Genomic DNA, 57671 nt, shown 5'->3' on the forward strand with positions numbered 1-57671 from the left:
CGCCCTCGTCGGGCTCGCGCACCTCGCCCTGGACTCAGGGACCCTGCGCCCCGGCGCCCGCATCCGCCCCCACCTCAGTGTCACCGTCCCCTTCGACACGCTGCAGCGCCTCGTCGCCGCAGCCGCCCCGAAACAGCACCGCCCGGGTTGCCGGAGCGCCGGCAGATACCCAGGCGCAGCGTTCGGGCTACCGATGGACCTCGCCCGGATCACCAGCAGCGGTGCGCCGGAGACCGAGCAGTCTGGGCCCGATGGGACAGGTGTGAGCCTGGAGGGCTGCACCTGCGGCCAGGAGCTCTCCGGCACCGTCATCGGTGCCGAGGTCGATTCGGTCGCCATGGTCGGGGTCGAGCCGGCCACTCTCGAAGACGGCTCGCCCATCTCACCCGCGCTGCTCGCCCGCCTGGCGTGCGGCAGCCAGATGCACCGAGTGATCTTCGGTCCCGACTCGGAAGTTCTCGACTCCGGGCGCGAAGAGCGGCTGTTCACGGCCGGTCAGACGCGAGCGATCATCGCCAGGGACAAGCGATGCCAGTACCCGCACTGCAATGCACCCCCGGGCGAGGGGGAGATCCACCACAGCATCGCCTGGTGGGCGCAATTCGGTTCGACCAACATCGCACTCGGGATCTTGCTCTGCTGGTTCCATCACGACTATGTGCACGCCCACGCCATCACGATCGAGCGCAGAGACGGCCACTGGGTGTTTACGCGAAAAGATGGCAGCCTCATCGGTGGGACTGAATTAGCCGCCTGACGCGGCAAAATCGCATCGGGAAACACGGATTCTGGATCAGCTGTAAAAATTGCGTCTGGTCGTCAATGGGCGTCCCGTAACCGAAACCATCGCCAGGCATCTGGGCGCGCGCGTTGGCGATCGTCATTGTCCCGGTCCACCCCTCACCCATCACGGCTCTCCGACCGTCTGACGGAGGGGGGTCAGCACCGCGTCGACCTAAGGCGGGTCAGCACCGCGTCGACCTAGGGGTGTGGGTGCTCCATCCACCACTCGGTGAACTCGGTGCAGAGCCCCTGCCCGTCGAGCCTGATTGTCCAGAGGTTGCTGTAGGTGCGCGGCGGTTCGGTGCGGTACTCGGTGGTCCCTCGCACCACGGCGAGATCGGCGGTGACCACCAACGGCGACCACTGGAACTTTGTCTGCCCGGGCTCGTCCGGATGGGCGAGCCAGCCCCGGACGATCGCCTCCCGTCCCCGCCACGGCACGGCGTAGGGCTCCGTGCGGTACTCGGCGTCGTCGGTGAAGAGGGCACCGATGTCCGCGGGATCGTTGGAGTTCCATGCGCGTACGTAGCCCTCCAGCCACGTGCTCAGCTGGGCGTCGTCCATCGCAGCTCCGCTCTCGTCGGCTGTGGCTCGGGCGGGCGCGGCGAAGTCATCTGCTCGTCGCGGCGAACCGCGGACCGAGTCAGACGGCACATGCCGCTCTGCCGAGGAGCCTAGGACGAGAAGACTAGGGCCGCGGGTGTGGGACGGGCACGGGATCGACCCACGGTTTCCGGCTCGACCTGACCGAGGTTTTCCACAGGCACGCTCACCACCCCGCCGCTCCTCGCGGCCGTTCCCTACGTTGGGGCCCTCGGCTGGCCGATACGGCTCGCCGCCGACGAGGGAGCGCACATGGTCACCCAGGCAACCACCGTTCGCCGGCCGTGGCTCCTCGCGGTGTGCGCCACGCTCACGCTCGCGGCGTGCTCCGGCGGTGATCCGACCGCACCCCCTGTGCCGGACGGTCCGCAGCGCGCCGTGGTGGAGCTGGCCGAGGTGGAGCTGCCCGGCGAGACCCGCTCGCCGTCCGCCGCCTCGTGGGACTGGACACTCGTCCCCGCCGACGGCGCGCGGGCCGCCCTCGCCGTGGGCGTCGTCGAAGACCCAGGCAGCCCTGCCGCCGTCGGCATCTGGCGCCTCGGGCCGGACGGCACACCCACCGAGAGCCGGCTGGCGGTCCCCGGTCATGTCGAGGCGGTGAGCGCGGCGGCGACGGGGGACGTCGTTGCGGTGGCGGGCCGCACCTGGGACGGCGCTCATGCCGCCGGCTTCATCTCCGTTGCGCCCCACCGGCGCGCGTTCGCCTCCGTCCCGCTCGCCGACGACGCCCGTGACGTCCGGTTCGACGACGTCGCAGTCGTCGGCCCGACGATCATCGCCGTGGGCGAGGACGTCCACGGGACGGCCAGGGCCGTCGTCGTCGATGTCGACGACGGCGGCGCGGAGACAGGGGTCGTGGCGCTGCCGCCGGTGGGCGACGGCGAGGAGGTCACCCTGACCTCCGTCACCGGTCGGGACGCGCGCGTCGTGGTGACGGCGCACGTCGACAGGCCCGGACTGCCGATGCTGCCGGTCAGCTACGTGTCCGACGACGGCGGCCTCACCTGGGACGGGCCGCACGCGATCGCCGGGACGCCGCGGTCCACCACCGCGGGGGCGGCTTTCACCGGCACCGACTACGTGGTCACCGGCTCCCGGTTCGACGAGCGGCGCGGGGCCCTCTCCCCGGCGGCGTGGTCGTCGCCGGACGGCCGGACGTGGCTCGCCGAGGACGTCGAGGTGGACGCGGCCTGGGCCGAGCAGCGAGAGGACATCAGCCTCGGCCGTCCGCTCGCCGCGGGCCCGGTCACCGCGGCCGCGTTCGCCGAGCACGACCGGTACCTCGTCGCCACCGAACGCGTCGCGCCCGGACGGTGGGTGACACGGGACCTGGCCAAGCCGGTGCCATGGAGCCACGCGGAAGGGATGACGTGGCACGCCCCGGACGGCCACGACTGGTTCCTCGTCGGGTTCGCCGGCTCCGCTGAGATCCAGCGGCTCTCGCCCACCGGGCACCTGACCGCGCGACCCGTCGTGGGTCACGTCCCACACGCCCGCGTCGGCTCGGTCCACCCGACCGGCGTCGTCGTCGGCGTCGACGCCGCCCGCCCGTACTTCCGCGAGACCGAGAACCGCTGGGAGACGGGCACTACCGCCGAGCCGATGGTGCTCGACGGCTCGGCCGCGCGGCGTCAGACCTGGGGACCGGACGGGCTCGCGCGGTACGCCGACGTCGCGTCGCTCTCGGACGGTGCGGGCACCACCGTGCTCTTCGGCTCCGGCCGGGAGCAGGGGGAAGACCAGCTGCGCACCGTCGGCTGGGTGCGCAAGGGCGACGGCGCCGGGTGGGAACCGGTCACGGGCGTGACCGGGGAGGAGTTCGTCTTCGTTCACCGGGTGACCCGGGCGGATGGGGCCTGGTACGCCCTGGGACGGGTGGCGAGGTCCTTGGACCGCTCCGACCCGCGGACGGCGATGATCTGGACCTCCACCGACGGCCGCGAGTGGCGCCCCATGGCCGGCGGCTACGCCGCGGAGGGGCAGGAGTCCTCAGTCCGTGACGTGTGTTCCCTCACCGACGGCGAACTGGTCGCCGTGGGGTGGACCGACGGCAGCGACGGGCGGACGGCGGCCATGTGGCGCCTGGTCGACGGCGCCTGGGCGCGCGGACACACGGGACCGGGACGGTCGGCGTTCTCCTAATGCAGCGCGGGACAGGAGGGGATCGTGATCGGAGGCGTCGAGGCCGGCGCGGACGTGACGTGGTCGACGAAGGACGGTGACACCGCCCTGGAGATCGGCAGGCTGCCCTCCGGTGTCAGCCGGGGCGCGGCCCTCATGGTCGACGGTGGCCTCGCCGCGCCGGGGCACCTCCGTACCGCGGAGCACGACGGACCCGTCCTCTGGCTCTCCTCGGACGGGAAGCGCTGGCGCTGGGTGCCTGTCCCGAGCAATGGCGGCGACGACCTACTGAGCGTCCACACCGCCGGCGACGACCTCCTCGTGGTTTTCTCGGGCGCCACCGCCGAGCAGGCCTGGCTCGTGAAGGACGTCGCCACCGTGCTGACGTCAACGGCACCTGAGAACTGACGCCGCGGCTCCATGGCGCCCGGGTGGGCTCCCACATGCCATCTACACTCTGATCGGCCTCACCGAACTGGACGTCCCTGATTCGTGCGTCACTACCTCGCCGGCCCAGGACTTGCCACACCACTTCTCAGGGTGTGTCCTTGATGGCATCGATTCAGTGAATCGATGCCACGACCGCTCGCCGCCGAGCTGCCGCCCGACGGGGGGAGGCACGATGGTCAAACTCGCCGATGGCGCTCGACTGGCCGGAGTCTCATCGGGAACCGCCTCGCGCGTCATCAACGGCACGGGAGATGTCGCGCCGGCTCGCGTCGAGGCAGTCGAGCGTGCCGTCAGGGACCTCGACTACCGGCCCAACATGGTCGCGCGCAGCCTGCGTCGTCAGCGCAGCCAGACGCTTGGCTTTGTCGTCCCGGACGTCACCAACCCGTTCTTCTCGGAGCTCGCACTCAGTGTGGAGATCACAGCGGCGCGGCGAGGATTCAGCGTCATCCTCGGCAACTCGGAGAACTCGAGCCGGTCCGAGACCACGTACCTCCAGAACCTCGTCGATCGCCAGGGCGACGGCCTGGCCGTGGTGCCTGTGGATGCCACCGGCGCACTGCCACGCAGCGTGCGCGCGACACCGACAGTGATCCTGGACCGGGACATCGCAGCTGCAGAGGTGGACTTCGTCGGGGCCGACCACGAGGACGGTGCTCGGCAGATGGTGGAGTACCTCGTATCCCTCGAACACCTCGTGATCGGGTGCATCACCACGGAACGCGGCGTTGTGACTGCTGACGAACGGCACGCAGGCTATGCCGGGGTCGCGGGGCCGCACTTCGAGGAGGCAGGTTTGGGCGCGCAGGAGTACGTCTGGCGCGGGACCTTCTCTTTCGGGTCCGGGACGGCCGGCGCGGCGCACCTGCTTCAGCAAACCCCTCGATCGAAGGCAATTTTCGCCAGCAACGACCAGCAGGCCATCGGCGCCATGCGCTATTGCATCGACGCCGGCGTGCTGGTTCCGGGCGACATCTCAATCGCGGAGTACGACGACATCCCGTTGGCCCCGTTCGTGGACCCACGGCTGACCACGGTCAGCCAGCCCATCCGGCAGATCGGAAATCAGGCAGTCGCCTGGCTCCTCGACCGCACGGAGCTCGCGTGCAGGCGCCCGAGGCGCAGCCAGCGGCAACGTACCCACCTGGAACTCCGGGAGTCCTGTGGCCCCCCGCCGAAGGCCTGACGCCACTGCGACGCCTGCAACGGTGCCGTCGACGGTGCCGTCCAACAGGACCAAGGGGACCTATCGAGAATCGGCTCCAGAAGGTGATCGATCGATTCATCGAGATGCAGCAGGGATAGTGCCCGGCTGCCGGGTTTACGTCAGGTCAATCCAGCGAGGAGAGAGAGCACATGGCAACGAAGCTGATTGTCGACACGGACATCGGGACGTACTACGACGACGCGTTCGCCGTGCTGCTGGCGGCGCGCAGCCCGGAGATCGATCTGCTCGGCGTGACCACGGTCTACGGCGACACGGACCTGCGCTCACGGATCGCGCGGAAGGTCCTGGACGTCGCGGGCCGGCAGGAGGTCCCGGTGGCCCGCGGGATTGGGAGGCCCATCTCGGGTCATGCGTTGATGTTCGGCTTCGAGGGCCAAAACATCCTCGAAGATTCCGACGGCGTGCAGGACCAGGGGTGGCTCGACGAGCCCGCCCCGAACTTCTTGATCCGCCACATCATGGACCACCCGGGCGAGGTCACCGTGGTGACCCTGGGGGCGGTGACGAACGTGGCCGTCGCATATCTGATGGAGCCGCGCATCGCCCAGCACGTCAAGGAAGTCATCATGATGGCCGGGGTGATCGTCCCGATCGTGGACCAGAAGGGTGTGCGCCGCTCGCCGGTCGAGGAGTACAACTTCAACAACGACCCAACCGCCGCGCAGATCGTGTGCAGGTCCGACCTGCCCAAGACGCTGGTCCCGATCGATGTCACGCTCCAGATCCCGCTGCGCCCTGACCAGGTGGAGACGATCCGGGCTTCCTCCGACCCCGTTGCTCGGCTTGTGACCGGCATCCTGGACGTCTGGCCCCCGCAGGAACGCCAGATCTACCTGTCCGTGGGCATCCCGACCGAGCACACCGGCCTGTGGCTCCACGATCCCCTCACCGTGGCCCTCGCCCACGACAAGTCGTTCTGCGAGATGACGCCCCTGCACATCTCGGCCGAGTTCGCGCCCACCCCGATCGAGCGGGACCTGCTCGAGCGCAACGACATCCTGCGCACCATTCCGCGCAAGCTCGAGCCCAATATGGACGTGGCCGTGACCGTCGAGGCAGACCGGTTCACCGACCACTTCACCGATCGCATGGTCGGGCGCTGACCCGGCACCCCGCTCACCGGAAGGGGCCGCCGCATTCACGCGCACCGGTACGCCACAACATTCGTACGACGCGACCCCTGACGCCTCAGTCACTGCACCCGAGGAGCAAGACAATGTCTGAATCTGCATCGCCGGCGTGGAAGCTCGACCGCCGCCAGTTCCTGTCGCTGGCCGCATTCACCGCCGTGCTTGCCGCCTGCACCGGTGGGGAAGAAAAGTCCGGACCCGTCCAGGTCCCCAGCGCTGATGCCACTTTCAACGGGACCACCGTCCGCGTCGCCGTGGGAAGTTTCATGGCGAGCGGTGTTCGTCTTTTCGTCGACGAATGGCAGCGGAAGACCGGCGGAAAGGTGGAGGTCGTCGAGATCCCGTTCGGAGACCTCTACTCGAAGCTGTTCCAGGCGTTCTCTTCTCGCGTCGACGCCTACGATGTCGTCATCTACGCGGGAGGCTGGGTCTCAGGCTTCGCGAACGCCAAGTACATCGCGTCCCTGGAGCCGTACTTCAAGGCCAAGGACAACTGGGACGCGATCCTGCCAAAGGTCCAGACCCTGTCCTACGTCGGCAAGGACCGATACACGGTCCCGCTCGACGGCGATGTGATCATGCTGTACTACCGCAAGGACGCGTTCGAGAATCCGGAGGCGATGTCGCGCTTCCGCAACGAGGTGGGTCGTGACCTGCGGGTTCCCCAGACCTGGACGGAGTACCTCGAGTGCGCCAAGTTCTTCACGGGGTGGGACTGGGCCGGTACCGGTCAGCCCTGTTACGGCGTGCTGGAAGCGATGAAACCCAAGGACGTGGGGCCCTACATCTTCACGGCGCACGCCGCGTCGTACGCTGCTCATCCAGACCAGCAGGGCTCACTCTTCTTCGATCCCAAGACCATGAAGCCGCAAGTGTCGAATCCCGGTTGGGTGCAGGCCCTGACGGAGTGGACCGAGCTGAAGCAGTATGGGCCGTCCCAGATGGTGACCTATGGCGGCGGCGACCAGCGCGGGAACTTCGTGGCGGGCAACTATGCCCTCGCCATCGACTGGCCCGACATTGGCGTCCTGGCTCAGGACGTCTCGCAGTCGGTCGTCAAGGAGAAGCTTGGATACGCCGTCATCCCTGGCGCTACGCGCGTGTGGAACCAGCAATCGAAGGCGTGGGACGAGTTTCCCGATGGCAGCGTGGCGCCCTACCTGGGGTGGGGGGGCTGGCACGCCTCGGTGACCGCCACGTCACCCAACCAGGGCGCCGCGTGGCACTTCGCCAACTGGCTGGACACCACACCCAACGCCCTGACCGCAGTGACGACACCGGGAACCGCGAGGGGTCCGTACCGGACGGATCACTTCAATGTCTCCGCCTGGACCGGCGGAACCCTGCAGTTCGCCAACGCGCAGGCCTATCTGGATGCCCAGCAGAAGTCCTTCGCCCACCCGAACGCGCAATTCGACCTGCGCATACCGGAGGCGGGCCGCTACATCGACTCGCTTGACACCGCGACCCAGCTGGCACTGTCAGGTCAGAAGTCTCCGCAGGACGCACTCACGGCCTGCGCGGAGGAATGGACGTCGATCACCGACCAGATCGGCAAGGACTCGCAGCAAAAGCTCTACCGTCAACTCCAGGTCAGTGACTGACATGGCCGCCACCCGCACCGGCGTCCGCCCGTACAAGAACCGGGAAGCGTGGCAACCGCACCTGCTGCTGGCGCCGGCTCTGTTGTTCTTCGCGGTGTTTGCGATCGGGCCGCTGATCTTTACGTTGTACGTCAGCCTCAGCAACTGGTCGATCACCGGGGCCCACAGCTTTGTCGGCCTCGCCAACTACGCAGAGATCTTCTCAAGCTCGACGTTCCGCCAGACGTTCGGCAACACCGTCATCTTCGCGGTGGTCACCGTGACGCTGCAGTACCTGCTCGGTCTGACGATGGCCCTCATGGTCTACCGCACAAGTCGCGGCCAGACCTTCCTGCGTTTGTCGTTCCTCCTCCCGATGATGCTCGCACCGGTGGTTGTGGGCATCGTGTGGAAGATGCTGTTCGACCCGAGCTACGGGCCGATACCTGAGCTCCTCGGCAACATCGGGCTGGGCCAGATCCCGTGGTTCAGCGAGAAGCTCCCGGCGATGATCGCGATCATCGTCGCGGACACGTGGCAATGGACGCCGTTCATGTTCTTGATCCTGTTCGCCGCGCTGCGCTCGATCCCTACAGCGCCTCTCGAGGCGGCCGTGGTGGACGGGGCCTCGTCGTACCGGGTCTTCCGGGACCACCTGATCCCGATGCTGATCCCTGCCTCGATCACGGCCATCCTTCTGCGGAGCATCGAGGCGTTCAAGCTGTTCGACGTCGTGTACATGATGACCGGCGGAGGGCCGGGCGTGAAGACGTCGACCATCACCTTGAACGCGTACTTCACCGGGCTCCGGACGGGCAACCTCGGTACCGCTGCCGCGATGACAATGGTGCTCCTCGTGGTGGTGCTGGCAGCAGCCATGATCTTCGTGGCGATACTCGCGAAGGTGCGCAGCAGGCGCGGGGCGACGGGCAAGCTGTCCGTCGCCTCAGCGGAAGTTGCCGCCGAGTCCGCGAAGGAGGCCATCAATGCGTAACTCCGGCACGTGGGGCCGCCGGGCCATGATCTTCGTGTGGTCCGTCTTCGCGCTCGGCCCGCTCTACTGGACCATCACCACGGCCTTCAAGTCCCAGATCGATATCTACTCCGGACCTCGGTTCGGCCCATTCATCGACTACCAACCCACCATGCAGGCGTGGACGACGCTCTTCGGCAGCGCGCGAAGCTCCTTTCTCGCTTCGCTCGGTAACAGCGTCGTGTTCGCCACGATGAGCGCCGCCCTGGCAGTCCTTTTCGGCGCCCTCGGCGCGTACGGCCTCTCCCGCCACCGGTACAAGTACGGTCCGTACAAGAATGACGACCTGTCGCTCCTCATCGTCTCGCAACGCATCATGCCGCCAATCGTGTCGGTGCTCGCTCTCTATGTGATCTATGTCGGATTGCGGCTACTGGACACGACCTCCGGGATGATCCTGGCGTACACGGCGGCGAACCTTCCGCTCGCCCTGTATCTCCTTCGGAGCTTCTTCGATGCCATCCCGGTAGAGATGGAGCATGCGGCGGCGCTGGACGGGTACCCACGTCGGCACCGACTCGCCAAAGTGGTCTTCCCGCTGGCGGCGCCCGGACTGGCCGCCGCCTTCATGCTCTCCTTCTTCTTCGCCTGGAACGACTTCCTCTTCGCCCTCGTTCTGACCTTCAACAAGGCGCAGACGCTGCCGCTGTTCATCACGTCCCTGACGGCCCAGTCACAGCCCCTGTGGTGGCTGATCTCCGCCGCAGCGCTGATCGCGCTCATCCCGCCGGCGCTCGTGACCTTGCTCCTCGACCGTTACATGTCCCGACAGGTCCTTGCAGGGGGGCTGCGCTGATGGACGAGCTCCGGGTCGACCACCTGAGCTTCACGGTCCAAGAAGGGGTGTCGATACTCCATGGCGTGAGCTTCCTGGTGGAGGCCGGAACCTTCGGGGTCCTCGTGGGACCTTCCGGAGCAGGCAAGACCACGACGCTCAACCTCATTGCGGGGTTCCAACGTGCGGCGGCAGGAAACGTCACGCTCGGAGGCACCAGCATGAACGACGTCCCGCCGGAGCGGCGCGATATCGCGATGGTGTTCGAGAACTATGTCCTCTATCCCCACAAGACGGTGCGGCAGAACCTCGAGTTCCCGTTGCGCTCACCAAACCGTCAGCAGGACCTCTCCCGGGCGGAGATCGCCGAGCGCATCGATCAGGTCGCGAGCACCCTGAGGGTCGAAAAGCTGATGGAGAGGTTCCCGTCGCAACTGAGCGGGGGCCAGAGGCAGCGGGTCTCTCTCGGTCGCGCCCTCGTGCGCCGACCACGACTGCTGCTGCTGGACGAACCGATCTCCCATCTGGACGCGAAGCTGCGTCACGAGATGCGTACCGAGCTCAGGCGGATCCAGCGTGACCTCGGGGTGACCACTCTCTACGCAACGCCCGACCAGGCCGATGCGCTAGCGCTGGCTGACTGGGCGATCGTCCTCGAGGGCGGACGGGTGCTGCAGGCCGGGCCGCCACGCCAGCTGTATCTCACACCCGCGCACCTCCGCGTCGCGCAGATGCTCGGCGATCCCAAGATCAGCATCATGCCGGGCGTCGTCGGCCCCTCGTCCGGGCTCACAGTCCTGGGAAAGCGCTACGACCTCGACGCACCGGCTGATGCGGAACAGGAATCGAGACCAGTGCTCGTCGGCGTCCGACCGGGCGCGGTGGAGGTGCGGGTCGCCCCGGACGACTCCGCGGACGGCACCGTGGTACTCCATCAGTACCTCGGCTACGGGACGGCCCTGCATGTGGACGTGCGCGGCATCATGGTCCGCGCGCTCGTCGAAGGCCGTTCCCCCGTCAAGGTTGACGACAAGGTCTCGGTGACCCTCGAGACCGGCGGACTGTTGCTGTTCGATCCCGACACCGGTTCGCTCATCGCCCACCAGGAGGTGACCCCGTGGCACGGGTAAGGATCGACCAGGTGACGAAGCGATATGGTCAGACGGAGGCCGTCCGAGGCATCTCCTTCCAGGTCGACGACGGCGAACTGGTCGTTATCCTCGGGCCGTCCGGATGTGGGAAGACGACCACGTTGCGCATGATCGCGGGTCTGGAGACGATCACCTCCGGCCACATCTTCTTCGACGACATGTCCGTCGGAGGTATCGCCCCGGCACAGCGGAACGTGGCCATGGCCTTCGAGAACTACGGACTTTACGAACACTGGTCCGTCTTCGACAACATCGCATATCCGTTGCGACTGCGCGGGGAGACCGACCAGACGATCCAGCGCAAGGTGCTTTCGATCGCGGAGAGTCTCCGGATCGCGGACGTGCTCGAGGGACGTCCGGGACGCTTGTCAGGAGGGATGCGCCAACGCATCGGCCTCGCACGAGCCTTGGTCCGGGAACCAGCAGTCTTCCTGCTCGACGAGCCCATGTCACACGTCGACGCCGATCTCCGCAATGACATGCGCGCGGAGATAGAGCGCATCCACCTGGCGACCGGGTCGACGATGATCATCGTGACCCACGACCAGCTCGATGCGCTGGCGCTGGCCAACCGCGTCCTGGTCATGAACGGTGGGGTCATCGAGCAGTACGACACCCCCGAAGAGGTGTACGACTCACCGGTCTCCACATTCGTAGCCGGCTTCGTCGGCGAGCCACCTATGAATGTGGTTCCGCTGGACCACGCTGGTCGGGACGGGCACGACGTGCTTCTCGGGTTCCGCCCGCACAGGGCCCGGATCAGCGTTACTTCGCCTACCGGGACCAGCTCACTGGCTCTTCCGGCGAAGGTCTACATGGTCGAGTCACTCGGGAACCGCACCTTGGTGACTGTCTCCTACGGGGGTGGGCTGCTGAAGGCAGACATCCCCACCACAGTCGAGTTCCCCCTGGACTCTGACGTGTGGATGGAGGTAGACAACGCGGACATCCTCACCTTCGACGCCCAAACCGGACGTCGAACCGACGTTGGCTCCACGTCGGTGTCGAACAACAAGTAGCACGCGTGCTGTGAGAGGCGGACGGGGCTGGAGCACGGCGGCATGCGGCGCAACTCGCCATCGTGCCCCGGGATCCCCGTCACCACTCGACGAGGTCGGGCTCCGACGTCGCCCGTGTGCTCGCGGGCCCCGGCCCGTCATCGCTGGCGAACAGGAGCAGGTCGCCGGGCTCGGCGCGCCGCGAGATGTCCACCCTCAGTGCCACCGTGCCAGCAGTCTCGGTCACCTCGACCCCGCCGGGCAGCTCGCCGTCGACGCGCGGAACCCACGCCGACGACGTCCGAGGTACGTGCCGGGCACGGTGGAGGCCCGCAGGGGTCCACTGGTCAAGGGCGAAGGGGGTGGCCGGGCCGAGCGTCGCCCGGTAGAACTCGGTCTCGCGCACCGGGCGGCCGTCGGCGAACCTCCCCACCCGTTCGATGAGACGGTCGGGGAGGCGGAGGCGCCCCTCGGCCACCGCCTCCCGGATCCGGGCCGTGGCACGCTGCGCCGCCAGGGTGCTTGAGGCGCCGGTGCGGCATGCCTGGAGGAGCTGACGCCGTGGACTCAGCGGGCTGTCGCGGGAGTCGAGGTCGGCGGCGCTGTGGCCGTTGTCGGTGGACTCCTCGTCAAGGCTCGCGACCAGGTCGTCGAAGAGCTCCGAGCTCCAGCCGCGGTGGCACAGGACGGCGACGGCGGCAAGTGCGGCCGGGCTCGCGCCACGTTCGCCGGCGCCGCGCGCGACGCCGACGCCCACCGCCGCGGGGAACGCCTGGACGACGTCGTCGGCCAGCTCGAGGGACGTGGCGGTGCCGGGGCTCCACGGCCGGTGCACCAGGTGACCGATGATCTCGGCCCAGTCGACGAGCGCGTCGTGGAGCAGCCTCAGCCGGGCACGCTCGCGTCGCGCGAAGATCCGGGCCTCGGCACGGCGTCGCCGGTCCACCAGCGCCTGCTCCGTCACCCACTCGTAGCGACGCAGCGTGCGGTAGTAGAAGTGGTGCGCGCCGATGATGACGGAGAGGGGCACGAGGACGGTCAGGCTCAGGGCCCAGCTGGCGCCGCGGGCGGTGGGTTGCCCGGAGAAGTAGGACGCGGTGACCACCGCCGCCACGACGAACCAGATCACGGCGACGACCCAGCGCACCTTCAGCCGCCTCTCCGCGCGCTGCAGGGCGGCGCGGCCGGGGGGCTCGGCCGGGACGGAGGCATCCAGGCGGGCGAGCTCCTCGTCGAGCGCCGTCGCGCGACGGGTGAGCTCGTCGTCGAGCTGCCGTACCAGCGCGCCGTCCCACGACGCCCGCGCCGCGCCGCCGGGCTCGTGAGGCGCCGGAGCGGAGGGCGACGTCGCGCCACGTCCAGGTGTGTGGGGTGGCGCCGCGCCGGGCGCGGCCGGCGTCGGGCCGGGCGCGGGGGCGATCGCCCAGGGCGGTACCAGCTCGCGCAGACCGCCGTGCTCCGGCGCGGCCAGGCCCGCCGGGAGCCCCCCGCCGTCCACGAGCGCGAAGCAGACGCGCCGCAGCTGCTGCCAGGTCTGCGGTCGCGGGGCGGGGACGCCGGCGGCCTCGGACACCCGAGCCGCGGCGTCCAGCTCGGACTCCTGGGCCTGGACGCGCTCCTGCGCCACCTCGAACATCGAGTCGGCCGTGCGGGGGCCGGTGCGCACGAGCGTGTCGCTCTCGCGCCCCACGAGGATGCCTGTGGCCGCGTCCTCGAACAGCCGCCGCCCGGTCCGCAGCGCGAGCGCCCCGCCCACCCGGAACAGGCTGCCGTTGAACCGCACCGCGTCCACCAGCGCGGCCCTGAACCCGCGGACCACCTGCCGCGGCTCCGGGGGAGGGGCCGGCGAGCCCGGGCGCCAGTCGCCCTGGTCCAGGAGGAAGCGGGAGGCCCGTCGGACGACCGCCAGCGGGTCGGTGGCCGGTCGCGCCCACCCGAGCAGCTGCGCCGGACCGGCCGCGCCCCCGGTCGCCATGGTCATGGCCTCGCGGGCGACCGCCTCGGCCGCGTCCGTTCCCAGCACGGCACGCGCCGAGGACCGCAGCACGAAGAGGTCGCCCTCGCTGGTCGTGGAGTCGGCCTGGACGGTGTCGAGCGCGCCGCGCGGCACGCCCGACCACAAGCCGCCCACCGACGCGATCGCCGCGGCGCTGTGGCCGCGGCTGTTGCCCGGGTCGCGGACGAAGACGCTGCTGCGGTCCAGGTCGGGGCGGTCCTCGGCCGCGACGATGCCGTTGACGTCCCAGACCGGCTGGAGGTGCCCGAGGGCGAGGCCGGTGGCGCGGCTCTCGCCGATGATGAGGTTGACCCGGTGCACCCGTGTGCCGGAGACCCCGTCCGCGGACAGCGGCACGGCGGCCTGCAGCAGGTCGCCGAGCAACCGGGCGTGCGCGGGGAAGGCGGCCGGCGGCCGGTAGGCGTGGGTGACCTGCTGGACAGCGACGAGCCGCAGCAGGTCAACGTGCCGCAGGCCCACGAGCTCGAACAGGTCGCCGGCGCGTGTCCCGTCCGGGGCGAGGAGCTGCGCCGGGACCCGCGCGAGCCCGCTGCCCTCGAGGGCGATGTCGTCGCTCACCACCCAGAGGGACTCCGTCAGGAGGCCCGCCGCCGTCCACGCGGCGGCCACGGCGCGCACCGCCCTGCCGGGTTCCCCGCCGACGAGCACCACGGAGAGGTCCGACATGGTCACCAGTCGTCCTCGGTGTCGTCCTCGATGTGCCCGACCGCGCGGCGGAGGTCGACGAGGGCGGCGAGGATGTCGAAGCGCAGGTCGTAGGACAGCGGCACGTCGAAGACGTCGGTCCGTTCGTCCACGGCGGCGAAGTGGCGGGCGTAGTTGCCGTGGAGGCGATCGAGCTGGGCCTCGACCTCCTGGCGCCGCGTCTGCGGCGTGCTCCCGGCAGGGGCGGGCACGACGGGGTTGCAGCCGTCGCGGATCCACGCGCGCAGGTCGGTCGACGGCGCCTGGTACGTGTCGTAGCCGCCGCCCATGCCGGACCTGCCGAGGTCCCGGAGCCGGACATAGGGCGCCATGGGCTCCCTGCTCGCGCGCGTGTTGACCTCCACCATGGCGAGGAGGATCGACTCGAGCACGACCGGGAGGATCTCCCGGCTCTGCACCACGTCCGTGGCCAGCAGCGGGTCGGGGAAGCTGCGGTAGCGGCCGCCGCCGCCGGCCTCGTCGGGCACCCAGATCTGCGGGACCCGGTCCGTGAGATCCAGCTGGGTCAGGACCCTCGCGGTGAACCACCCGCGCACCATCGCGCGACGGGTCGCCGGGGCGAGGGGCAGTGCCTCCGTCAGGGAACGTGCGCGCCGCCAGCGCCAGAACTCGGCGCGGGTGTCCGGGGTCGTGTTCCGCGCGCCCCACTCGCTCGCGATCGGCTTCATCAGGGAGTCGAAGACGACCGGCTCGTACGGCGTCGCGAGCACGCTGAAGATGTCGATCGACGCCTCGCGGCCCTCGCCGAAGGCCTTGGCGATGTCGTTGGACCACTGCTCCGTGCTCTGCAGCACCCGCCGGACGATCTCGCGGCCTGGGGAGCGCTCCGGCAGGGGGATCTCGCTGAAGGACAGCACGTGCTGCGCCTTGTTGACGTCATGCACCTGGACCAGGACCCCGGGATTGATCCCCACCAGCGGGGCCGAGGCGTTCAGCGCCGCGATGAACTGTCCCTCGAAGGCGGCCAGGCGCGCGCCGTGCTCCCTCGGGTCGGTCCTGGCCGGGTCGAGGTAGTCCCGCAGGCCCTCGCCGATGTAGCCGCCGACGGCGGTGCCCTCGCGCTCCAGCCAGCGGCGGGCGCGGCCCAGCAGCGCCTCGCCGGACGCGGCCACGTCGAAGGAGGCCCGCGACGGAGCGGCGACGATGCCGCTCTGCAGCGTGTGCTCCCGTGGCACCCACGCGGTCTCCTGGCGGACCAGGTGCTGGACGCCGGCCCGCACGTCGTCGGTGTCGAGGACCACCTGGGTGGTCGCCTCGCGCATGGCGCCGCCCGGCTCCGCGGACTCGACGGTGCGACCCACCAGCGTGCGCAGGATGCCGGGGTACCGGCTCGTCGGTTCCAGGAGGAACTCGTTGGGGGCGGCGTTCAGGCGCTCCGGGACGAGGTCGGCCTGGGGCCAGAGCGTGATCGGGGACAGCTGCCCGCCCAGCTGGGACGACTCCTCCTGCGCGAGGGCGGAAGTTCCCCGGGCCACGGCCTCACGGAGCGGGTCGACGAGGTTGGTGACGAGGTCCGGGACGAGGTCGGCGACCATTTCCCGCAGCTCCGCCTCGTCCTGGTGGACCAGCGACTCGACCGCGCGCCTGACCCCCGCCAGGATCGCGGGCGAGCTGCCGGTCAGCGTGGCCCCGCCCTGCTCGACCTCCTGGGTGACCGCCTGCTCCCCGCCCTGCGCCCAGCGGCGGTAGCGTGCCGCGTCCTCCCTCAGCTCCTCCCGAACCTGCTGCAGCTCCGTCGCCAGCATGGCCAGCATGGCGGCGGTGACGGGGCCGCCGTGCAGGCTCACCGATCGGGCGGTCTGGTCCGCGAGGCGCGGCTGGATGGCCACGACCCAGGCGCGGTCGGCCACCTGGCGGGCCAGCCTGAGCCCGTCGTGGAAGGCGGGTCTGCGCGCGCCGGTCTCGCTGACGATCCGGTGACGCACCTCGACGGAGGACAGCCCCTTCTCGGGCATCCCGCCGGTCACCCGCCGGTGCAGCTCGTCGGCCAGGTCGCGGGCGAGCCGGACCTGCTGCTCGGGCCGCAGCGCGGCGAGGAGGTCGCCCCGCCCCTCGCCACGCTCGTCCAGGCCGGACTCCGCCAGGAAGGACCCGAACACGTCCTGGGCGACATCGGCGACCAGGCGCCGTTCGATGCGCTCGTCGTCGGGCAGGCGCAGCTCCTCGTGCCGGCGCAGGACACGCTCGACGGCGGACCGCGCGAGGTACTCGGCTGCGTAGTCCCGGAACCGGTCGCGGCCCAGCCCCACGCGCGCCGAGCCGAGGGCCGTGAAGGGCGTCTCGGTGCCGGCCGCGTGGTTGGGCAGGTGGTCGGTGACCGACTGCGCGGTGGCGGACCAGTTCCCCTGCACGGTGGAGCCGAGGCGGTCCTGGAGGGTGACGCTGGTGACCCAGGACGCGACCGACCTGCCCATCGCCCGGTAGATGTCGTTCTGGGTGCCGTAGGACACCTGCTCGTTACGGTTTCCCACCAGGAACGGGTACCGGGGGCCGAGCCGGTTGACGGCTCCGAGCTGGATGCCGTGCCGGGCGAGCAGGTCGTTGGTCTCCTCACCGGGGCCGTCGGTGTTCCAGTACCCGCTGAGCAGCTCCCCGAGCGTGGCGAGGGAGTTGGGCCGCACGCCGCGTCGTTGCTCCTCGGGCAGGTAGTCGAAGACGTCCGGGGCGTACAGCAGGCCGATGCTCTCCGAGGCCCACGGGTCCCCGAGCGCGCGCACCGTGTCGCAGACGTCGATGACCGCACCCGCGCCCGTGCCGCCGGCGAGCGAGCAGACCACGAGCACGACGGGGTCCGGCGTGCTCGCGGCGGGCGTGGCGCCCAGCAGCCGGGTGGCCCGCTGGAGCTCGCCGACGACCTCCGCCCCGGTGAGCGCCCGGCGTGCCCTGGCGACGGCCTCGCGGATGTCCTCGAGCCCGGCGACCGTGATGACCCGGCCGAGCGCGCGGTACTGCCCGGCGCCCTTGCTGGCCGGGATGTTCACCTTGCCCGGGTCCGGGCGCCAGGTCCCCATCGCGTCGGCGACGGGGGTCCGTCCGTGACCGGCCAGCGCGGCGTCGATGTGCCGATACGTGAGGCCGACGTTGACCAGGCCCTGGTAGTCCCCCGGGGGCAGCTGCGCGGGGAGGTCCGGGTCGTTCCCGTCTGCGAGGGTCGGCACGTCGATGTGGATGAACTGCCAGGCGCGCGGCAGCGCACCCTCCCAGCCGAGCTGCTCCATGCGGCGCAGAAGGTCGTCCCGGACGACGCGAAGCGTCTTCCCCCCGGATCCGCCCACACCGATCATCAGGAACGGTCGCAACATCGGGTCTCACTTCCTTGCCGGTCGGCAGCCTCAGTCGTCGAAGAGGGACGGCGGGGGACCGTCGTCGTCATCACCTCCCGGTGGGGGCCCGGCCCGGTCGCCGCGCCGCGCACGGTCGGCGGGGGACGACGGCGTGCCCGTCGTGCCGGCGTCGTCGTCCCAGAGCGGCGGGCGCGGGGCGAGCGGTGCGTCCCGGGCCACGCCGGGAGCCGCCGCGTCCGCCGCGGTCCCACCCGCCCCGGGGGCTCTCGCGTCCGCCCCGGGCGGCCCGGCGCGCCCTCGCAGGCCTGGGCCGACGGCCCCGGCCAGCGCGCCCTGGAGCGCGGCGTCCCGCTCGGTCGCCGCGTCGTGCAGACGTCGGTGCACCTCCTCCCAGACGGCGCTGCTCGCGGCCACCTGGTCCTGCTGGGCGGCGAGGAGGTCGCCGAGACCGTCGGTGTCCTCGGCAACGCTGACGAGCCGGCCGTGGAAGTCGCCGGCCGGGTCCGGGTCGGCCGAGAGCGCCAGGTAGAGGAGGGACCCGAGCCCGAAGCGGGCCCGCGCCCGGCGGCCGTCGTCGCTCCACGGCTCCCGGCGGTCCGTGCTGGCGACGAGCTCGCCCGACGTGCTCCGCACCCACGCGACCGGCTCCTGGAACGGCTGGAGCGGCAACCGGCGGTAGAAGTGCAGGCCCGCAGCGTCGAGGTTCGTGACCGCGCGCCGCTCCGCGGCGGGCAGGTAGCCGAAGTCGTCCGGCGTGAAGAGGGAGGCGCGCCCACCGCCCGGGTGCAGCCCGTCGGCGGCGAGCTCGACCGGGACGCTCGCCACCCTCGTGCGGGGCCCGACCGCGAACCGCGCGACCACGGCGTTGCCGACCCACGCGATGACGCACGGCAGGGCCAGGGCCAGCGCCACGAGGGCGGCCGTCAGTCCCCAGCGAAGCGGCTCGTCCACCGGGCGGGCCATCCCGGCGTCGACCGGCACCTCGACGCGCGCGGTGGGCCCGCCGCCGACCGCGGTGAGGGACACGCCGATCGTCCCGTCGACGTGGCCGTCGGCCGGCGCGCCCGCGGCGAGCTCGAACGGCCAGGTCAGGCGTTCGCCCGCCGGGATGTCGACGCAGCGGTGCGCGGAGGTCACCGCGATGCGCCCCGCCGTCGTCGGGCCCCGGAGCATGCCGGGTTCGAAGCACGCCCGCGTGGCACCGCGGTCGCTCCCCGTGAGCACCAGGTCGCTCGTCGCGGACGTCTGGCCCACGAGGTCGGGGAAGTGCAGCCGTGAGGTCTTCAGCCGCGGGAACGCGGGCGGCAGGGAGGCCGTGAGGGACGAGGTGACGCTCACGGGCCCCAGGGCGATGCCGCTGGGCGCGCTCGCGGCGGACGCGACGGCGGACAGCTCGACCGCGGCGGCGCCGCCTGCCGGGACCGTCAGCGCGCCCGAGGCCACACCCCCGCGCAGGGCGCCGAGCGGCACCGGGGTGCCGCCCGCCGTGACGGCGAGGTCGAGCGACCGGTACGCCGCCGGGTCGACCGGGGTGCCGTCGGTGAAGCGGACCGAGACGTCCACGCGTGAGGGCTCCCCGACGACCACGCCGTCCGGGGCCCCCACGGTGAGGGTGACGCCCCAGAAGTAGTACAGGTCGACGACGGCCGGCGCCTGCGACGACGCCCCCGGCTCCAGGGTCCACACGCCGGCGGCCGGTGCCCCCGCGCCATAGGTCACGGAGACGGTCGTGAGCCCGTCACGTGACGTGACCAGCACCTTGGCGCCGCGCAGCGTCGTCGTCGCGGTGCGCAGCTCCAGGCCGCTGCCGTCGGGGGCGAGCAGGCGCGGCACCGTCCCGGCGGCGGTGTCGAGCACCGCCCGGAAGCCGGCCACCCCTCGGTCCAGCGGGATGGACAGCGCCCCGTCCGGGCAGCCGGGCCCCGGGCAGAGGACCGACAGCGACGACCGGCCGCCCTCGATGCGGGCGCCGATGCCGGCGAAGAGGCGCCGCAGGGCCGCCGGCTGGTCGGCGCGCAGGTACGCACCCGGCGCGGCGTCCGACGCCACGGGCTGGGCGCCGCACGCCGTGCCCGCACCCGAGCCCTCCGCCACCGCGCGCAGCTCCTCCCGCGCCCGGGGCCCCACGGCGCCGGGCCCCGTGTCGGCGAACAGGGCGACGGCGATGATGGGGATGTGCGCGCCGCGGAGGCCGTCGACCAGGCCCTGCGGGTCGCACAGCTCGGCCATCGCGGCACGCTCGCTGCCCGGCACGTCGAGCTCGCCGTCCGTGAACAGCAGCAGGAGCGTGCAGGTCGTGCCCGTCAGCGCGGCCGCCCGGGACTGGAGGGAGTGCTGGGCGCCGCGCAGCGCCGCGCGGTAGTCGGTGTAGGCGGCGTGGCTGCGGGCGGGGAGGTCCTCGGCGGCCGAGCGCAGCAGCCGGTCGGCGTGGGCTCCCGCCACCGCGCCCCAGGGCACCAGCTCCGTGTACTGCGCGCCGAACGTGGCGAGGTTCGCCTCGACGCTGACCCGCCCCGCGGACGACGCCTGGAGGCCGGCCAGGGAGTCCACGGCCGTGGTGATGGCGTCGACGCGGCGGTTCTGGGGGTCGGTGCTGCGCAAGCTGCTGGACTCGTCCACGACCATCGAGACCAGGAGGTTCTCGGAGCTGGCGGCGCAACCGGCGACCTGGGCGAACGTCCGCTCCCCGACCTCGCTGAGCTCACCGGTCTGCGCCTGGGCCGGCCGCGGGAGGAGCACCATCAACGTCGCCGCGAGGACGAGACCGGCCACGCGCAGGGCGCCGCTCACTTCGCCAGCTCCGTCGCGACGACGAACGCGTGCCACGCGGCGCTGGTCATGCCGACCACGACCGCGAGGGTGGCCACCCGGTCCAGGCGCGCCTGCGGGTTGTACCAGGCGGAGGCGCCGGCCCGCCGCCGCAGCGCGCGGTGGACCTGGACCAGGACGGTGACGGCGATGCCCCCGAGGACGTAGCCCGCCACGCCCGCCCAGAAGGCCGTGGGGCTCTCGGCCGTGAGCTCGACGCCGACGAGCGCCACCGACGCCGCGGCTGCGGCGAGCGACACGGACGACGGCCACGCCGGGGCGCGGACGGCACGTGATCCCGCCGTCGTCTGTGCCATGGGACGGCCCTTCCAGTCCTCGGCCTCGAGCACCGTGCTTGGTGACGAACGTTACTCGCGGGCGCCCACATCGGGCAGGCCCAGCAGGGCGAACGCGCCGGAGCGCCTACGGTGGGGACGTGCACTCAGCCCTGCCCCTGGCCCGTTCCACCGTCGACGCCGACGCCGTCTCCCGCCCGCGGCCGGGGCTGTTGACCGCCCTCGTCGAGGAGCCCACCACCAGCGTCGTGCTCGTCCAGCACGGTCTCGTGGCGACCGACGGGGACGCCCTCGACCTCCGTGCCCCGGCGGGCGTGCGCGGGGCGACCTGGGATCCCGAGGACCTCGCGTACCTCGGGAAGGACGACGGCGGCGCGTACCTCGCCCTGACGCTGCCCGAACGCCTCGGCGAGGAGCGCGACCTGGACGGCGTCCCGGTGGTCGAGGACGCCGCACTGGTCGACCTCGTCGAGGGCCTGACGTTCTCGCACCTGCGGGACATCGGCGACACCCTGCCGGACCGCGACGCGGGCCTGGCCACCACCGCCGTCGCCCTCTCCGCCTGGCACGCCCGCCATCCGCGCTGCCCGCGGTGCGGCGAGATCACCGAGGTCATCGACGCGGGGTGGGTGCGCCGCTGCACCGCCGACCACTCCCTGCACTACCCGCGCACGGACCCGGCCGTGATCATGGCCGTCACCGACGCCGACGACCGGCTGCTCCTGGGGCACGCCGCGCACTGGCCGGAGAACCGCTTCTCGACCCTGGCGGGGTACGTCGAGCCGGGGGAGTCGGCCGAGACGGCCGTGCGCCGCGAGGTGGCCGAGGAGGCCGGCATCGCCGTGGGCGAGGTGACGTTCACGGCCTCGCAGCCCTGGCCCTTCCCGGCCTCGCTCATGCTGGGCTTCAGGGCCAAGGTCGCGGACGGGGCGGACGCCACGGTGCACGTGGACGGCGTCGAGGTGACCGAGGCGCGGTTCTTCACGCGAGAGGAGCTCGCGGCGGCGGTCGCCGCCAGGGCCGTGCTGCTGCCGATGCGCTCCTCGATCGCGCTGGCGCTCATCGAGGACTGGTTCGGCGGCCCCCTCCGATAGCAGCGAGCCCCGCGCACCGGCCGGTGCGCGGGGCTCGTGCCCCGTGGCGGGTCAGGCGCCGAGGCGGCTCACGACCTCGGCGAGGGAGGGGTTGGTGGCGGCCGAGCCGTCCGGGAAGAGGATGGTCGGGACGGTCTGGTTACCGCCGTTGACCTCCTCGACGAACTTCGCCGAGCTCTCGTCCTCCTCGATGTTGACCTCGTTGTAGGCGATGCCCTTCGCGTCCAGCTGCGTCTTGAGCCGGCGGCAGTAGCCGCACCAGGTCGTCGAGTACATCGTGATGGTGCCGGCGTCGGGAGCCTGCGTCGTCATGGAGAGATCCTTTCAGTCGTTGCCTGTTCAACGTCCCGGGCGTTCCGATTCTTCCCCGGGGCCGCGGGGCTGCGCGGCGACCTCCCCCACCCGGGCGGCCCGGTGGGGACCGGCGCCCGGTGGTGTCCCACGCACCTGAGACACTGGCGGGGATGAGTACCGAGGAACTTCTTGCGGCATTGGACGACGACCAGCGTGCGGTGGCGGAGCACCTGAGCGGGCCGCTGTGCGTGCTGGCGGGGGCCGGCACGGGCAAGACCCGTGCGATCACCTACCGGATCGCGAACGGCGTGCGCTCCGGCGCCTACAACCCGCAGACCGTCCTCGCCGTGACGTTCACCGCGCGCGCCGCCGGCGAGATGCGCTCGCGCCTGCGCGACCTCGGCGTCGGCGGCGTCCAGGCCCGGACCTTCCACGCCGCCGCGCTGCGCCAGCTGTCCTACTTCTGGCCGACGGCGATCGGCGGCTCCGTGCCGCGCATCGCGGAGCACAAGGCGTCCCTCGTCGCGGAGGCCTCCGGCCGGCTCGGCCTCGGCGTGGACCGGGTGGCCATCCGGGACCTCGCCGCCGAGGTGGAGTGGGCCAAAGTCTCCCTCGTCACCGCCGAGGACTACGCCGCCCAGGCCGCCCGCACCGGCCGCGAGGGCGCCGCTGGTCACGACCACGCCACCATCGCCCGCCTGCTCAGCGTGTACGAGGACGTCAAGAACGAGCGCGGCGTCATCGACTTCGAGGACGTGCTCCTCCTGCTCGTGGGCATCCTCCTCGAGCGCGAGGACGTCGCGGCCGAGGTGCGCTCGCAGTACCGCCACTTCGTCGTCGACGAGTACCAGGACGTCTCCCCGCTCCAGCAGCGCCTCCTCGACCTGTGGCTGGGCAAGCGCCGCGAGATCTGCGTGGTCGGTGACGTCTCCCAGACCATCTACTCCTTCACGGGCGCGACGCCCCGGTTCCTCACCGACTTCCCCCGGCAGTACGAGGGCGCCCCCGTCGTCCGGCTCGTCCGCGACTACCGCTCGACGCCGCAGGTGGTGGACCTGGCCAACAAGGTTCTCGCCCGCGCGGGGCGGTACCGCTCCAGCGCCGCCGTCGAGCTCGTCGCCCAGCGTCCCGGCTCGGTCCCCGTGCGCTTCGAGACGTACGACGACGACCTCGCCGAGGCGCGCGGCGTCGCCGACCGCATCGCCGCCCTGAGCAAGGACGGGGTGCCGCTGTCCGAGGTCGCGATCCTGTACCGCACGAACGGCCAGGCGGAGGCGCTCGAGCAGGCGCTGGCCGCCGCCGGCATCGGCTACCTCGTCCGTGGCGGGGAGCGGTTCTTCTCCCGGCGCGAGGTGCGCGAGGCGATCGTGCTGCTCCGCGGTGCCGTGCGCTCGAGCGTGGGGCAGGCCATGCCCGAGGCCGTGCGGGACGTGCTCGCCTCCGTCGGCTGGGCGCCCGAGCCGCCCTCCGCGCGCGGCGCCGTGCGGGAGCGGTGGGAGTCGCTGAGCTCCCTGGTCGCCCTCGCGGACGACCTGCACGCCACGCGCGGCTCGGACCTGGGCGGGCTCGTGGCCGAGCTGGACGAACGCATGGCCGCGCAGCACGCCCCGACGGTGGCCGGGGTGACCCTGGCGAGCCTCCACGCGGCCAAGGGCCTGGAGTGGGACGCCGTCTTCCTCGTCGGGGTCAGCGAGGGGCTCCTGCCCATCTCGTTGGCGGAGGGCGACGACGCGATCGCCGAGGAGCGCCGGCTCCTGTACGTGGGGATCACCCGCGCCCGCGAGCACCTGCAGCTCTCCTTCGGCCGCGCCCGCACCCCGGGCGGGCGCGCCTCACGCAAGCGGTCCCGCTTCCTCGACGGCATCTGGCCGGACGAGGGCTCCGGCACCCGCGGCGGTCTGTCCCGCCGGGCGGCGGCGCGGGCGCGCACCGAGGTGTTCGCCGAGGAGAACCCCGCCGACGCCGAGCTCTTCGACCGGCTCCGCGGGTGGCGCGGAGAGGTCGCCACGATCATCTCGAAGCCCGCCTACACCGTGCTGCACGACACCACGCTCCAGGCGATCGCGACCGCCAAGCCCAAGGACCTGCGCCAGCTGGCCGTGCTGCGCGGCATCGGCGCCACGAAGCTGGACGCCTACGGTCCCCAGGTCCTCGCCGTCGTCCGCGGCGAGGAGGTCGACGTGCAGGAGTGGCTCGCCCGGTGACACGGCCGAAAACTCTCCGGGAAATTAGATTGCCCTCGGCGGGCGGGGACCCCTAGGGTCCTTCCTGTCCGAGTTGATCGGATCCGCGCCTAGCCAGCACCAGCGGATCCCTGCCGAATGGAGGAGGTGTCGTTGTGATGAGGAACATCCCCGCGGTCGCGCTCGCGCCCGCCAAGCGCAACGCCGTCGTGTGCGTCGCGCGCCTCGTCATTCCCGGCACCACCGTCGCGGGAGTGCGCCGGCGCACCCCGCGCATCGACATCGACCCAGGGTCCGCACCCCAGTTCTAGCTCTGCACGAGCAGGTCCGAACCGGCCGCGGAACCCCATCGGGGTCCGCGGCCGTCGTCGTCAGGGCGACGTCCGCGGCCCCAGGCCCCCGGACAGTGAACGACCTCAGGAGCAGCTCGTGCAGCGCACCGCCCTTCTCGACCAGACCAGCCAGGGATCCTCCGTCACCTGGGCCGCCGCCGGTTCCGCCGCGTCCGCGCAGCCCGTGCCCAGCTTCACCCGAGACGCCGGCTGGGGCGTCCTGTCCACCCCGTCCCTGTCGTCGGCCGTCACCCCGTGCCAGGAGGCCGAGGACAGCGACCTGTGGTTCGCCGAGCGCACCGCCGACGTCGAGGACGCGAAGGCGCTGTGCCGCACGTGCCCCGTGCGCGAGGCCTGCCTCGCCGGCGCCCTCGAGCGCGCCGAGCCGTGGGGCGTGTGGGGCGGGGAGGTCTTCCTCGACGGCGTCGTCGTCGCCCGGAAGCGCGGGAGGGGCCGTCCCCGCAAGGACGAGCGCGCCGCATGACCGGGCCGCCCGTCCGCGGCGGCCCGCGCCAGATGGCGCCGGGCCCGCCAGGTGGCGCCGGGCCCGGCGGCCCGGGTATCACCGGACCGGACCCCGTCACCGGACCGGGCCCCGTCACCGGTCCGCCGCGGGCCCGGCCGGCGGCGGCCCGGCCGGCGCGGGCTCGCCGCCGACCCGGTCGCAGCCGCACTCCGGGTGGACCGTCCAGCGGCGCAGCACCGGCAGCGGGCTCAGCGCGCTGACCTCGAGGGTCGTGGCGTCGGCGACCACCTCACGCCCGTCGAGCGCGGCGAGGACCTGGTGCGCGGCCAGCGCGGCGCCGAGCTGCGCGAGCGTGGCCTCCGTCCCGGGGGTGCCGCCCCGGAGCTGGGTGGCCACGGCGGGCCAGCACGGGTCGGCGTCCGTGCGGTGCAGGTCCACGCACCGCGTGCACGGCCCGCGACCGGGGACCACGAGGGGGCCCACCGCCACGTCGATGTCCCCGACGACGACCGGCAGGTGGGTGACGTCCTCGCGCACGAGCGGGCGCAGGCGCACCGGGTCGGTCACGCCCGCCGTGACGGCGACGAGCACGTCCGGCCGGACGCCGGGACGCGCGGACGTGCGCACCGGGAAGGCGGCCCGCAGCTGCGCCACCGCCTGCGTGGACCGCCGGCGGCCGACGTCGCGCGGGTGGAAGGGACCCAGGTCCGCGTCCGTCACCGGGGCGTCGTCCTCCAGCAGGAGGGTGCCGACGCCCGCGGTCGCGAGGAACGTCGCCAGGAGCATGCCGAGCCGGTCGAGGCCCACGACGGCGACCGTGGCGGCCGCACGGGCGGCCCGCACCACGGAGCCGTCGCCGTCCGGCCGCAGCCGGGCCCAGTAGTCCTCGTCCGGGTCGGGCGCCGACGGCGAGGCGGTGCGCCGCGGGACGGCGCGGGCGTCGAGCACACCGGACCGCGCCAGCAGCGCGACCAGCTCGGTGACCCGCTCCGGCGGGATCCGCAGCATGCGTCCCACGCGCAACAGGTCCGCCTCGGTGGGCTCGTGGCGCAGGTGGTCGACGAGCCGCTGCTCCGGCGGGGTGAGATGCTCCAGGACGACGGCGCACCGCGGGTCCACGCCGACCTGGCTCTCGCCCTCGCGCCGCCACAGCACGCTCAGCCCCGGACGCAGGCGCATCCTCCGCCTCCCTCGTGCGGGTCGCCCGACCCGCGACGGCGAGCCTGGCACGGGGGAGGGGGCTCCCGCCGGGCGCGCCCACAGCCTGTGGACGCGCCCGGCGGGCGCTACCGCCCGGGCGTGTCTCCGGGGGCCCCGCCGTCGTCCCGGGTCTCGCCGGTGCCCGGGGTCCCGCCGTCGTCCCGGGTCTCGCCGGCGTCGCTGGTGCCGAGGCTGCCGTCGAGCAGCGCGGCGAGCGCCGCGTCCACGTCCACGTCGGCGGCTCGGGCGGCCTGGCGCCCCGCGACGAACCCGGCCGGGTGGTCCAGCTCCTCGGGCGTGGGCATGAGGTCGGGGTGGGACCACAGCCGGTCCCGCTCCTCGATGCCGCGGGCGGCGCCCAGGCTCGCCCAGAGCGCGGAGGCCTCCCGCAGGCGCCGTGGCCGCAGCTCCAGGCCCACGAGCGTGGCGAAGGTCTGCTCGGCCGGCCCGCCCGTGGCCCGGCGGCGGCGCAGCATCTCCCGCAGCGGCACGGCATGGGGCAGGTGCGGCGCGACCGCCTGCGCGGTGACCTCCTCGACCCAGCCCTCCACGAGCGCCAGCGACGTCTCCAGGCGCACCAGGGCCGCCTCCTGCGCGGGGGAGCGCTCGAGGGCGAAGACACCGCCGGAGAACGCCTCGCGGAGCTGCTCCGGGTTGGTGGGGTCGATCCCGCGCACCGCCTCCTCCATGGCGTCGGTGTCGATCGTGATCTCGCGCGCGTAGGACTCCACGATGCCGAGGAGGTGGCTGCGCAGCCAGGGCACGTGCGCGAACAGGCGCGCGTGCGCGACCTCCCGCACGGCGAGGAAGAGGCGGACCTCCTCGGTAGGGGCGTCGAGCCCCTCGCCGAACTCGGCGACGTTGGCCGGCACGAGGGCCGACGTGGGCGTCTCGACCAGCGGCAGCCCGGTGTCCGCCGGCCCGAAGGCCTCGCGGGCCAGCGTGCCGACGGCCTGGCCCACCTGCATGCCGAACACGGCGCCGCCGAGCTGACGGAGCATGCCCTGAGCCGCGCCCATCTGCTCCGCGAGCGCCCGCACCTCGGGGGGCAGGTGCTCGCTCTGCGCCGTGATGGTGTCCACGAGCGCCTGCGCCACGGAGGCGGCGACCGGCTCGGACAGCCGCTTCCAGGTGGGCAGCGTGCGCTCGACCCAGTCGGCGCGGCTCCAGGCCTCCTGCCGTCCGCCGGCCGGGCCGAGCTCGGTGGCCGTGTCCAGCCACAGGTCCGCCACGGCCAGCGCGGAGCGGACCTGCTCCGCCTGGGCGGCGGTCACGGACGGGTCGCCGCCGGCGAAGGCGGTCTGCCGGGCCAGGCTCTCGGCAAGGTTCCAGTTCACCGGCCCGCCGCCGCCGGAGGCCAGGAGTTGCTGCATCTGGCCGAGCATCATCATCAGCTGGTTGCGGTCGGTGGGCAGACCCGCCGCCTGCGACATCGCCTCGGGGTCCATGCCGCTCGCGCGCATCGCGCGCATGGCCTCCTCGGCGGCCTCGGGCCCCATCATCGAGCGCAGCAGCTCTTCCCAGCCGCCCGGCTCGCCGCCGCCCTGACGGGCAGGGTCCTGACTCATGCGTGCTCCTCGTGTCGTGGACCACCACGGTAACCGCCGCGAAGGGCCAGGGGCAGGGTCCGCCCGCCGCCCGCGCCCGCGGTTCGCTCAGGGCGCAGGAGCCGTCCAGCGTCGTGCGGCATGATGAGCCGGTGATCGCGCAGGGACCCCGTCGCACAGGCCACCCGGACACCGTCGGCCCGACGGACGTCCTTGCCGGCCCGGGCGGCACCGACGGGTCGGTCGCCGATGACGGCCCGCTCCTGTCCCGGCGCTCGCTCACCCTCGTCGTCTCCGGCGCCCTGGTGGTGGTGCTGGTCCTCGTGATGGTGCTGCTGCCGCTGCCCTACGCCGTCGAGGGGCCCGGCCCCACGGTCAACACGCTCGCCGAGATCGACGGGAAGCCGATCATCACCGTCAAGGGCGCCGAGACCTACCCCACCGGGGGAGAGCTGCGCCTGACGACGGTCTCGGTGCTGGGCGGCCCCGGGCATCCGGTCACCGCCGCGCGTGTGCTCGCCGGCTGGCTCTCCTCGAGCGCCGTCGTGCTGCCCCGCGAGGCCGTCTTCCCCGAGGGGAGCACCCGTGAGTCCGTCGACAAGGAGTCCTCGGCGCAGATGACCTCCTCCCAGACCAACGCGACCGTCGCCGCGCTGGAGGAGCTCGGCTACGACGTCCCCATGGTGCTGACCGTGGACGGGACGGCCCCCGGGTCCGGCGCCGAGGGGGCGCTGCTGCGCGGGGACGTCATCACCTCCGTCCGGCCCGACGGCGCCGGCACCACGCAGGTCCGCACGTTCTCCGAGCTGGCCGCCGTGCTCGCCACCACCGCCGCGGGCACCACGGTCGCCGTCGGGGTCGAGCGCGACGGCGAGCCCCGCACGGTCGACATCACCACGATCGCCCACCCCAGGACCGGGGATGGTCACGAGCCGGCCGGCAGCATCCTGGGCGTCCGGCTGGTCCCCGACGTGACCCTGCCCGTGGACATCAGCTTCGACATCGACAACATCGGCGGGCCGAGCGCTGGGACGATGTTCGCACTCGGGATCATCGACACGCTCACGCCCGGGGAGATGACCGGCGGGAAGGCGATCGCGGGGACCGGCACGATGGACCTCTCCGGGACGGTCGGGCCCATCGGCGGGATCCAGCTCAAGCTCATCGGGGCCGAGCGCGACGGCGCCAGGTGGTTCCTGGCGCCGGCGGACAACTGCGCCGAGGTCGTCGGGCACGTGCCCGACGGCCTGCACGTGGTCAAGGTCGCCACGCTGGCCGAGGCCCGGGACGCGGTCGAGGCGATCGGCGCCGGCGAGGGGGGCGAGCTGCCCACCTGCACCGCCGGCCGGCGCGCGGCTGAGTGAACCCCGGCTGAGTGAACCGCGGCTAGGTGGACCGCGGCTACGCGAACGTCGAGCGCAGCGCCTCGACGAGGCCGGGGACGGCGTCGGGGGAGCCGATGACGGAGTCGTCGAAGTCGTGGCTGCGGGCGCGCATGGTGCACCAGGACTCCCCGGTGCGCAGCACGCCGGCCGCCATGCGCACGTCCTCGCGGTCGGGGTGGTCCATGAGGTAGGCCACCGCGGCCTCCGGGTCCGTGGGCATCCCGGACTCCGCCTCGGGCGGCACCACCATGCGCTCGACGACGACCGCGGCGCCGTCGACCAGGTCGGGCCACGCGAGCTGGCCGAGCAGCTCCTCGAGCGTGCCCGCCTCCGGCAGGCCGTCCTGCTCGATGCTCGTGAGGTGCTCCGGGTCCTCCTCGGCCGCCTGGACGGCCTCGGCGGGCAGCTGCTCCGCCAGCGCGGGGCTCAGCGCCAGCGCGTTCGCGGTGCGCACGAGGGCGAAGACGAACACCGGGCCGTCCCATCCGAGGGTGCCGACGTGGCGCTCCAGGTCGGCGATCGCGAGCCTGAGGGCCCGCTCGCGAGGGGTGGTCTCCGGCGCCGGCTGCTGCTCAGTCATGGACCCATGATCGCGCATGCCCGCGCCACGCCCGCGCCACGCCCGCGCCACGCCCGGGCCATCGCCGCCCCATCCCCGCGCCGCGCCGCCGGCGGGACCCTCGGCACCGGCGGCCGCGTGTGGGAACCTTGGGGGAGGACGCGGCGTTGCTCTGTGTGAGGCCGTGGGCCGCCCACGGCGTCTCTCGCGTCCCGCTGACCTGCCCCGTTTGCTCGACCAACCGCCAGAGGTGCTGTTCCGTGACGTCCGCATCCGTCCCCCATCCGCCCGGCAGCAGGAGAGGGGTCCAGCGCCGTGGGGCCTTGATCCCCACCATCGTGGTCCTCGCCGTCCTCGCCGCCATCATCATGGCGCTGGCCCAGGTGTGGACGGAGGTGCAGTGGTTCCAGCAGCTCGGGTTCACGAAGGTCGTGGTCACCGAGTGGCTCACCCGCACGATCCTCTTCGTGATCGGCTTCGCCATCATGGGCGGCGCGGTCCTGCTCAACCTGCAGCTCGCCTACTCGCGCCGCCAGATCTACCCGCCCACGACGCCGGAGGAGCGCAACCTCGACCGGTACCGCGAGAGCGTCGAGCCCCTGCGCAAGCTCGTGCTCATCGGCGCGCCGGTCGTGCTCGGGCTCTTCGCCGGCGCGAGCGCGTCGGGCCAGTGGCGTGCCGTCCTGACCTGGCTCAACCGGGAGCAGTTCGGCCAGGTGGACCCGCAGTTCGGGATCGACATCTCCTTCTTCGTCTTCACCCTGCCCGTGGTGCGCTCGCTCGTCTCGTTCCTCATGACGGTGGTGTTCATCTCCGCGGCCGCCGCGCTCGTGACCCACTACCTCTACGGCGGCATCTCCATCGCGCCGCGCCTGCAGCGGGTCACCCCGGCGGCCCGCGTGCACCTGTCCGTCCTCGCGGCCGTCTTCGTGCTCCTCATCGCCATCAGCTACTGGCTCGACCGGTACTCGCTGCTGGTGGGGAACAACGGGCGCTTCGCCGGCGCATCCTTCACCGACGTCAACGCCAACCTGCCCGCCAAGGCGATCCTCGCGGGCATCGCCCTGGTCGTCGTCGTGCTGTTCGTCATCACCGCCGTGCGCGGGTCCTGGCGCCTGCCCGTGGCGGGCATCGCGCTCATGGTGCTCTCCGCGATCGTCGTCGGCTCCGTCTACCCCGCCGTCGTGCAGCGCTTCCAGGTCGAGCCCAACGCGGTCGACGCGGAGCGCGAGTACATCCAGCGAAACATCGACGCGACGCTGGCGGCGTACGACCTCAACAAGGTCGACAAGCAGACCTACTCGGCGACGACGGAGACCGAGGCCGGGCAGCTCCGGGCGGACAGCCAGTCCACGGCCTCCATCCGCCTGCTCGACCCCAACATCGTCTCCCCGACGTTCAACCAGCTCCAGCAGAACCGCCAGTACTACAGCTTCCCCGAGTCCCTCTCGGTGGACCGCTACGGCATCGGCGGCGAGAAGCGGGACACCGTCATCGCCGTGCGTGAGCTGAACCAGGACGGCCTCGACGACGCCCAGCGCACCTGGGTCAACGACCACACCGTCTACACCCACGGCTTCGGCGTGGTGGCCGCCTACGGCAACACGGTCACCTCCGACGGCCGCCCCGCGTTCTTCGAGCAGGGCATCCCCAGCACGGGCGAGCTCGGCGACTACGAGCCGCGCGTGTACTTCGGCCAGCAGAGCCCCGAGTACTCCATCGTGGGCGCGCCCAAGGGCACGGACCCCTGGGAGCTCGACTACCCCGACGACAACGCGCCCAACGGGCAGGTCAACAACACCTACACGGGCGACGGCGGCCCCTCCGTCGGCAACATCTTCAACAAGCTGCTCTACGCCCTCAAGTTCGGCGACATGCAGATCCTCTTCTCCGACCGCGTGACCGACGAGTCGCAGATCCTGTTCGACCGCGACCCGCAGGAGCGCGTCTCGAAGGTGGCGCCGTACCTCACGCTCGACAACCGCGCCTACCCGGCGGTGGTGGACACCGACGGCGACCCCGCGACGCCGAAGGAGCAGGTGTGGATCGTCGACGGCTACACGACGACCAACGACTACCCGTACTCCGCGCGTGAGTCGCTCGAGGAGGCGACGACGGACGCCCTGACGACCGTCAACGGCGTCCCGGCGGCGGTCGCCGCCGCCCCGGCGCAGGTCAACTACATCCGCAACTCCGTCAAGGCCGTCGTCAACGCCTACGACGGGCAGGTCACGCTCTACGAGTGGGACGCGAAGGACCCGATCCTGAAGACGTGGGAGAACATCTTCCCCGGCCAGATCAAGCCGATGAGCGACATCAGCGGCGACCTCATGAGCCACCTGCGCTACCCCGAGGACCTCTTCAAGGTGCAGCGCCAGCTGCTCAGCCACTACCACGTCACGGACGCGGCGTCGTTCTACTCCGGCTCGAACTTCTGGAACATCCCCCAGGACCCGACGGTCGGCAACGTGCCGCAGCCGCCGTACTACCTGACGATGAAGATGCCCGACCAGGACCAGGCGCAGTTCTCGCTGACGTCGAGCTTCATCCCCGGCGGACAGACGCAGCGCAACATCCTGACCGGCTTCCTCGCGGTCGACTCGGAGACGGGTGACACACCAGGGAAGGTCCGCGAGGGCTACGGCCAGATGCGCCTGCTCGAGCTCCCGAGCGACGTGACCGTGCCCGGCCCCGGCCAGGTGCAGAACAACTTCAACTCGAACCCGACCGTGTCCAGCGAGCTCAACCTGCTGCGCCAGGGCGGGTCCGAGGTGCGGCTGGGCAACCTGCTCACGCTGCCCGTCGGCGGCGGCCTGCTCTACGTCCAGCCCGTGTATGTGCAGGCCTCCAGCGGCACGCAGTACCCGCTGCTGCAGCGGGTGCTCGTCTCCTTCGGTGACTCGATCGGCTTCGCGCCCACCCTGGACGAGGCCCTCAACGAGGTCTTCGGCGGCAACTCCGGGGCGCAGGCCGGTGACGCCGGCGTCACGCCGAACCAGCCCGCCCCCGGGGAGCAGCCCCCGGGCGGGACGACGGAGGTGCCGGCGGCCGCGCAGCAGCGCCTGACGCAGGCGCTCTCGGACGCCCAGGCCGCGCTGACCGAGGGGAACACCGCCCTGTCCACGGGCGACTGGAACGCCTACGGCCAGGCGCAGGACCGCCTCTCGAAGGCCATCGCGGACGCGCTGGCCGCCGAGGGGGAGATCGCCAAGGCGGGCGGCGAGGCGCCGGCCGACGGCGCGACGCCCGCGCCTGCCGAGACGCCCGCCGCAGGCTGACCGGGCACCCCGCGGAGCGGGCAGCCACCCCGGTGGCCCCCGCTCCGCGGCCGTCCCGCCAGCAGGTCCCCGCGGGCGGGTCGGCGCGGACCGGGTGGTGGCGGCCTTGCCGCGTCGAAGCCACGAGCGCCTTCGGCCGCGCGCGCGGCGGTCCGCCGACCGCCCCGGTTCGACGCCTTGCCAGGCGGCGCGCGGCGGTGGTCTCCTTGACGAGTCGCTGCGCGTCCATCGGGAGGAGAGTTCCGTGTCGGCTCCTGACCTGAACGGCGCCATCGAGGGATACCGCGAGGCGCTCGGTGTCTTCGTGCAAGGCGACCCCGAACCATGCGCGGCGTACTTCTCCCGCGAGGAGGACGTCACGCTCGCCAATCCCATGGGACCGCCGCGGCGGGGCCCCGCCAAGGTCCGGGACACGATGCTCACCGCCGTGGCGAACTTCCAGGAGGGCGGGCCGTTCCGGTTCGTCGAGGTCACGACACGCTTCGAGGAGATCTCGCGCTTTGCGACGCCGGATCTTGGCTACGTCGTCCAGCTGGAGCATTCCGAGGGGCGCCTCCACGGCCGTGACGAGACGGTCGTCATCGAGCTGCGCGTGACCATGGTCTTTCGCCGCGAGAAGGACGGCGCCTGGCGCGTGGCGCACCGGCACGCCGACCCGATCACCACCGACCGGCCACTCAGCTCGGCGGTGAAGGCTCCGGAACGCCCGGACCGGGTGTGACCGGGGCCACGCCGGCCCGGCTTGCTTCCCGGGATCGCCGCGTCGTAACCTTGGTGAGCCGACGCGGGGTGGAGCAGCTCGGTAGCTCGCCGGGCTCATAACCCGGAGGTCGCAGGTTCAAATCCTGCCCCCGCTACAAGAAGATGGGCCCGGTTGCCGCAAGGTGACCGGGCCTTCTGCGTGCCTGAGCGCGCGCCGGCGCACTCACCGCCACGAGCTCCGGGCCACCGACCGGGAGAGCGCCCACGCGGCGAGGGCGGCGTAGGCCACCGCCTGCACGGCGATGAGGCCGATGTCGGTGAGCCACTGCTCGGAGGTGTGCGCGAACAGCGCGTCGACGTGCGGCGGGAACGGCTGGAGCCCGACCGTCGACGACGTCGCGGCGTAGCCGAACCGGGCGGGCAGCAACCACGCGAACTGCTCGAGGCCCGCGCGCCCCGACACCGCGAACAGCCCGCCGCAGAGCACCAGCTGCGCCATGACCACCGCGACCAGCGCGGGCATGGTCTGGTCCGCCGACCGGGCCGTGGCCGAGACGGCGAGCCCGACGATCGTCATGGTCACGGCCACCGCGGCGACGGCGGCGGCGATCTCGATCCTGGCGGAGCCGAGCACCAGCGCCTCGTCCGGGGCCCGGACGCCCAGCAGCGCCAGCAGGGCGAACACGACCGCCTGGCAGGCGACGAGACCGCCCATCACGAGGATCTTGCTGAGCAGGTACGCGGCCGGGGACAGCCCGACGGCGTGCTCGCGGCGGTAGATCGCTCGTTCCCCGACCAGCTCCCGCACCGACAGTGCCATCCCCATGAGCGCGCCACCCACGACCAGCACGATCAGCCGGAGCTGGGCCTCGAAGGCGTTCTCCGAGGCGCGCAGGGACAGGCCCCCCTCGCCGGGGAAGGCGTGGGCCATCGCCGCCAGCACCAGCGGCATCCCGACGAGCAGGGCGATCAGGAGCCGGTCGGCGGTGACGACGGCGAGATTGCGGCGCATGAGCGTGCGCAGCTGGCGCAGGGGCGCCGGCCGCGGCGGCGGCGGGGCGTCCGTCGCGGGCACCGGCGTGTCCACGACGCCGGTGCGGCCCACGTACGCGTCGCGCGCGGGGGAGCGGGCGTACCGGCCCACCCACGTCTGGTCCTCGAGGGCGGCGAAGGCCGCGGGGTAGCTGCTCGCACCGAAGAACGGCAGGACCTCCTCCGGCGGCCCGTAGAACGCGACGCGCCCACCGGTGGCGAGGACGAGCACCCGGTCGCAGGCGTCGAGCGCGAGCACGCTGTGGGTGACCACGAGGACCACGCGGCCGGCGTCGGCGAGGGTCCGCAGCCGGTCCATCACCTGCCGGTCGAGGCCGGGGTCCAGCCCGGACGTCGGCTCGTCGAGGAAGAGGAGCTGCGGCGCGGTGAGCAGCTCCAGGGCGATGGAGGTCCGCTTGCGCTGGCCGCCGGAGAGGGAGTCGATGCGCTGGTCGACCTGCGCGCTCAGGTCGACCTCCCGGAGGACCTCGTCGATGCGGGCGTCCCGCTCGGCGTCGGTGGTGTCCGGCGGCAGGCGGAGCCGGGCGGCGAACTGGAGGGCACGCCGCACGGTCAGCTGGCGGTGCAGGATGTCCTCCTGCGGCACGAGGCCGACGAGGAAACGCAGCTGCGCGTAGTCGGCGTAGAGGTCGCGTCCGTTCCAGGTGACGCGCCCGCGGGTGGCCGGGCGCAGTCCGGTGAGGGCGCCGAGCAGCGTGGACTTGCCGGCGCCGGACGGTCCGATCACCCCCACGAGCGTCCCGGCCGGCACGGTCAGGGAGACGTCGTCCAGCAGGTGCCGGCCCTTCGGGGTCGTCACCTCCAGGTGGCGGGCGCTGAACGTGGGGCGCCGCCCCGGGGCGGGGACGAGGCGGTGGCCGTCCCACGTGAGCGTGGACGAGCCCACGCCGACGAGGTCGCCGGGGCTCAGCGGCTCGGTCCCGCTGATCCGGCGCCCGTTCAGGAATGTGCCGTTGAAGCTCGACAGGTCGTGGAGGAGCACCTGGGGTCCGAGCTCGACCGCGCAGTGCCGCCTCGACGCGAGCGGGTCGTCGACGACGACGTCGCACGTCCCGGCGCGCCCGAGCACGATGACGCCGCGCGGAGGCGGCGGCCCGGGTGCAGCCGTCGTGAGCACCAGCTCCGGGCCGTCCAGCGCACCGATGCGTAGGTGCAGCGCCGTGCCGTCGAGCCGGGTCGGCGTGTCCACCACCCGCCCGGCGCCCTGCGCCCAGGTGCCGTTGCGGCTGCCCGGGTCCGTGACCCACCAGCCCTCCGCGTCGTGGCGGATGTGGAGGTGCTCGCGGCTGACGCGGTCGTCGTCGAGGTGGACCTCGCAGCCCGGGTCCCGACCCACCACCACCGTCTGCAGCGGGGAGAACGACCACCGGCGGCCGCCGGCGAAGACGTGGAGGACCGAGAGGTCGGGCGCGGGCACGGGGCTCACCGCGCACCGCCGGGTGCCGGTGCGCGGGTCGTGCGCAGCGACCCGGCAGCCGCGTCGAACCTGTCGGTCTGGGCGTCGAACACCGCCGGCGGGGCGAAGAAGACGAGCATCTGCGGCGGCCGGGTGTCGACGACGCGGACGCTCAGCTGGAGGGAGGCGGAGCCGGACAGCGGCATCGTCCCGTCCAGGGCCCGCCCGGTGACGTCGCCGACGGTCGTCGGGCCCCGGTCCACCAGGTGGGCGTCCCGGCCCGGGAGGATCGCCTCGGCGGTCCGCGCCCAGTCCTCGGGGGCGACGCCGTCCGGCAGCCGCTGGTAGACCGCGACGCCCACCATGCTCTCGGGGCTGTCGGACACGGCGGCCGCCGCGTCCTCGAGGGCGGCCGGGTCGTTCGCGAACAGGCCCGTCAGGTCCTTCGAGGAGAGCACGCTCACCGTGGCGTCCCCGGCGTGGTGCGTGCGCTGCGTCCACGAACCCGGGACCTCCAGCGCGTACGGGACGCCGGTGGCCGTGAACGTGACGGTGGGGTCGCCGGAGAAGAACCCCGACGTGAACAGCCAGATCGCGGTCGCGGCGAGGACCACGGCCGCGGCGGTGGCGGCGACGAGGCGGGTGGGGGGACGGCGGGAGGTGCGGCCGGGCGGGGCCGTGCCGGCGTCCCCAGGGAGAGCTCCGTCGCCGGCCTCGGGCGGGCCACCCGTGCCGGCGTGCCCGCGGACAGCTCCGTCGCCGGGCTCGGGCGCGCCGCCCGTGCCGGCCTGACCGGGTGGGCCCGCGCCGGCCTGACCGGGCGGCCCCGTGTCGGCCTGGCTGGGAGGGCCCGTGTCGGGCTGGCCGGGATGGGCGCCTGTGCCGGTCTCGCGGGCCGGGCCCGTGCCGGCCGTACGGGCGACGGCGCGCCGACCGCCGACGCGCCGGCCGCCGCCGCGCCGGCCGCCGGGAACCGCGCCCCGGCCGTCGGAGGAAGGGGCGGCACCGTCGGGCACAATTTCGGCGGGCTCCGCGGGCGCGAGGCGCTCGTCGCGGCCGGCCAGGGCGACGCCCGCCGCCTGCGTGACCCTCGCGTCACCGGCGTCACCCATCATGGCGATGAGCGCACCACAGGACGCGGGCCGGTCCTCGCGCTGCTTCGCCATGCCCGCGCCGATCGCGAGGTCGACGGCGATCGGGAGGTCCGGCCGCTCGGCGGAGAGGCGCGGGGGTTCCTCGAACATGTGGGCCCAGAGCTGGGCCGTGTCGTCCTCATGGTCGAAGGGCGGATGCCCGGCCAGGACGGTGTAGGCGACGCACGCGAGGGCGTAGACGTCGGCGCGGCCGTCGACGTCCTCGCCGCGGATCTGTTCCGGCGCCACGTAGTCCAACGTGCCGAGGAAGTGCCCGGCCGTGGTCATGCCGGTGGCCGAGCTGGACCGCTTCGTCAGCCCGAAGTCGGCGAGGTAGACGTGCGGGGGCCCGTCGGGGCGCTCGGCCAGCAGGATGTTGCCGGGCTTGACGTCGCGGTGGACCAGGCCCGCGGCGTGGGCGGCGTCCAGCGCCGCCGCGGTGTCCCGGAGGACGCGCACCGCCTCGGGCAGGTCGAGGGTGCCGCGGGTGTCCAGGACGGTGCGCAGGTCCGTGCCCCGGACGAAGCGCATGGCGATGTAGAGGTGGCCGTCCGCCTCGCCGGCCTCGTAGACCGGCAGGATGTTGGGGTGGTCCACGGACGCCGCGAGCTGCGACTCGCGGACGAACCGGTTACGGAACTTCTCGTTGCCCGACAGCTCCGGGGCGAGGAGCTTGAGGGCCACCAGCCGGTTCAGCCGGACGTCGAGCGCCTCGTAGACAACGCCCATCCCCCCTCGCGCCAGCAGAGTCTGGACACGGTAACCGGCAAGGTCCTCGCCCGGCTCCAAGGACTGCCCGTGATGCATGGGATCACCGGACCCGCTGACCGCACGCGGTGCAGTAACGGGCGCCGGGGGACACCCGGTGCCCGCACTGCGCGCAGAAGGCCACGCCCGTTGGTGCGCCGTCCGCCGGTGCGCCGCCCGCCGGCGCGCCATCCGGGGCCGGGGCACTGCCGACACCTTGACCGGGGCGGGACGGCTCCGGCCCCGCGCTGGCGGGTCTGGAAGCGTCCGGCCCGGCGCTGCCGCCGGTCGCCGAGCGGTCCGGCCCCGCGCCGCCGCCCGCATCGACGCCGGAGGCGGCGCCCGCGGGAGGACCGGCCACGGCCCGGGGCGCGAGGCCGCCCGCCGATCGTGTCTCACCCAGCCCGCCGGCCCGTTCGGGCGGCTGGGCGCGCTCCGGACCTCCCGCCGGCTTCGCGACTCCCGGGGACGGCGTCGGTGCCTGGTCCGCCGCGGGTGGTCGGGCGGCCCCCGTGGCGCGCGCCGCGCCCGGCGCCCCCGACCGGTGGGGCGACCCCGGAGCGCCAACCACCGGTGACTCCGGCGCGCCTCGCGGCGATGATGCGGCGCCGCGCGGCGACGTGCCCGCCGTGGCCGTGTCGGCGGCCGGCCCCCCACGTGCTGCCGTGGCCGTGTCGGCGGCCGGCTGAGCGCCCGCCGCCGGGGCCGCGGCGGGGGCGGCGCGCCTGCGCCGCAGGAGCAGGATGCCGGCCGCCAGGGCGAGCGCGAGCACGGCCGCGACGGGGATGACCACGGCGGCTCGGAGCCCGCTTTCGGAGCCCGCGCCGGCCCCCATGCCCATGTCGTCGCCCTTGGGCTGGTCGGCGGCCTGCTCCTTGGCCTGCTGGAGGTGGTAGGTCGCCAGGGCGGAGTCGTAGTAGGACAGGGACTCCTCGAGGTCGCTCTCGGCGGACCCGGCCATACCGCCCTGGGACAGGTGGTCGATGCCGCGGCGGAACACGGCGTCGAACTGCGACGGGGAGGTCTTGAGCCCGGCGTCGTCCATGGCCTGCTGCACCGCCGCGGCCGGCACCAGGGTGGCCGAAGCGCCCGGCGCGCCGGCGACGGCGAGACCGAGAACCTCACCCGTGGCGCGGTTCAGCACCGGGCCGCCGGCCAGGCCCGATCCCAGGGACGCACTGAGGTCCGCGTCCGAGGTGATCTGCGCCGCCGCCGGGTCCACGCTCACCGGGGTCTCGGCCGGCGGCTGCTCGGGGGTGGGCGCCGCCGTGAAGCCGGCGAGCGCGGCGTCCTTCGCCGGCTCCGCATCCGCCGGCGCGAGCCGCGCGGTCGGGGCGCCCCCGCCGCCGGCGATCCTCAGCAGCGCGACGTCGGTGGGCCGGGACGGCTGGTTGACGAGCTCGGCCCGGCTCGTGCCGGGCTGCGTCGTGTAGGTGAACACCTGGTACTGGGGGACGGTGAACAGGACGCAGTGCGTGACCCGGTCGTAGCAGTGCTGCAGGTGGGGGGCCCAGTAGGGGTCGGTGGCGTGCCCACGCCTGGTGGGATCGCCGTCGTTGCCGACCACCTCGGTCTTGATCTCCTTGGTGAACAGCTCGTTCGCGGCGTAGACGGCTACCTGGTTCTCGTCGACCGCGAGGTTCTGCCACGCGGTCGCCACCACACCGTCGGAGGACGTCAGCACGCCGGTACCCGTACCCAGGGGGACGGTGTACCGCCCGCGGGAGAGGACGACCTCCCCGGTGGTGTGGTCGATGTGGACGATCTCCGCGACCGCCGACACCTCGATCCGCACGAGTGCCGCCTTCGTGCCCTCCTCGCCGCTGCGCAGATCCGGGGTGGGTGAGGGGGTCGCCGTCGCGGTGAGGGCCAGCACGGCGCCGAGGCCGAGGGCCGTGCGGAGCAACCTGGAGGCACCCACGACTGTCATGGCCAGAGCCTCTCCAAGCGACGGAGGAGTTCTTCACGGTAGGCGGGGCGCGCGACCGGCGTCAATGAACCAGAAGAGGGGGCTGCGGCGCCACGAGCACGCCGCCCCGACGGTCGACACCCGGCGCTCCACGTCCGTGCCCCTCCACCGCCCGCGCGGGGCAGCGGCCGCCCGGCGGCCGGGGGAGGGCGTGGCGTGGCCGGGACGGGCCCGGTGTGTGCGGGCGCACATGGACGCGACGCCGCGGAGGGAATACCCTCGACGCAGGCGAAGTTGAACCGTCAAGTAATTCGTGAACCCGAGGAGCACCATGAGCCAGCCCCAGACCATCCCGCACACGGCGCCCACGCCCGCCCGCCCGGCCGAGGACCTGCTGCCGGCCGAGACGTCCATGGGCGCCGTCACGCTCCTGGTCGGTGATCTGGACCTGATGACGCGGTACTACCGTGACGCTGTCCTGCTCACCGTGCTGCGGGCCGAGGGCAACGAGGTCTCGCTGGGACGCCACGGCACCGAGCTGCTCGTGCTGCGCCACGACCCGTCGCTCCCGCCCGGCTCGCCCCGCGGCGCCGGCCTGTTCCACACCGCCATCCTCTTCGAGGACCAGGCGGCGCTGGCCACCGCGCTGGCCTCCGTGGCCGTGCGCGCGCCCGGAACCTACGTCGGCGCGGGGGACCACGACGTCTCCGAGGCCTTCTACTTCACGGACCCCGAGGGCAACGGCGTCGAGCTCTACGCCGACCGCCCCCGCAGCACCTGGGACTGGACGGGCGGCCACGTCAAGATGGGCACCGGCTGGCTCGACCCCAACCGCTTCCTCGCCGCGCACCTGACCGACGCCGCCCGCGAGGTCATCGCCACCGCGGCTCCGGTCGTCCCGACCGCTCCCGCCGCCGGCCTGGCCGGCGCCGTCGTCGGGCACGTGCACCTCCAGGTGGGCGACACCGGGACGGCGCGTCAGTTCTACGTGGACGCGCTCGGTTTCGAGGCGACCCTCGAGATGCCCGGCCAGGCGCTGTTCGTCTCGGCCGGCGGCTACCACCACCACATGGCGATGAACACCTGGAACAGCGCGGGCGCCGGTCCCCGCCTGCCCGCGCTGGGGCTGGGCACCGTCGACATCGTCGTGCCCTCCACCCAGGAGATCCTTGCGCTCGCCGACAGGCTCGCCGCGCGCGGCGTCCAGAGCCGGCACGACGGCGCCGTCCTGCGCGTCAACGACCCGTGGAACAACCTCATCGAGGTCCGCGCCGCCGCCTGACCGCCGCCCCACCACAGGCGCGGGACCGCCGTCGCACACGGGTGGTCACCCGCGAGACGTCACCGGCAGCGTGAAGGCCGCCCACGGCAGGTGGGCGGCCTTCGTGGTGTCACGACGGCCCGGGGACGACGCCGGCGCTCGCCGTCGCGCCGGGACGTCACCCGCCGTAGACGATCTCCACCCGCCGGTTCGCCGCCCGCGTCGAGGGGTCGGCCGCGCTCTCGGCGACGGCGGGCCTCGTGGCCGCGAACCCGGCCACCTCCAGCCGGAGGTCCGCGCGCGCCGCGCGGACGGCGCCGGCGACCGCCTCGGCGCGGGCCGTGGAGAGCTGCTGGTTGTCAACGGCGCCCTGCACGGAGTCCGTGTGGCCGTGGATCCTCACGGCGGCGCCCTGGGGGATGTCGACGATCAGGTCGGCGATCTTCGCGGCGGCCGTGCCGGGAAGGTCGGAGCTGTCGGGGGTGAACAGGATGTCGGTCGCGAGGGTGACGGTCGTGGTGCTGCCCTCAGTCTCGACGACCTCCAGCGCGCGGACCTTGTTGGTGAGGTCGAGCACCCGCACCGTGCCCGAGAGGTCGAGGACGCGGACGCTGCTCGCCAACTCCTGCCGGGTCGGCGTGGGGACATCCTCCGGGCCGGTCGCCGTGACGGGCGCGAGGCCGCCGAGGGCGAGCGCGAGCGTCAGCAGCGCGGCGCTCATCGGGTGACCGGGACGTCGGTGAACTCGGGGACCGTGTCCATGAACCGCACGCTGACGGTGTCGATGTCGTCCTCGGGTGCGGCGTAGATGCCCCACCACACCACCGGGTCGCCGCTGGCGGCCTCTGTCTGGTGGAAGTCCGAGGAGGTCACGGACGTGTACTCCTTGAGGTTGTCGCGGTCGAAGATGACCGGACGCTCCCACATGGCATCCGTGCCGACCATCTCGTAGAGGCTGACGGGCTCGTCCGCGCTGACGGAGGCGAAGTCGGGGGTGAGCACCAGCTTGAGGGTCATGATGTCGCCGTCGACCACGAGCGAGTGCACGCCGACGGTCACCTGGTCGTCGGTCCCGGCGAGGGTGTAGGTCTGCTCCGCCAGCACGTCCTTGGTCTCCACGGCGTCCACGCCCACGCCCGAGCCCGTCCCGTCCCCCTCGGCCTTCTCGTCGGGTCCTTGCTGCGTCTCGGTGCTGCCCTCCGCCGACGGCGCGGGGTCGTCGGACCCCTGGGAGGACGAGCAGCCCGCGAGCAGGGCGAGGGTGAGGGAGGCGGTGCCCACCAGGGCAGCGCGACGAGTCGTGCGCATGGGAACTCCAGTTTCAGGGCAATATGTACCGAAACCGCAGCATAACGGCGGGCCGGCGCGACGGCCGTTCCGCCCGTGTCCGGCCCGCTCCTGGTCCGGCGCCGCGGATCAGGCCCGGCGGTACGTGGTGATGCGGTAGCGCAGGCCCGTGCGGGAGGTGTGCCAGCCGCGGTCGGGGTCGGCGCTCTCGATCTCCCACGCGCCGGCGTCGAGCGCGGGCGCGTGGGCGTCGCCGTCGACGTCCAGGTCGATGTCGGTGACGGCGAGGCGGTCGGCGCGGGGCAGCGCCTGGGCGTAGACGTCGGCGCCGCCGATGACCCAGGCGTCCGGGCCCGCGAGCCGCAGCGCCTCGTCCAGGTCGTGCGCGACCTCCGCGCCGTCCGCGGCGAAGCCCGCCCTGCGGGTCAGGACGATGTTGCGCCGTCCGGGCAGCGGTCGGTAGCGCGGCGCGAGCGACTCCCAGGTGGGCCGGCCCATGACGACGGCGGCGCCGGAGGTGGTGGCACGGAAGTGGTCGAGGTCCTCGGGCAGGTGCCACGGCATGGTGCCGCCGGCGCCGATGACCCGGCCGTGGGCCTGGGCCCAGATCATCCCCAGCATCAGACGGCGACCGGCGCCTTGATGGCGGGGTGGTGCCGGTAGCCGACGACCTCGACGTCCTCGAACGTGTAGTCGAAGAGCGAGTCGGCCTTACGCAGGTTCAGGGTGGGGAAGGGGTACGGCTCGCGCGAGAGCTGCTCGCGCACCTGGTCGGTGTGGTTGTCGTAGACGTGGCAGTCGCCGCCGGTCCAGACGAAGTCCCCGACCTCGAGGCCCACCTGCTGAGCCACCATGTGGGTGAGCAGGGCGTAGGAGGCGATGTTGAACGGCACGCCGAGGAAGAGGTCCGCGCTGCGCTGGTAGAGCTGGCAGGAGAGCTTCCCGTCGGCGACGTAGAACTGGAAGAACGCGTGGCACGGCATGAGGGCCATCTGGTCCAGCTCGGCGACGTTCCAGGCGGAGACGAGGATGCGGCGCGAGTCGGGGTTCGTGCGCAGGGTGTCGAGGACCTGGGCGAGCTGGTCGATGTGGCCGCCACCCGGCGTGGGCCACGAGCGCCACTGGACCCCGTAGACGGGCCCGAGCTCGCCGTCCTCGGCGGCCCACTCGTTCCAGATCCGGACCCCGTGCTCCTGCAGCCAGCGGACGTTGGAGTCGCCGCGCAGGAACCAGAGCAGCTCGTAGACGACGGACTTCAGGTGCACGCTCTTCGTGGTCACCAGCGGGAAGCCCTGGCTCAGGTCGAAGCGCATCTGGTGACCGAAGACGCTGCGGGTGCCCGTCCCGGTGCGGTCGGCCTTGGGCGTGCCGTGCTCCATCACGTGGCGCAGCAGGTCTTCGTAGGCGGTGCTGATCCGCCGGTGGTCGATCGTCGGCTCGGCGTTCTCGCTCATCAGAGCATCCTAGGCCGACCCGGCGGGGCACCTTACATGGACATGGCGGGGCGCCTTGGGCGGACATGGCGGGGCGCCTTGGGCGGACATGGCGGGGCGCCCCCGCCGCGGGCGGGAGCGCCCCACAGCTCGCGCTCGGACCTCAGCCCACGCGTTGCCCCCCGGCGCCCTGCTCCCCGCCGGCGCCCTGCTCGATCTCGGTGCGCCCACCGGCGTGGGCGACCTGGATCTTGCGCGGCTTTGCGGCCTCGGCCACCGGGATCCTCAGGGTGAGCACGCCGTCCGCGTAGGCGGCGTCGATGTGCTCGAGGTCCACCGTGTTGCCGAGGGTCATCTGGCGGGCGAAGGTGCCGGTCGGGCGTTCGTGGGAGAGCCATTGCACGTTCTCGCCCTCGTCGGACACCCGCTCCGCGCGGATGGTCAGCGTCCGGCCCTCGACGTCGACGTCGACGGTGCTCGGGTCCACGCCCGGCAGGTCGATCTTGGCGACGAAGGTCTCGCCCTCGCGGTACAGGTCGAGCGGCATCAGTGCCGCCGACGGCACCTGGCGCAGGGCGGTGTCCAGCCAACGGTCCATCTCACGGAAGGGATCGGTGTGGAGAACCATCTCAGTCACCTCCTGTGTACCCGGTCCGGACCTCCCGGACCGGCCCAGTCCCGGCCGGGCGGTCCACCCGGCCGGACAGCTCGTTCACCAATTTTTTAGCACTCTCGGGAGGAGAGTGCCAGCCGTAGGCAGGCATCGTTGTTCGCTGTGAGCGAACAATTCGGGGACGTCCGACGCCGCCGGTTCAGCTGAGCAGGATCTGCGTGGCGGACTCCTTCAGCTTTGCGTTAGCCCACGTCACCTGGCGCTTCGTCTCGAGGAGGCAGCGCTGCGCCAGCGCGACCAGCTCGTCGTCCTTGGCGCCCTGCGCGGCCTGGGAGATCAGCTCCCAGTCGGCGTAGACGCCGGAGGCCCTGGTGTAGATGTCCCGCACGTCCCGCAGGAGCAGCAGCGCCGGTTCGCCGCGGCGGCCGGTCAGCTCGCCGGCCTTCTCCCGGACGACCCGGGCCAGCGGCGGTTCGGCGCGGGGCTCCGGGTCGAGGTCGACCCCGTACCGCGTGCCGGCGGCGGCGAGCTCGGCCACGTGGCGCCGCGACCATCCGGCCAGGTCGCGCGCGAGGTAGAAGATGTCGTGGTCGACCTTGTGCCGGTCCGAAGCACGAAGCAGGTGGTGGGCCAGGTCGTTCTCGTCGCCCAGGAGCTGCTCGAGGGCGAGGCCGATCTTCATCGCGCACCTCCGCCGGCCGGCAGCCGCTCGTCGGCCCGTCCGGTCGCCCCGCCCCGGGTCGGCGGCAGGTCCGTGCCCACGGGCGCGGACGCCGTCGTCGTCGGGGCGGGCGCCGGCCCGGTGCCGCCCGCCACGCGCGCGAGCCGGGCGGCCGCCGTCTTGAAGATCGGCTGCTTCGAGGCGGCGTCCCAGTCGGTGAGGGTCAGCTCGTTGGCCGCGCGCCCGGGGCCGTCGGGCTCGTGGCCCCCGCCGGTGTCCCAGTAGCCGTAGTGGAAGGGCAGGAAGAGCACGCCGTCGCGGACGCCGCTGACGCGCACCCGCGCGCGGACGGACCCGCGCGGCGTGGTCACCTCGGCGAGGTCCCCCTCGGCGAGGTCGTGGTCGGCGGCGTCGCGCGGCGAGACCTCGACCCAGACGTCCGGGGCGGCCGCCTGCAGCTGCGGGGCCCGGGCCGTCTTGGTCCGGGTGTGGAAGTGGTAGAGCGTGCGGCCGGTGATGAGCTGCAGCGGGAACTCCGGCGAGGGCAGCTCGTGGGGCGGGAGGTACTCGGCGGCCTTGAGGATCGCCCTGCCCTGGGGGTTCAGCGCCCGGTACTCGCCCGCCTGGACGGGCGCGCCCGTGAGCAGGTCCTTGCCGTAGCTCTCGCAGCGGTCGGGGTCGGCCCAGAAGTCGCCGTCGGCGTAGAGGCGCTCGGTCCCGTCCGGGTGCTCGACGTTGCAGGGCCACTGGATGCCGCTGGCGCCCCGCAGCTTGTCGTACGTCAGGCCCGTGTAGTCGCACAGCCGGCCGCGGGTGCACTCCTTCCACGCCTCGAAGGCCTCCTCGGGGGTGCGCCACTTCACCAGGGGCGCGCCGTCCTTGTCCTCGAGCCCGAGCCGGTCGGCGAGGTCGACGAAGATCTCCATGTCGGACCTCGCCTCGCCCGGCGGGTCGACCGCCTTCTCGGACAGGTGCACCGTGCGGTCGGCGTTCGTGAACGTGCCGGTCTTCTCGCCCCACGTGGCCGCCGGGAGGACGACGTCGGCCAGCTGCGCCGTCTCGGTGAGGAAGAGGTCCTGCACCACGAGGAAGAGCCGGTCCTGCGCGAGGATCGAGCGGATGCGCGCCAGCTCGGGCAGCGACACCGCGGGGTTGGTGCCCGAGACCCAGAGCAGGCGCAGCGAGCCGTCCTCGGCGTAGCGCATCATCTGCATGGCGTGGGTGGGCGGGGAGTAGTGCGGGATGTCCCTGGTCTCGAGGTTCCAGACGCGGGCGAGGTCGGCGACGTGGTCCTCGTTCGCCCAGTTGCGGAAGCCGGCCAGGTCCCCGTCGGCGCCGCACTCGCGGGTGTTCTCGGCGGTGGGCTGGCCGTTCATCTGCAGCACGCCGCAGCCGGGGCGGCCGAGCATCCCGCGCAGGATGTGGATGTTGTTGACCTGCACCGCCGCGGCGGTGGCCTGGTGAGACTGGTAGAAGCCCTGCAGCACCGTCGACAGGAGCCGCTGCGCCGTGCCGAGCAGCCGCGCCGCCTCGCGGAGGCTCTCCACGGGCACGTCGCAGATCCGGGCGGCTCGCTCGGGCGGGTACTGCGCCACCATCTCCTGCAGCGCCTCCAGGCCGACGGCGTGGGCGGCGAGATAGGCCTCGTCGGCGTGGCCCCGGGCGAGGAGCTCATGGATCAGGCCGTTCATCAGCGCGACGTTCGTGCCCGGCCGAGGGGCGAGGTGCACGGTGGCCGCCCGGGCCACCGGGGTGGCGCGCGGGTCCACGCACACGAGGGCCGGGGGGTTCGGGCCCGCGAGCCGGTCCAGGACCCGGGTCCACAGCACCGACTGCGTCTCGGCCATGTTGTGCCCGTACAGCGCGATGACGTCGGCATGGTCGATGTCGCTGTAGCTGCCCGGCTGGCCGTCGCAGCCGAAGGACTCCTTCAGCGCCTCGGCCGCGGTGGCCGTACACAGGCGGGTGTTCCCGTCGACGTGGTTCGTGCCGATCCCGCCGTGCGCGAGGATCCCCAGCGTGTAGTACTCCTCGGCGAAGAGCTGGCCGGTGGTGTAGAAGCCGATGGCGCTCGGGCCCTGCTCGGCCAGCAGCTCCCGGGTGCGGGCGACCGCGCGGCCCATGGCGGTGTCCCAGTCTGTGGGGACCAGCCGCCCGCCCTCCCGCACGAGCGGGCGGGTGAGGCGGTCCGGGGAGGCGTTGGCCTGCCAGCCGAACAGGTCCTTGGGCCCCAGTCGCCCGTGGTTGACGCGGTCGCCGGCGCGGCCCCGGACGCCCACGATGCGCCCGTCCTTGACGGCGATGTCCATGGCGTCGCCGTTCGAGTGCAGGATCGACGCCGTCTGCACCCACGCGTCGACGTCCGCGGCGTCGACGCCCTCGGCCAGGTGCGTGTCGACGCGCACCGGCCAGGGCTGGCCCGGACCGTACGGCGTGCGCGTGCCCCAGGGCTCCGCGATGCGGTCTGTCATGACCATGTGACACCTCCGCGCGGCACCCCGGGCGGCGCCGTCGCCGCCGGCGCGTGCCGGTGCCCTGAGTGAACTCCCGGCCCCCGGCGGCGGCAAGCGGGATGCCTGGCGGCACAGGGTGTCGAGGGGGCGCCGGTGGGGAGCGGCAGGGCCGCTGCTACTCCGCCCGGGGGCGGGGTGCTTGCTGGACGACGACGAAGCGGGCGCCCGGCCGGTCGGTCGGGCGCCCGCTGGGGGGCGTCGGGCGGTCGGGTCAGGCGGTCGCGCGCGCCTCGGGCTCGATGGCGGCGCCGGCGCCGGTGTGGGCGACCTGGATCTTGCGCGGCCTGGCCTCTTCGGCCACCGGGATCGTCAGCGTGAGCACGCCGTCGGCGTAGGCCGCCTCGATGCGGTCGAGGGCGAGCCCGGTCCCGAGCGCGAGCTGGCGGGCGAACGTGCCGGCCGGGCGCTCGTGGGAGAGCCACTGGACGTCCTTGCCCTCGCCGGTGCGGCGCTCCGCACGCACGGTCAGGGTGCGGTCCTCGACGTCGATGTCGATCGTGGCGGGGTCGACGCCGGGCAGGTCCATCTGGGCGACGAAGGACTCGCCGTCGCGGTACAGGTCCAGGGGCATGGCGGGGGACGACGGGGCCTGGCGCATCGCGCCGGTGAGCCAGCGGTCGACATCGCGGAACGGGTCATAACGGTTAGCCATGGAAACCACCTCCACGTGGGTCCGGCCCGGGCGGTCCGGGTCGGTCTCGTCCGGCCCTCGGTGGGGGCCGCTGACTCCAGTTTTAGCACTCTGGCATGCAGAGTGCTAAGCCTCGGGAGGCGCTCATCGCTGACGGCGAAAAGTTGAGCGTGGGACGCTCAGGTCGCTTGGAGGGCAGCCCTCCAGGGCCTCCGAGCACTGTGCCGCCCACCCTTCGTGCCCGTGTGGCCGGCCGCGCGGGCGGGCGCGGGCGTGTGGGCCCTGGTGCTCGCGCCGCCGCAGGAGCAGCCTTGGGCGTGAGCACAGGGAGGTGCCCATGAAGGTCCTCGTCACCGCGGCGAGCAGGCACGGCTCTACCGCCGAGATCGCGAGCAGGATCGGCCAGCACCTTGCCGACGCGGGGTGGGACGTGGACGTCCGCACCCCGGAGGACGTCGGCGACCTCGACGGCGTGGACGCCGTCGTGCTGGGCAGCGCGGTCTACGCCGGGCGCTGGCTCAAGGCGGCCTACGACCTCGTCGAGCGGCTGGGGCCCGAGCTCCGGGCCCGCCCGGTCTGGTTGTTCTCCTCGGGGCCCCTCGGTGACCCGCCGGTGCCGGCCGAGGAGACGGACGTCTCCGACGTCGCCCAGACCGCCGGCGCCCGCGGGCACCAGGTCTTCGCCGGGGCGCTCGACAAGCACAAGCTCGTCTTCGCGGAACGCGCCATCGCCCGGGCCCTGCACGCGCCGCTGGGGGACTTCCGGGACTGGGACGCGATCGAGCGGTGGGCAGGCCAGATCAGCTCCGCGCTCGGCGCTCACCCGAGCACCTAGCCCACGAACCGCAGAGGAAAGAGAGGCGCCATGGCCGTCGCAGCCGAATCACCGCTTCCCGGCTGGTCCGCCTATCCCGTCCGTGTCGACGCCGGGCCGCCGCCGACCCTGTCCCACTGGCTGTGGCTGGTCAAGTGGCTGCTCGCCATCCCGCACTACATCGTCCTCGTGGTGCTGTGGCTCGTGTTCGTCGTCCTCAGCATCGTCGCCCTCGTCGCGATCCTCGTGACCGGGCGGTACCCGCGCGGCATCTTCGCCTTCAACGTCGGTGTGCTGCGGTGGTCGTGGCGCGTGTCGTACTACGCCTACGGGGCGCTGGGGACCGACCGCTACCCGCCGTTCGCCCTCAGGGACGTCCCGGACTACCCGGCGCACCTGGAGGTCGAGTACCCGGAACGGCTCTCCCGCGGGCTCGTCCTGGTGAAGTGGTGGCTGCTGGCCATCCCGCACTACCTCGTCGTCGGCATCCTGGTCGGCGCCGGGCGGACCGTGGCGAACCAGGCCGACACCGGTGCGACGGGCGCCGCGGGCTCCGGGATCGCGAGCGAGCCCGAGCCCTGGACCACCTGGGACCCCGGTCTCATCGGTGTGCTGGTGCTGATCACCGCGGTGATCCTGCTCTTCACCGGGCGGTACCCGCAGGGCCTGTACAACCTCATCCTCGGCCTGAACCGGTGGGTCCTCCGGGTCGCCGCCTACGCGGGGCTCATGACGGACCGGTACCCGCCGTTCCGCCTGGACCAGGGCGGCCGCGACCCGGCCACGCTCGACGCCGGAGCGCCCCCCGGCGGCGCCGGCGGCCCCGGCGCGCCGGGGTGGGGTGGCGGACCCATGGGACCGCCGGGCACGTACGGCGGCGCCCCGCCGCCGGGCACGTACGGCGGCGCCCCGCCGCCGGGCACGTACGGCGGCGCCCCGCCGCCGGGCACGTACGGTGGCGCCCCGCCGCCGCCCGCCTGACGGACGCCGGCCGCGTCGCCGCGACGCGTGCCGGCGCGCGCTACCGGCCGCCCAGGCCGTCGAGCGCGTCGAGCTCCTCCTCGGCGAGCGCGACGCCGAGCGAGGCGAAGTTCGACGCGATCCGCTCGGGCGACGCGGACTTGGGGATGACGACGAAGCCACGCTGCCGGTGCCAGGCCAGCACCACCTGCTGCGGGGTGGCGTCGTGCGCGGCGGCCACGGCACGCAGCGTCGGGTCGCCCATGTCGGTGCGCTTGAACGGGCTGTAGCCCTCGAGGACGACCCCGCGCTCTCGGAGCGCGGCGACGAGGCCGGCGTCGTGGTCGGCGGGGCTCCACGGGATCTGGTCGATGGCCGGCGTCACGCCGGTGGCGGCGGTGAGCTCGTCGATCTGCTCGGGGGAGTAGTTCGAGACGCCGATGGCCCCGGCCCTGCCCTCCGCCTGGGCCTCGATGAACTTCTCCCAGGTGGCGGGCCAGGACTGGCCGTGGGGCGGCCAGTGCACCAGCCACAGGTCGACGCGGTCGAGGCGCAGGTCCCGCAGCGAGCTGTCGAGGGTCTCGGTCTCCCGGCCCACGCGGTCGGGCGGGCACTTCGTGGTCACGAAGATCTCGTCGCGCGGGACGCCGGAGTCGGCGATGGCGCGGCCGACCTCCCGCTCGTTGCCGTACATCGTGGCGGTGTCCACGTGCCGGTAGCCGACCTCCAGCGCCGTGCAGACCGCGGCGTAGGCCTCCGCGCCGCGCGCCTGCCACGTGCCGAACCCGAGGAGCGGGATCCGCCCGGCGGCGCCGGGCGGCGCGAGGGCCAGGCTCGGGACCGCCGCCGTCACGCCGGTTGTGCCTCGATGATCATGGCGGGCGCGGGCCCGAAGGCGTCACGCGTCCCCTCGACGACGTTCCTCCCCATCGCCCGGGTGCCCCGGTAGCCGATGACCGCGCCGATGCCGAAGGGGGCGAGCCGGCCGAGGAGCAGGGCGCCGCCGCGGGTGGCGCCCGTGCGCACGAGCCTGCGGGTGAGCATGCGGTTGACGGCCTTGACCGTGCCGATGGGCAGCTTCGTCAGGGCGGCCTTCCCCCAGTACAGGGTCCCGAGGCCGACCTGCTCGGAGACGGCGTGCGCGCCGTCCTCGCCCAGCAGGGCCGCAAGCAGGAGCGTCCGGCGTCGCTCCACGTCGTCGACCTTCACGCCGTGGACGCTGGCCACCGCCATGACGTAGCCGGCGGACGCGGACAGGAACGCGGCGACCTGGCTCGAGGTGAGGAGCAGCGCGGTGCCGGTGCCGACCGCGGGCACCGCGGCGACCGCTCCCACCCCGCCGCCGAGCAGGGCCACCCGGCGCAGGTAGCGCTTGTCCAGCCTGGCGATCAGCTCCGCGGAGGTGGCGTGCGGGTGGGCGCGCCGCAGCGCCGCGACGCGCTGATGCGCCTTCGGGTTCGCCACCGCGCGGTCCACGAGGCGCATGAAGAGGGTCGTGCCGCGCGCGCTCACTCCGCGGCCTCGTCCGTGAAGACGATGGTGTGCCCGGCGCCTGCGGCGAGCGTGCGCCCCACCGTGCACTGCTTCTCGATCGCGATCTCGGCCCGTTCAAGCATCTTCGTGCGTGCCTCCTCGGTCAGGTTGGCCATGTCGGTGACGATCTCGACCGTCATCGACTCGTAGCGGTTCTCGTCCTGGTTCTTGTCGTTGGAGACGCCGACGACGGCCTCGAAGTCGTCGCCGAGTCCGTAGGCAAGGCGGTGGTCGGCGGACAGGGCGCTGCACGCGGCGAGCGCGATCTGCAGCAGCTCGCCGGGGGAGAACACCCCGTCGGCCTTGCTGTCACCGATCAGCACCTCGGCGCCGCGCGCGTTGCGGCCGGTATAGGCACGGCTTCCCGTGCGCTCCGCCCACAGGGCGGGCGAGGGGGTGTCTTCAGGATCCGGGTCGACATCGCTCATGCGGACGATCGTCGCACGTGGCGCCGACGTCGGCTCGGCCATCGCGCCGGGAAGGAGCGCCCCGGCGCGCAGGACGGGTGTGGGCGGGTGGGCGTAGCGTCGCCCGGGTGGAGGACCACGCCGGGCGCGGGGCCGATGACGTCCTGGTCCGCGGTCGGGGGCTGCGCAAGATGTTCGGGAGCCTCGCCGCGGTGGACGGCATCGACTTCGTGGTGCGCCGCGGCGAGGCGTTCGGGTTCCTCGGGCCCAACGGCGCCGGCAAGTCCTCGACCATGAGGATGATCGGCGCGGTCTCACCCGTCTCGGGCGGCGAGCTGACGATCTTCGGCCTGGACCCCGCGGCGCACGGGCCGGCCATCCGGGCGCGCCTGGGCGTCGTCCCGCAGCGCGACACCCTCGACGAGGAGCTCACCGTCGAGGAGAACATCTGGATCTACGGCCGCTACTTCGGCCTCTCCCGCCGGGTGGTGCGCGAGCGCGCCACGGAGCTGCTGGGGTTCGCCCAGCTCACCGAGCGCGCCGGGTCCAAGGTGGAGCCACTCTCGGGCGGGATGAAGCGGCGGCTGACCATCGCCCGCTCGCTGGTCAGCGACCCGGAAATCCTCCTCCTCGACGAGCCCACCACCGGGCTGGACCCGCAGGCGCGCCACGCCCTGTGGGACCGCCTGTTCCGGCTCAAGCGGCAGGGCGTGACCCTGGTGCTGACCACGCACTACATGGACGAGGCCGAGCAGCTGTGCGACCGGCTCGTGGTCATGGACCACGGCAAGATCGTGGCCGCGGGTTCCCCGCGCGAGCTCATCGAGCGCTACTCGACCCGCGAGGTCCTCGAGCTCCGGTTCCCCTCCGACGACCACGCGCAGTACGCCGCCCGGGTGGGCGGCGTCGGCGAGCGCGTGGAGGTGCTCCCGGACCGGTTGCTCGTCTACGCGGGCGACGGCGACGCCGCCGCCTCCGCGGTCCACGCCCGCGGGCTGGAACCGATGTCCGCGCTGGTGCGCCGCTCCACGCTGGAGGACGTCTTCCTCTTCCTCACGGGCCGGACGCTGGTGGACTGATGACCGCGCCGACGGCCCGCGCCCGGACGAGGGTGCCGTCCCGGCCGCCCGGAGGGGTGGGCTGGGGCCCGGTCTTCGAGTACTGGTGGACGCAGTACCGCCGCACCTGGATCAGCAGCGTGGTGAGCCGCTTCCTCATGCCGGTGCTGTTCCTCGTCTCCATGGGGATGGTCGTCGGCGGCCTCGTGGACCGGGCGGCCGGCGGCGTGGACGGCATGCCGTACCTGCGGTTCGTGGTGCCGGGGATCCTCGCCGCCCAGGCGATGTGGACCGCGGTGGGGGAGTCCACGTACAGCGTGCTGGGCGCGCTGCGGTGGACGCGGCAGTACCACGCCATGCTCGCCACGCCGCTGGGCGTGCTCGACGTCCTCATCGGGCACCTGGCCTACGTCGCGCTCTCCATCGCGTTCGGCACCGTCGTCTTCGTCGCCGTCGCCGCCCTCTTCGGCGCCTGGGCGTCGTGGTGGGTGCTGCTCGCCGTCCCCGTGGTGGTGCTCACCGGCCTGGCGTTCGCGGTGCCGTGCTTCGCCTACACCGCCCAGTACGCCGAGAGCGCCGAGAGCGGGTTCTCGCTCATCTTCCGGCTCGTCGTCACGCCCCTCTTCCTCGTCTCGGGGACCTTCTTCCCCGTCGAGCAGCTGCCCGCGCCGCTGCGGGCGGTGGCCTGGGTGACTCCGCTGTGGCACGGGGTCTCGGCCACGCGGTCCCTCGCCGCGGGGACGCCGGAGTGGGGCGCCGTCGCCGGGCACCTGGCCTTCCTCCTGCTGGTGGTGGGCGCGTCCGGCTGGTGGGCGTGGCGGGCGTTCCGCCGGAGGCTGGTCGTGTGACCGCGCCGCGGACGCGCACGGCACGTGGCTCGCCCGGTGCCGCGTCGGCCGCCGCGCGCCTGGTCGCCCGCGCGGTGCCCGTCCCCGCCGGCGCCGGGATGGCGCGGGTCCTCGTCGAGCGCAACGTCATCGCGTTCCGGCGCGCCTGGCTCCTGCTGGTCTCCGGCTTCGCCGAGCCCGTGTTCTACCTGTTCTCCCTGGGCATCGGGGTCGGCGCCCTCGTCCGCACCGTGACGACCGACTCGGGCGCCGTGGTTCCCTACGCCACCTTCGTGGCGCCCGCGCTGCTGGCCTCCTCGGCCATGAACGGCGCGGTCATGTCCACGTTCAACGTCTTCTTCAAGCTCAAGTACGCGCACCTGTACGACTCCGTGCTCGCCACGCCGCTGGGGCCGCGGGACGTGGCGGTGGGGGAGGTCGCCTGGTCGCTGAGCCGGGGCACGATCTACTCCGCCGCCTTCCTCCTGGTCGCGGCGGCGGCCGGGATGGTGGGGTCGTGGTGGGCGGTCCTGGCCCTGCCCGCCGCCGTCCTCATCGGCTTCGCGTTCTCCGCGGTGGGCATGTTCGCGATGACCTACATGCGCTCGTGGGTGGACCTGGACCTCGTCACCCTCGCCATCCAGCCGCTGTTCCTCTTCTCCGCCACCTTCTTCCCCCTCGCGGCCTACCCCGTCTCCCTCCAGGTCCTCGTCCAGGTCACGCCGCTGTACCACGGGGTGGCGCTCGAGCGGGCGCTCATGCTCGGCGACGTCGGCCCGGCCCTGCTCGTGCACGTCGCCTATCTCGCGCTGCTCGGGCTCGCCGGCGTCGTGGGGGCGGCGCGCCGGATCGAGCGGCTGCTCCTGTCCTGAGGTCCCGGCGACGGGCCGCCGCGGGCCACGGCGGCTACGTTGTCCCCGTGCCCACCACGAACGAGCTGCGCCCGCTGCCCGACTCGGTGATCGTCGTCCTGTACGGCGCCACCGGTGACCTCGCCGGCCGGATGGTCCTGCCCGCCCTGGCCGAGGTCCACGAGCGGGACCTGACGCCCGCCAACTGGCGGCTCGTGGGCTGCGCGCGCGACGACCTCGACGACGAGGGCTTCCGGCGCCGGTTCGAGGAGTCGGTGAGCCGGAGCAGAGGCTCGCTGCCGGATGACTGGTCCACGGTCCGTGAGCGGGCGCGCTACGCCAAAGGCTTCAGCGAGGACGACCCCGGCACGCTGCCCCAGCTGCTGCAGGAGCTGCGCGGCGAGCTGGCGGGCTCGGGGAGCGAGCCGCTGGTCCTCCACTTCCTCGCGGTGCCCCCCGCCGCATTCGGCCCCATCACGCGTGGCCTCGGTGCCCACGGCCTCGCCGAGGGGGCGCGCGTCGTCTACGAGAAGCCCTACGGCACCTCGCTGCAGTCGTTCGAGGAGCTCGACGCGCTCGTCAAGGAGGTCCTGGACGAGGAGCAGGTCTTCCGCATCGACCACTTCCTGGGCAAGGAGGCCGTGCAGTCGATCTATGCCATCCGCTTCGCGAACCAGCTCTTCGGCTCCGAGTGGAGCAAGGAGAGCGTCGAGCAGGTCCAGATCGACGTGCCCGAGGACCTCGACGTCGCCAACCGTGCCGCGTTCTACGAGGCCACGGGCGCGGCGCTCGACATGCTCGTGACGCACCTGTTCCAGGTGGCCGGCCAGGTGGCCATGGACCCCCCGGCGGACCTGCGCGACCCCGACAGCGTGCTGGACGCGCGGGAGGAGGTCCTGAAGTCCTTCCGCCCGCTAGACCCCGCGCGCGACGTCGTCCTCGGCCAGTTCGACGGGTACACCTCGATCGACGGCGTCCCGGCGAACTCGGTGCAGGACACGTTCGTCGCGGCGCGGCTGTGGGTCGACACCGACCGGTGGCGCGGGGTGCCGTTCCTCCTGCGCACCGGCAAGCGCATGGCCCGCAAGGACCAGCGCATCACACTGGTGCTGCGCCCCCCGGAGGGGCCGTTGATGGACGAGCTCCACGAGCCGAACACCATCGAGATCGGCTTCGCCGGGGACGGAGAGGTCATCCTCGGCATCACCGTCAAGACGCCGGGCCCCGACCTCACGTTCTCCTCGGGCCGGGCGCGGCTCGACCTCGACGACGTCCCGGGCGGCGAGCCGCTCTCGGCGTACGCGTCGCTCATCCAGGACGCCCTGGTCGGGGACAGGTCCCTCTTCACCACCGCGGAGGGCCTGCGCGCCGCGTTCACGGCGTTCGCCCCGCTGCAGGGCCCGGACCGCCCCACGCCCGTGCCGTACGCGCCGGGCTCGTGGGGGCCGCAGGAGGCGCGCCGGCTGGCGGAGCCGCGCCGGTGGATGCTGGGCGAGTAGCGCCCGCGACCGCCACCGCGAACTGCCCTCTCCGGACCGCGATCGGGGGGTAGCGTGGCGGTCGCACCTGGCTCAACGGCGAGCCAGGGGCGTTCCCCCTCCACCGCGCCATCGCCCTCGACCGCGCCATCGCCCTCGACTGGGTCGCCTCGCCCGGGACCGGCCGCGTGGTCGGGGCGCGAAGGACCGAGATCGGCGCATCATGGGAGCGAGGCTCCGCGCCGAGCGCGGGCGCCCGCCGGCCGTGCCCGGGCGGCGAACGCCCGCGAGCCGCCCGTTCATCGAGGAGAGCACATGAGCACCCGGTACGCCCCGCAGGACGACGCGTCCGACGTCGCACGCCGTCGCCCGGGCCCCGCCACGTCCCCGTCCGGAGCCGGGACCCCGGCCGGTCCGGGCGTCGCGGAGGTGCCGGCCGACGTCGTCGAGGTGCCGGCAGACGTCGCCGCGCTGGTCGAGGACGCGGTGGCCCTGGCCGGGGAGTGGCTGGAGCAGACCGAGCGGGGGCAGACCGCTGCGGAGCGGGCCTCCGCCGGGCAGCTCGCCGCGCTGGTGGGCGACGCCGAGGGGCTGGACCTCGCGGTGCGCTTCGTCGACCGCGTCGCCCGTCCCGAGGACGCGCGGGTGGCGGCCAAGGAGCTGGCGACGATCTCCGCCGCCGCGGCCGGCGGGTTCCTGCGGAGGACCGACCAGGCGCTGCTGGCCGCCGGCGCGAGGGCGGCGCGCCTGGCGCCGGGCGTCGTCGTGCCGCTGGCGCGCAAGCGGCTGCGCCAGCTCGTCGGGCACCTCGTGGTCGACGCCCGCGACCCCGCGCTGGCCGAGCACCTCGCGGCGGCGAGGGCGGACGGGTTCCGCCTCAACATCAACCTCCTGGGCGAGGCCGTCCTGGGGGAGGCCGAGGCGGCGGCCCGCGCCGCCCGCACCCGCGCCCTGCTGGGCCGCAGCGACGTCGACTACGTCTCCATCAAGGTCTCCTCCCTGGTCTCGCAGATCTCCACCTGGGACACGGAGGGCACCGTCGCCCACGTCCTTCAGCGGCTCCGGCCCCTCTACCGCGCCGCCGCGGCGCGCAGCCCGCAC

48 protein-coding genes and 1 tRNA gene (1 of these 49 running past the window's edge) are annotated in these 57671 nt (G+C 73.1%); 26 read left to right on the top strand and 23 right to left on the bottom strand.

Annotation, left to right across the window (positions count from 1 at the left end; genetic code table 11):
• On the top strand, positions 1 to 757 hold a 757-nt coding region (locus EJK16_RS04265), incomplete at its 5' end, for an HNH endonuclease signature motif containing protein (RefSeq protein WP_205739586.1).
• A gap of 224 nt (positions 758 to 981) precedes the next feature.
• On the opposite strand, the gene EJK16_RS04270 is transcribed toward EJK16_RS04265, so the two are convergent.
• The gene (locus EJK16_RS04270) at positions 982 to 1347 is read right to left on the bottom strand and encodes a nuclear transport factor 2 family protein (protein WP_127126701.1); all 366 of its coding nucleotides are present in this window, start codon (positions 1345 to 1347) and stop codon (positions 982 to 984) included.
• Between the two features lie 291 nt (positions 1348 to 1638).
• Between EJK16_RS04270 and EJK16_RS04275 the strand changes: the two genes are divergently transcribed.
• From EJK16_RS04275 to EJK16_RS04315, 9 genes are all read left to right on the top strand, one after another.
• Positions 1639 to 3528: a hypothetical protein gene (locus EJK16_RS04275; protein ID WP_127126703.1), complete on the top strand. Its 1890-nt coding sequence runs from the start codon at positions 1639 to 1641 to the stop codon at positions 3526 to 3528.
• 24 nt (positions 3529 to 3552) lie between these two features.
• Complete coding sequence (locus tag EJK16_RS04280) at positions 3553 to 3915, top strand: hypothetical protein (protein ID WP_127126705.1); 363 nt, start codon at positions 3553 to 3555, stop codon at positions 3913 to 3915.
• Positions 3916 to 4129: 214 nt separating this feature from the next.
• Complete coding sequence (locus EJK16_RS04285; RefSeq protein ID WP_127126707.1) at positions 4130 to 5143, top strand: LacI family DNA-binding transcriptional regulator; 1014 nt, start codon at positions 4130 to 4132, stop codon at positions 5141 to 5143.
• A gap of 170 nt (positions 5144 to 5313) precedes the next feature.
• A complete protein-coding gene (locus EJK16_RS04290) occupies positions 5314 to 6288 on the top strand; it encodes a nucleoside hydrolase (protein WP_127126709.1) in 975 nt (324 codons plus the stop codon).
• 113 nt (positions 6289 to 6401) lie between these two features.
• Positions 6402 to 7919 carry an extracellular solute-binding protein gene (locus EJK16_RS04295; protein ID WP_127126711.1) on the top strand — a complete coding sequence of 506 codons (1518 nt, stop codon included), beginning with the start codon at positions 6402 to 6404 and terminating at the stop codon, positions 7917 to 7919.
• 1 nt (position 7920) lies between these two features.
• Positions 7921 to 8892, top strand: coding sequence for a carbohydrate ABC transporter permease (locus EJK16_RS04300; protein WP_164737192.1), 972 nt, complete (start codon positions 7921 to 7923; stop codon positions 8890 to 8892).
• The gene (locus EJK16_RS04305; protein WP_127126715.1) at positions 8885 to 9727 is read left to right on the top strand and encodes a carbohydrate ABC transporter permease; all 843 of its coding nucleotides are present in this window, start codon (positions 8885 to 8887) and stop codon (positions 9725 to 9727) included. The genes EJK16_RS04300 and EJK16_RS04305 overlap by 8 nt, the downstream gene beginning before the upstream one ends.
• Before the next feature lie 65 nt (positions 9728 to 9792).
• A complete protein-coding gene (locus EJK16_RS04310; RefSeq protein WP_164737193.1) occupies positions 9793 to 10836 on the top strand; it encodes an ABC transporter ATP-binding protein in 1044 nt (347 codons plus the stop codon).
• An 11-nt stretch (positions 10837 to 10847) separates the two neighbouring features.
• Positions 10848 to 11876, top strand: coding sequence for an ABC transporter ATP-binding protein (locus EJK16_RS04315; RefSeq protein WP_164737194.1), 1029 nt, complete (start codon positions 10848 to 10850; stop codon positions 11874 to 11876).
• Between the two features lie 79 nt (positions 11877 to 11955).
• On the opposite strand, the gene EJK16_RS04320 is transcribed toward EJK16_RS04315, so the two are convergent.
• From EJK16_RS04320 to EJK16_RS04335, 4 genes are read right to left on the bottom strand one after another with little or no spacing between them, the layout of a single operon-like run.
• Positions 11956 to 14544, bottom strand: a complete 2589-nt coding sequence (locus EJK16_RS04320) for a hypothetical protein (protein ID WP_127126721.1) — start codon at positions 14542 to 14544, stop codon at positions 11956 to 11958.
• Positions 14541 to 17879, bottom strand: coding sequence for a tubulin-like doman-containing protein (locus tag EJK16_RS04325; protein WP_127126723.1), 3339 nt, complete (start codon positions 17877 to 17879; stop codon positions 14541 to 14543). Before EJK16_RS04325 ends, EJK16_RS04320 begins: the two co-directional genes overlap by 4 nt.
• A gap of 30 nt (positions 17880 to 17909) precedes the next feature.
• On the bottom strand, positions 17910 to 20651 hold the full coding sequence (locus EJK16_RS04330; protein WP_127126725.1) for a VWA domain-containing protein: 2742 nt from the start codon (positions 20649 to 20651) through the stop codon (positions 17910 to 17912).
• Positions 20648 to 20986 carry a hypothetical protein gene (locus tag EJK16_RS04335; protein WP_127126727.1) on the bottom strand — a complete coding sequence of 113 codons (339 nt, stop codon included), beginning with the start codon at positions 20984 to 20986 and terminating at the stop codon, positions 20648 to 20650. Before EJK16_RS04335 ends, EJK16_RS04330 begins: the two co-directional genes overlap by 4 nt.
• 119 nt (positions 20987 to 21105) lie before the next feature.
• Between EJK16_RS04335 and nudC the strand changes: the two genes are divergently transcribed.
• Positions 21106 to 22059, top strand: coding sequence for an NAD(+) diphosphatase (gene nudC, locus EJK16_RS04340; protein WP_127126729.1), 954 nt, complete (start codon positions 21106 to 21108; stop codon positions 22057 to 22059).
• Positions 22060 to 22110: 51 nt separating this feature from the next.
• Here the strand turns inward: nudC and EJK16_RS04345 are convergent, their stop codons facing one another.
• Positions 22111 to 22371 (bottom strand): mycoredoxin, encoded by a 261-nt coding sequence (locus tag EJK16_RS04345; RefSeq protein ID WP_127126731.1) that lies wholly within the window; start codon positions 22369 to 22371, stop codon positions 22111 to 22113.
• A 152-nt stretch (positions 22372 to 22523) separates the two neighbouring features.
• On the opposite strand from EJK16_RS04345, the gene EJK16_RS04350 reads away from it, so the two are divergent.
• From EJK16_RS04350 to EJK16_RS04355, 3 genes are all read left to right on the top strand, one after another.
• Positions 22524 to 24557, top strand: coding sequence for an ATP-dependent DNA helicase UvrD2 (locus tag EJK16_RS04350; RefSeq protein ID WP_127126734.1), 2034 nt, complete (start codon positions 22524 to 22526; stop codon positions 24555 to 24557).
• 137 nt (positions 24558 to 24694) lie between these two features.
• Positions 24695 to 24847: a hypothetical protein gene (locus tag EJK16_RS19460; RefSeq protein WP_164737195.1), complete on the top strand. Its 153-nt coding sequence runs from the start codon at positions 24695 to 24697 to the stop codon at positions 24845 to 24847.
• 118 nt (positions 24848 to 24965) lie between these two features.
• Positions 24966 to 25352, top strand: coding sequence for a WhiB family transcriptional regulator (locus EJK16_RS04355; protein ID WP_205739587.1), 387 nt, complete (start codon positions 24966 to 24968; stop codon positions 25350 to 25352).
• A 114-nt stretch (positions 25353 to 25466) separates the two neighbouring features.
• On the opposite strand, the gene EJK16_RS04360 is transcribed toward EJK16_RS04355, so the two are convergent.
• Positions 25467 to 26513, bottom strand: coding sequence for a thiamine biosynthesis protein ThiF (locus tag EJK16_RS04360; RefSeq protein WP_127126736.1), 1047 nt, complete (start codon positions 26511 to 26513; stop codon positions 25467 to 25469).
• Positions 26514 to 26620: 107 nt separating this feature from the next.
• Positions 26621 to 28102 carry a zinc-dependent metalloprotease gene (locus tag EJK16_RS04365; protein WP_127126738.1) on the bottom strand — a complete coding sequence of 494 codons (1482 nt, stop codon included), beginning with the start codon at positions 28100 to 28102 and terminating at the stop codon, positions 26621 to 26623.
• 131 nt (positions 28103 to 28233) lie between these two features.
• Here EJK16_RS04365 and EJK16_RS04370 point away from each other — a divergent pair, with 131 nt between their 5' ends.
• Complete coding sequence (locus tag EJK16_RS04370; RefSeq protein ID WP_127126740.1) at positions 28234 to 29445, top strand: PDZ domain-containing protein; 1212 nt, start codon at positions 28234 to 28236, stop codon at positions 29443 to 29445.
• A gap of 37 nt (positions 29446 to 29482) precedes the next feature.
• Here EJK16_RS04370 and EJK16_RS04375 read toward each other — a convergent pair whose 3' ends face one another.
• On the bottom strand, positions 29483 to 30046 hold the full coding sequence (locus tag EJK16_RS04375; RefSeq protein ID WP_127126742.1) for a PPA1309 family protein: 564 nt from the start codon (positions 30044 to 30046) through the stop codon (positions 29483 to 29485).
• Positions 30047 to 30285: 239 nt separating this feature from the next.
• On the opposite strand from EJK16_RS04375, the gene EJK16_RS04380 reads away from it, so the two are divergent.
• From EJK16_RS04380 to EJK16_RS04390, 3 genes are all read left to right on the top strand, one after another.
• Positions 30286 to 33303 carry a UPF0182 family protein gene (locus EJK16_RS04380; RefSeq protein WP_370275935.1) on the top strand — a complete coding sequence of 1006 codons (3018 nt, stop codon included), beginning with the start codon at positions 30286 to 30288 and terminating at the stop codon, positions 33301 to 33303.
• 244 nt (positions 33304 to 33547) lie between these two features.
• On the top strand, positions 33548 to 34024 hold the full coding sequence (locus tag EJK16_RS04385) for a DUF4440 domain-containing protein (protein ID WP_127126744.1): 477 nt from the start codon (positions 33548 to 33550) through the stop codon (positions 34022 to 34024).
• 62 nt (positions 34025 to 34086) lie between these two features.
• Positions 34087 to 34160 (top strand) — tRNA-Met (locus EJK16_RS04390).
• 68 nt (positions 34161 to 34228) lie between these two features.
• On the opposite strand, the gene EJK16_RS04395 is transcribed toward EJK16_RS04390, so the two are convergent.
• Genes EJK16_RS04395 through EJK16_RS04405 form a run of 3 tightly spaced genes read right to left on the bottom strand, consistent with a single transcriptional unit; the run spans position 34229 to position 40264 of the window.
• The gene (locus tag EJK16_RS04395) at positions 34229 to 36484 is read right to left on the bottom strand and encodes an ATP-binding cassette domain-containing protein (protein WP_205739588.1); all 2256 of its coding nucleotides are present in this window, start codon (positions 36482 to 36484) and stop codon (positions 34229 to 34231) included.
• Positions 36481 to 38394, bottom strand: a complete 1914-nt coding sequence (locus EJK16_RS20020) for a serine/threonine-protein kinase (RefSeq protein WP_255411468.1) — start codon at positions 38392 to 38394, stop codon at positions 36481 to 36483. Before EJK16_RS20020 ends, EJK16_RS04395 begins: the two co-directional genes overlap by 4 nt.
• Before the next feature lie 4 nt (positions 38395 to 38398).
• The gene (locus EJK16_RS04405) at positions 38399 to 40264 is read right to left on the bottom strand and encodes a zinc-ribbon domain-containing protein (protein ID WP_127126746.1); all 1866 of its coding nucleotides are present in this window, start codon (positions 40262 to 40264) and stop codon (positions 38399 to 38401) included.
• 310 nt (positions 40265 to 40574) lie between these two features.
• On the opposite strand from EJK16_RS04405, the gene EJK16_RS04410 reads away from it, so the two are divergent.
• Positions 40575 to 41525 (top strand): VOC family protein, encoded by a 951-nt coding sequence (locus tag EJK16_RS04410; protein ID WP_240645770.1) that lies wholly within the window; start codon positions 40575 to 40577, stop codon positions 41523 to 41525.
• Positions 41526 to 41682: 157 nt separating this feature from the next.
• Here the strand turns inward: EJK16_RS04410 and EJK16_RS04415 are convergent, their stop codons facing one another.
• From EJK16_RS04415 to EJK16_RS04450, 8 genes are all read right to left on the bottom strand, one after another.
• Positions 41683 to 42225: an OmpA family protein gene (locus EJK16_RS04415; protein ID WP_127126748.1), complete on the bottom strand. Its 543-nt coding sequence runs from the start codon at positions 42223 to 42225 to the stop codon at positions 41683 to 41685.
• Positions 42222 to 42812, bottom strand: coding sequence for a hypothetical protein (locus EJK16_RS04420; RefSeq protein ID WP_127126750.1), 591 nt, complete (start codon positions 42810 to 42812; stop codon positions 42222 to 42224). Before EJK16_RS04420 ends, EJK16_RS04415 begins: the two co-directional genes overlap by 4 nt.
• Before the next feature lie 108 nt (positions 42813 to 42920).
• The gene (locus EJK16_RS04425) at positions 42921 to 43403 is read right to left on the bottom strand and encodes a dihydrofolate reductase (RefSeq protein WP_370275938.1); all 483 of its coding nucleotides are present in this window, start codon (positions 43401 to 43403) and stop codon (positions 42921 to 42923) included.
• An 8-nt stretch (positions 43404 to 43411) separates the two neighbouring features.
• Positions 43412 to 44245: a thymidylate synthase gene (locus tag EJK16_RS04430; RefSeq protein ID WP_127126754.1), complete on the bottom strand. Its 834-nt coding sequence runs from the start codon at positions 44243 to 44245 to the stop codon at positions 43412 to 43414.
• Between the two features lie 142 nt (positions 44246 to 44387).
• Positions 44388 to 44852 (bottom strand): Hsp20/alpha crystallin family protein, encoded by a 465-nt coding sequence (locus tag EJK16_RS04435; protein ID WP_127126757.1) that lies wholly within the window; start codon positions 44850 to 44852, stop codon positions 44388 to 44390.
• A gap of 184 nt (positions 44853 to 45036) precedes the next feature.
• Positions 45037 to 45519, bottom strand: coding sequence for a hypothetical protein (locus EJK16_RS04440; RefSeq protein ID WP_127126759.1), 483 nt, complete (start codon positions 45517 to 45519; stop codon positions 45037 to 45039).
• Entirely contained in the window at positions 45516 to 47975 is a 2460-nt protein-coding gene (locus EJK16_RS04445) for a molybdopterin oxidoreductase family protein (RefSeq protein WP_127126761.1), read from the bottom strand. The genes EJK16_RS04440 and EJK16_RS04445 overlap by 4 nt, the downstream gene beginning before the upstream one ends.
• 247 nt (positions 47976 to 48222) lie before the next feature.
• Positions 48223 to 48663: an Hsp20/alpha crystallin family protein gene (locus EJK16_RS04450; protein WP_127126763.1), complete on the bottom strand. Its 441-nt coding sequence runs from the start codon at positions 48661 to 48663 to the stop codon at positions 48223 to 48225.
• Between the two features lie 316 nt (positions 48664 to 48979).
• On the opposite strand from EJK16_RS04450, the gene EJK16_RS04455 reads away from it, so the two are divergent.
• A complete protein-coding gene (locus EJK16_RS04455; RefSeq protein WP_127126765.1) occupies positions 48980 to 49477 on the top strand; it encodes a flavodoxin domain-containing protein in 498 nt (165 codons plus the stop codon).
• A gap of 30 nt (positions 49478 to 49507) precedes the next feature.
• Positions 49508 to 50437, top strand: a complete 930-nt coding sequence (locus EJK16_RS04460) for a DUF4389 domain-containing protein (protein WP_127126767.1) — start codon at positions 49508 to 49510, stop codon at positions 50435 to 50437.
• A gap of 40 nt (positions 50438 to 50477) precedes the next feature.
• On the opposite strand, the gene EJK16_RS04465 is transcribed toward EJK16_RS04460, so the two are convergent.
• Genes EJK16_RS04465 through EJK16_RS04475 form a run of 3 tightly spaced genes read right to left on the bottom strand, consistent with a single transcriptional unit; the run spans position 50478 to position 52377 of the window.
• Positions 50478 to 51269 (bottom strand): aldo/keto reductase, encoded by a 792-nt coding sequence (locus tag EJK16_RS04465; RefSeq protein WP_205739589.1) that lies wholly within the window; start codon positions 51267 to 51269, stop codon positions 50478 to 50480.
• Complete coding sequence (locus EJK16_RS04470) at positions 51266 to 51928, bottom strand: hypothetical protein (protein ID WP_127126769.1); 663 nt, start codon at positions 51926 to 51928, stop codon at positions 51266 to 51268. Before EJK16_RS04470 ends, EJK16_RS04465 begins: the two co-directional genes overlap by 4 nt.
• Entirely contained in the window at positions 51925 to 52377 is a 453-nt protein-coding gene (locus EJK16_RS04475) for an OsmC family protein (RefSeq protein ID WP_127126771.1), read from the bottom strand. Before EJK16_RS04475 ends, EJK16_RS04470 begins: the two co-directional genes overlap by 4 nt.
• A gap of 170 nt (positions 52378 to 52547) precedes the next feature.
• Between EJK16_RS04475 and EJK16_RS04480 the strand changes: the two genes are divergently transcribed.
• The 5 genes from EJK16_RS04480 to EJK16_RS04500 all read left to right on the top strand — a co-directional run.
• Positions 52548 to 53435: an ABC transporter ATP-binding protein gene (locus EJK16_RS04480; RefSeq protein ID WP_127126797.1), complete on the top strand. Its 888-nt coding sequence runs from the start codon at positions 52548 to 52550 to the stop codon at positions 53433 to 53435.
• Complete coding sequence (locus EJK16_RS04485) at positions 53435 to 54262, top strand: ABC transporter permease (protein WP_127126773.1); 828 nt, start codon at positions 53435 to 53437, stop codon at positions 54260 to 54262. The genes EJK16_RS04480 and EJK16_RS04485 overlap by 1 nt, the downstream gene beginning before the upstream one ends.
• Positions 54259 to 55113 carry an ABC transporter permease gene (locus EJK16_RS04490; protein WP_240645771.1) on the top strand — a complete coding sequence of 285 codons (855 nt, stop codon included), beginning with the start codon at positions 54259 to 54261 and terminating at the stop codon, positions 55111 to 55113. The genes EJK16_RS04485 and EJK16_RS04490 overlap by 4 nt, the downstream gene beginning before the upstream one ends.
• 47 nt (positions 55114 to 55160) lie before the next feature.
• Positions 55161 to 56591 carry a glucose-6-phosphate dehydrogenase gene (locus EJK16_RS04495; protein WP_240645772.1) on the top strand — a complete coding sequence of 477 codons (1431 nt, stop codon included), beginning with the start codon at positions 55161 to 55163 and terminating at the stop codon, positions 56589 to 56591.
• A 294-nt stretch (positions 56592 to 56885) separates the two neighbouring features.
• On the top strand, positions 56886 to 57671 hold the start of the coding sequence (locus tag EJK16_RS04500) for a bifunctional proline dehydrogenase/L-glutamate gamma-semialdehyde dehydrogenase (protein ID WP_127126775.1). It continues 2799 nt past the right edge of the window; 786 of the gene's 3585 nt are visible here — the first part of the coding sequence; it begins with the start codon at positions 56886 to 56888; its stop codon lies beyond the right edge, outside the window.

Source organism: Georgenia sp. SYP-B2076 (assembly GCF_003991205.1).
In the GTDB taxonomy this organism is placed as follows: Bacteria; Actinomycetota; Actinomycetes; order Actinomycetales; family Actinomycetaceae; genus Georgenia.

Excerpts from the sequence above, each read along its gene's own strand:
- EJK16_RS04270 (WP_127126701.1), bottom strand. The coding sequence starts at position 1,347 with ATGGACGACGCCCAGCTGAGCACGTGGCTGGAGGGCTACGTACGCGCA.
- EJK16_RS04275 (WP_127126703.1), top strand. The coding sequence starts at position 1,639 with ATGGTCACCCAGGCAACCACCGTTCGCCGGCCGTGGCTCCTCGCGGTG.
- EJK16_RS04285 (WP_127126707.1), top strand. The coding sequence starts at position 4,130 with ATGGTCAAACTCGCCGATGGCGCTCGACTGGCCGGAGTCTCATCGGGA.
- EJK16_RS04290 (WP_127126709.1), top strand. The coding sequence starts at position 5,314 with ATGGCAACGAAGCTGATTGTCGACACGGACATCGGGACGTACTACGAC.
- EJK16_RS04295 (WP_127126711.1), top strand. The coding sequence starts at position 6,402 with ATGTCTGAATCTGCATCGCCGGCGTGGAAGCTCGACCGCCGCCAGTTC.
- EJK16_RS04300 (WP_164737192.1), top strand. The coding sequence starts at position 7,921 with ATGGCCGCCACCCGCACCGGCGTCCGCCCGTACAAGAACCGGGAAGCG.
- EJK16_RS04305 (WP_127126715.1), top strand. The coding sequence starts at position 8,885 with ATGCGTAACTCCGGCACGTGGGGCCGCCGGGCCATGATCTTCGTGTGG.
- EJK16_RS04325 (WP_127126723.1), bottom strand. The coding sequence starts at position 17,879 with ATGTTGCGACCGTTCCTGATGATCGGTGTGGGCGGATCCGGGGGGAAG.
- EJK16_RS04335 (WP_127126727.1), bottom strand. The coding sequence starts at position 20,986 with ATGGCACAGACGACGGCGGGATCACGTGCCGTCCGCGCCCCGGCGTGG.
- EJK16_RS04345 (WP_127126731.1), bottom strand. The coding sequence starts at position 22,371 with ATGACGACGCAGGCTCCCGACGCCGGCACCATCACGATGTACTCGACG.
- EJK16_RS04350 (WP_127126734.1), top strand. The coding sequence starts at position 22,524 with ATGAGTACCGAGGAACTTCTTGCGGCATTGGACGACGACCAGCGTGCG.
- EJK16_RS19460 (WP_164737195.1), top strand. The coding sequence starts at position 24,695 with ATGAGGAACATCCCCGCGGTCGCGCTCGCGCCCGCCAAGCGCAACGCC.
- EJK16_RS04360 (WP_127126736.1), bottom strand. The coding sequence starts at position 26,513 with ATGCGCCTGCGTCCGGGGCTGAGCGTGCTGTGGCGGCGCGAGGGCGAG.
- EJK16_RS04365 (WP_127126738.1), bottom strand. The coding sequence starts at position 28,102 with ATGAGTCAGGACCCTGCCCGTCAGGGCGGCGGCGAGCCGGGCGGCTGG.
- EJK16_RS04375 (WP_127126742.1), bottom strand. The coding sequence starts at position 30,046 with ATGACTGAGCAGCAGCCGGCGCCGGAGACCACCCCTCGCGAGCGGGCC.
- EJK16_RS20020 (WP_255411468.1), bottom strand. The coding sequence starts at position 38,394 with ATGCATCACGGGCAGTCCTTGGAGCCGGGCGAGGACCTTGCCGGTTAC.
- EJK16_RS04405 (WP_127126746.1), bottom strand. The coding sequence starts at position 40,264 with ATGACAGTCGTGGGTGCCTCCAGGTTGCTCCGCACGGCCCTCGGCCTC.
- EJK16_RS04410 (WP_240645770.1), top strand. The coding sequence starts at position 40,575 with ATGAGCCAGCCCCAGACCATCCCGCACACGGCGCCCACGCCCGCCCGC.
- EJK16_RS04415 (WP_127126748.1), bottom strand. The coding sequence starts at position 42,225 with ATGAGCGCCGCGCTGCTGACGCTCGCGCTCGCCCTCGGCGGCCTCGCG.
- EJK16_RS04420 (WP_127126750.1), bottom strand. The coding sequence starts at position 42,812 with ATGCGCACGACTCGTCGCGCTGCCCTGGTGGGCACCGCCTCCCTCACC.
- EJK16_RS04425 (WP_370275938.1), bottom strand. The coding sequence starts at position 43,403 with ATGATCTGGGCCCAGGCCCACGGCCGGGTCATCGGCGCCGGCGGCACC.
- EJK16_RS04430 (WP_127126754.1), bottom strand. The coding sequence starts at position 44,245 with ATGAGCGAGAACGCCGAGCCGACGATCGACCACCGGCGGATCAGCACC.
- EJK16_RS04435 (WP_127126757.1), bottom strand. The coding sequence starts at position 44,852 with ATGGTTCTCCACACCGATCCCTTCCGTGAGATGGACCGTTGGCTGGAC.
- EJK16_RS04440 (WP_127126759.1), bottom strand. The coding sequence starts at position 45,519 with ATGAAGATCGGCCTCGCCCTCGAGCAGCTCCTGGGCGACGAGAACGAC.
- EJK16_RS04445 (WP_127126761.1), bottom strand. The coding sequence starts at position 47,975 with ATGGTCATGACAGACCGCATCGCGGAGCCCTGGGGCACGCGCACGCCG.
- EJK16_RS04450 (WP_127126763.1), bottom strand. The coding sequence starts at position 48,663 with ATGGCTAACCGTTATGACCCGTTCCGCGATGTCGACCGCTGGCTCACC.
- EJK16_RS04455 (WP_127126765.1), top strand. The coding sequence starts at position 48,980 with ATGAAGGTCCTCGTCACCGCGGCGAGCAGGCACGGCTCTACCGCCGAG.
- EJK16_RS04460 (WP_127126767.1), top strand. The coding sequence starts at position 49,508 with ATGGCCGTCGCAGCCGAATCACCGCTTCCCGGCTGGTCCGCCTATCCC.
- EJK16_RS04475 (WP_127126771.1), bottom strand. The coding sequence starts at position 52,377 with ATGAGCGATGTCGACCCGGATCCTGAAGACACCCCCTCGCCCGCCCTG.
- EJK16_RS04480 (WP_127126797.1), top strand. The coding sequence starts at position 52,548 with ATGTTCGGGAGCCTCGCCGCGGTGGACGGCATCGACTTCGTGGTGCGC.
- EJK16_RS04485 (WP_127126773.1), top strand. The coding sequence starts at position 53,435 with ATGACCGCGCCGACGGCCCGCGCCCGGACGAGGGTGCCGTCCCGGCCG.